49 protein-coding genes (2 of these 49 only partly in view) are annotated in these 57,671 nt (G+C 67.2%); 24 read left to right on the top strand and 25 right to left on the bottom strand.

The features are described from left to right. Both der and Y958_RS08480 read left to right on the top strand, forming a co-directional pair. Window positions 1-602 carry the 3' end of a ribosome biogenesis GTPase Der gene (der, locus tag Y958_RS08485; protein ID WP_088871656.1) on the top strand. Its footprint begins 787 nt before the window's first position, so 602 of the gene's 1,389 nt are visible here — the last part of the coding sequence; its start codon lies beyond the left edge, outside the window; the stop codon is at window positions 600-602. 212 nt (window positions 603-814) lie between these two features. Further along, window positions 815-2,023 (top strand): hypothetical protein, encoded by a 1,209-nt coding sequence (locus Y958_RS08480; RefSeq protein WP_145727704.1) that lies wholly within the window; start codon window positions 815-817, stop codon window positions 2,021-2,023. A 48-nt stretch (window positions 2,024-2,071) separates the two neighbouring features. Here the strand turns inward: Y958_RS08480 and sciP are convergent, their stop codons facing one another. The 6 genes from sciP to Y958_RS08450 form a co-directional block, all read right to left on the bottom strand. Then, on the bottom strand, window positions 2,072-2,428 hold the full coding sequence (sciP, locus tag Y958_RS08475) for a CtrA inhibitor SciP (protein WP_081486547.1): 357 nt from the start codon (window positions 2,426-2,428) through the stop codon (window positions 2,072-2,074). 121 nt (window positions 2,429-2,549) lie between these two features. Next, window positions 2,550-3,242, bottom strand: coding sequence for a flagellar hook capping FlgD N-terminal domain-containing protein (locus Y958_RS08470; protein WP_088871654.1), 693 nt, complete (start codon window positions 3,240-3,242; stop codon window positions 2,550-2,552). A 25-nt stretch (window positions 3,243-3,267) separates the two neighbouring features. Beyond that, window positions 3,268-5,430 carry a flagellar hook-length control protein FliK gene (locus Y958_RS08465; protein ID WP_088871653.1) on the bottom strand — a complete coding sequence of 721 codons (2,163 nt, stop codon included), beginning with the start codon at window positions 5,428-5,430 and terminating at the stop codon, window positions 3,268-3,270. 322 nt (window positions 5,431-5,752) lie between these two features. Next, window positions 5,753-6,247, bottom strand: a complete 495-nt coding sequence (locus Y958_RS08460; RefSeq protein ID WP_088871652.1) for a hypothetical protein — start codon at window positions 6,245-6,247, stop codon at window positions 5,753-5,755. Continuing rightward, the gene (locus tag Y958_RS08455) at window positions 6,244-6,759 is read right to left on the bottom strand and encodes a rod-binding protein (RefSeq protein ID WP_088871651.1); all 516 of its coding nucleotides are present in this window, start codon (window positions 6,757-6,759) and stop codon (window positions 6,244-6,246) included. Before Y958_RS08455 ends, Y958_RS08460 begins: the two co-directional genes overlap by 4 nt. Then, window positions 6,759-7,913 carry a flagellar basal body P-ring protein FlgI gene (locus tag Y958_RS08450; protein ID WP_088871650.1) on the bottom strand — a complete coding sequence of 385 codons (1,155 nt, stop codon included), beginning with the start codon at window positions 7,911-7,913 and terminating at the stop codon, window positions 6,759-6,761. Before Y958_RS08450 ends, Y958_RS08455 begins: the two co-directional genes overlap by 1 nt. Window positions 7,914-8,244: 331 nt before the next feature. Between Y958_RS08450 and Y958_RS08445 the strand changes: the two genes are divergently transcribed. After that, window positions 8,245-8,667 (top strand): flagellar assembly protein FliX, encoded by a 423-nt coding sequence (locus Y958_RS08445; protein WP_004272668.1) that lies wholly within the window; start codon window positions 8,245-8,247, stop codon window positions 8,665-8,667. Window positions 8,668-8,912: 245 nt separating this feature from the next. Further along, window positions 8,913-9,332, top strand: a complete 420-nt coding sequence (gene dksA, locus Y958_RS08440; protein WP_004272667.1) for an RNA polymerase-binding protein DksA — start codon at window positions 8,913-8,915, stop codon at window positions 9,330-9,332. A 45-nt stretch (window positions 9,333-9,377) separates the two neighbouring features. Here the strand turns inward: dksA and Y958_RS08435 are convergent, their stop codons facing one another. Then, window positions 9,378-10,238: an AraC family transcriptional regulator gene (locus Y958_RS08435; protein WP_244909427.1), complete on the bottom strand. Its 861-nt coding sequence runs from the start codon at window positions 10,236-10,238 to the stop codon at window positions 9,378-9,380. A 553-nt stretch (window positions 10,239-10,791) separates the two neighbouring features. On the opposite strand from Y958_RS08435, the gene Y958_RS08430 reads away from it, so the two are divergent. After that, window positions 10,792-12,267 carry a methyl-accepting chemotaxis protein gene (locus tag Y958_RS08430; protein WP_088871648.1) on the top strand — a complete coding sequence of 492 codons (1,476 nt, stop codon included), beginning with the start codon at window positions 10,792-10,794 and terminating at the stop codon, window positions 12,265-12,267. A gap of 241 nt (window positions 12,268-12,508) precedes the next feature. On the opposite strand, the gene flgH is transcribed toward Y958_RS08430, so the two are convergent. The 5 genes from flgH to Y958_RS08405 all read right to left on the bottom strand — a co-directional run bounded on the left by flgH (window position 12,509) and on the right by Y958_RS08405 (window position 16,617). Further along, complete coding sequence (gene flgH, locus Y958_RS08425) at window positions 12,509-13,264, bottom strand: flagellar basal body L-ring protein FlgH (protein ID WP_088871647.1); 756 nt, start codon at window positions 13,262-13,264, stop codon at window positions 12,509-12,511. A gap of 11 nt (window positions 13,265-13,275) precedes the next feature. Then, window positions 13,276-14,280 (bottom strand): flagellar basal body P-ring formation chaperone FlgA, encoded by a 1,005-nt coding sequence (gene flgA / locus Y958_RS08420; RefSeq protein WP_088871646.1) that lies wholly within the window; start codon window positions 14,278-14,280, stop codon window positions 13,276-13,278. 25 nt (window positions 14,281-14,305) lie between these two features. After that, window positions 14,306-15,091, bottom strand: a complete 786-nt coding sequence (gene flgG / locus Y958_RS08415) for a flagellar basal-body rod protein FlgG (protein ID WP_088871645.1) — start codon at window positions 15,089-15,091, stop codon at window positions 14,306-14,308. A 37-nt stretch (window positions 15,092-15,128) separates the two neighbouring features. Then, the gene (flgF, locus tag Y958_RS08410; protein WP_088871644.1) at window positions 15,129-15,848 is read right to left on the bottom strand and encodes a flagellar basal-body rod protein FlgF; all 720 of its coding nucleotides are present in this window, start codon (window positions 15,846-15,848) and stop codon (window positions 15,129-15,131) included. 292 nt (window positions 15,849-16,140) lie between these two features. After that, the gene (locus tag Y958_RS08405) at window positions 16,141-16,617 is read right to left on the bottom strand and encodes a peptidylprolyl isomerase (RefSeq protein WP_004272662.1); all 477 of its coding nucleotides are present in this window, start codon (window positions 16,615-16,617) and stop codon (window positions 16,141-16,143) included. A gap of 338 nt (window positions 16,618-16,955) precedes the next feature. On the opposite strand from Y958_RS08405, the gene Y958_RS08400 reads away from it, so the two are divergent. After that, the gene (locus Y958_RS08400) at window positions 16,956-19,499 is read left to right on the top strand and encodes an intermembrane phospholipid transport protein YdbH family protein (RefSeq protein WP_088871643.1); all 2,544 of its coding nucleotides are present in this window, start codon (window positions 16,956-16,958) and stop codon (window positions 19,497-19,499) included. A gap of 62 nt (window positions 19,500-19,561) precedes the next feature. Here Y958_RS08400 and Y958_RS08395 read toward each other — a convergent pair whose 3' ends face one another. The 5 genes from Y958_RS08395 to Y958_RS08375 all read right to left on the bottom strand — a co-directional run bounded on the left by Y958_RS08395 (window position 19,562) and on the right by Y958_RS08375 (window position 25,671). Continuing rightward, window positions 19,562-20,326 (bottom strand): hypothetical protein, encoded by a 765-nt coding sequence (locus tag Y958_RS08395; protein ID WP_004272627.1) that lies wholly within the window; start codon window positions 20,324-20,326, stop codon window positions 19,562-19,564. 142 nt (window positions 20,327-20,468) lie between these two features. After that, window positions 20,469-21,071 carry a glutathione peroxidase gene (locus tag Y958_RS08390; RefSeq protein WP_088871642.1) on the bottom strand — a complete coding sequence of 201 codons (603 nt, stop codon included), beginning with the start codon at window positions 21,069-21,071 and terminating at the stop codon, window positions 20,469-20,471. Between the two features lie 100 nt (window positions 21,072-21,171). After that, window positions 21,172-23,499: an LPS-assembly protein LptD gene (locus Y958_RS08385; protein ID WP_186291124.1), complete on the bottom strand. Its 2,328-nt coding sequence runs from the start codon at window positions 23,497-23,499 to the stop codon at window positions 21,172-21,174. 267 nt (window positions 23,500-23,766) lie between these two features. Beyond that, window positions 23,767-24,009, bottom strand: a complete 243-nt coding sequence (locus Y958_RS08380; protein ID WP_004273252.1) for an Lrp/AsnC ligand binding domain-containing protein — start codon at window positions 24,007-24,009, stop codon at window positions 23,767-23,769. 30 nt (window positions 24,010-24,039) lie between these two features. After that, window positions 24,040-25,671, bottom strand: coding sequence for a DEAD/DEAH box helicase (locus Y958_RS08375; protein ID WP_088871641.1), 1,632 nt, complete (start codon window positions 25,669-25,671; stop codon window positions 24,040-24,042). A 743-nt stretch (window positions 25,672-26,414) separates the two neighbouring features. On the opposite strand from Y958_RS08375, the gene Y958_RS31890 reads away from it, so the two are divergent. The 4 genes from Y958_RS31890 to Y958_RS08355 all read left to right on the top strand — a co-directional run bounded on the left by Y958_RS31890 (window position 26,415) and on the right by Y958_RS08355 (window position 34,968). Further along, entirely contained in the window at window positions 26,415-26,564 is a 150-nt protein-coding gene (locus tag Y958_RS31890) for a hypothetical protein (RefSeq protein WP_157999429.1), read from the top strand. Between the two features lie 205 nt (window positions 26,565-26,769). Further along, window positions 26,770-29,079: a beta strand repeat-containing protein gene (locus Y958_RS08370; RefSeq protein ID WP_088871640.1), complete on the top strand. Its 2,310-nt coding sequence runs from the start codon at window positions 26,770-26,772 to the stop codon at window positions 29,077-29,079. 260 nt (window positions 29,080-29,339) lie between these two features. Next, window positions 29,340-30,731, top strand: coding sequence for a tetratricopeptide repeat protein (locus Y958_RS08365; RefSeq protein WP_244909235.1), 1,392 nt, complete (start codon window positions 29,340-29,342; stop codon window positions 30,729-30,731). 193 nt (window positions 30,732-30,924) lie between these two features. Then, a complete protein-coding gene (locus tag Y958_RS08355) occupies window positions 30,925-34,968 on the top strand; it encodes a beta strand repeat-containing protein (protein WP_145960793.1) in 4,044 nt (1,347 codons plus the stop codon). A 61-nt stretch (window positions 34,969-35,029) separates the two neighbouring features. Here Y958_RS08355 and parE read toward each other — a convergent pair whose 3' ends face one another. Further along, on the bottom strand, window positions 35,030-37,018 hold the full coding sequence (gene parE, locus Y958_RS08350) for a DNA topoisomerase IV subunit B (protein ID WP_088871637.1): 1,989 nt from the start codon (window positions 37,016-37,018) through the stop codon (window positions 35,030-35,032). A 149-nt stretch (window positions 37,019-37,167) separates the two neighbouring features. Here parE and Y958_RS08345 point away from each other — a divergent pair, with 149 nt between their 5' ends. Beyond that, window positions 37,168-37,563, top strand: a complete 396-nt coding sequence (locus Y958_RS08345; RefSeq protein WP_088871636.1) for an acyl-CoA thioesterase — start codon at window positions 37,168-37,170, stop codon at window positions 37,561-37,563. A gap of 223 nt (window positions 37,564-37,786) precedes the next feature. On the opposite strand, the gene Y958_RS08340 is transcribed toward Y958_RS08345, so the two are convergent. The 3 genes from Y958_RS08340 to Y958_RS08330 form a co-directional block, all read right to left on the bottom strand. After that, window positions 37,787-38,032: a hypothetical protein gene (locus tag Y958_RS08340; RefSeq protein ID WP_088871635.1), complete on the bottom strand. Its 246-nt coding sequence runs from the start codon at window positions 38,030-38,032 to the stop codon at window positions 37,787-37,789. Window positions 38,033-38,305: 273 nt separating this feature from the next. Next, complete coding sequence (locus Y958_RS08335) at window positions 38,306-38,734, bottom strand: response regulator (protein ID WP_004272572.1); 429 nt, start codon at window positions 38,732-38,734, stop codon at window positions 38,306-38,308. 207 nt (window positions 38,735-38,941) lie between these two features. After that, window positions 38,942-41,644, bottom strand: a complete 2,703-nt coding sequence (locus Y958_RS08330; RefSeq protein ID WP_186291123.1) for a M1 family metallopeptidase — start codon at window positions 41,642-41,644, stop codon at window positions 38,942-38,944. Between the two features lie 229 nt (window positions 41,645-41,873). Between Y958_RS08330 and Y958_RS08325 the strand changes: the two genes are divergently transcribed. The 6 genes from Y958_RS08325 (at window position 41,874) to Y958_RS08300 (ending at window position 47,169) form a co-directional block, all read left to right on the top strand. Next, on the top strand, window positions 41,874-43,097 hold the full coding sequence (locus tag Y958_RS08325; RefSeq protein WP_186291122.1) for a YdcF family protein: 1,224 nt from the start codon (window positions 41,874-41,876) through the stop codon (window positions 43,095-43,097). Between the two features lie 112 nt (window positions 43,098-43,209). After that, on the top strand, window positions 43,210-43,602 hold the full coding sequence (locus Y958_RS08320; protein WP_004272210.1) for a RidA family protein: 393 nt from the start codon (window positions 43,210-43,212) through the stop codon (window positions 43,600-43,602). Window positions 43,603-43,797: 195 nt separating this feature from the next. Then, complete coding sequence (locus Y958_RS08315) at window positions 43,798-44,151, top strand: GNAT family N-acetyltransferase (protein ID WP_186291121.1); 354 nt, start codon at window positions 43,798-43,800, stop codon at window positions 44,149-44,151. Window positions 44,152-44,240: 89 nt separating this feature from the next. Then, a complete protein-coding gene (locus Y958_RS08310; protein ID WP_186291120.1) occupies window positions 44,241-46,484 on the top strand; it encodes a molybdopterin-dependent oxidoreductase in 2,244 nt (747 codons plus the stop codon). 71 nt (window positions 46,485-46,555) lie between these two features. After that, on the top strand, window positions 46,556-46,780 hold the full coding sequence (locus tag Y958_RS08305; RefSeq protein ID WP_088871631.1) for an AbrB/MazE/SpoVT family DNA-binding domain-containing protein: 225 nt from the start codon (window positions 46,556-46,558) through the stop codon (window positions 46,778-46,780). Next, window positions 46,777-47,169, top strand: coding sequence for a type II toxin-antitoxin system death-on-curing family toxin (locus tag Y958_RS08300; RefSeq protein ID WP_088871630.1), 393 nt, complete (start codon window positions 46,777-46,779; stop codon window positions 47,167-47,169). The genes Y958_RS08305 and Y958_RS08300 overlap by 4 nt, the downstream gene beginning before the upstream one ends. Window positions 47,170-47,179: 10 nt before the next feature. Here Y958_RS08300 and Y958_RS08295 read toward each other — a convergent pair whose 3' ends face one another. Further along, entirely contained in the window at window positions 47,180-47,578 is a 399-nt protein-coding gene (locus Y958_RS08295; RefSeq protein ID WP_088871629.1) for a thiol-disulfide oxidoreductase DCC family protein, read from the bottom strand. A gap of 130 nt (window positions 47,579-47,708) precedes the next feature. Here Y958_RS08295 and Y958_RS08290 point away from each other — a divergent pair, with 130 nt between their 5' ends. From Y958_RS08290 to Y958_RS08280, 3 genes are all read left to right on the top strand, one after another. Next, complete coding sequence (locus Y958_RS08290; RefSeq protein WP_088871628.1) at window positions 47,709-48,335, top strand: LysE family translocator; 627 nt, start codon at window positions 47,709-47,711, stop codon at window positions 48,333-48,335. Between the two features lie 33 nt (window positions 48,336-48,368). Then, complete coding sequence (locus Y958_RS08285; protein WP_145727707.1) at window positions 48,369-48,983, top strand: hypothetical protein; 615 nt, start codon at window positions 48,369-48,371, stop codon at window positions 48,981-48,983. A gap of 200 nt (window positions 48,984-49,183) precedes the next feature. Beyond that, window positions 49,184-50,131, top strand: a complete 948-nt coding sequence (locus Y958_RS08280) for a LysR family transcriptional regulator (protein WP_186291119.1) — start codon at window positions 49,184-49,186, stop codon at window positions 50,129-50,131. Between the two features lie 4 nt (window positions 50,132-50,135). Here the strand turns inward: Y958_RS08280 and Y958_RS08275 are convergent, their stop codons facing one another. Next, on the bottom strand, window positions 50,136-51,053 hold the full coding sequence (locus Y958_RS08275; protein ID WP_244909234.1) for an AraC family transcriptional regulator: 918 nt from the start codon (window positions 51,051-51,053) through the stop codon (window positions 50,136-50,138). Window positions 51,054-51,090: 37 nt separating this feature from the next. Here Y958_RS08275 and Y958_RS08270 point away from each other — a divergent pair, with 37 nt between their 5' ends. From Y958_RS08270 to Y958_RS08255, 4 genes are all read left to right on the top strand, one after another. Further along, window positions 51,091-51,498, top strand: coding sequence for a DUF2000 family protein (locus Y958_RS08270; RefSeq protein ID WP_088871625.1), 408 nt, complete (start codon window positions 51,091-51,093; stop codon window positions 51,496-51,498). A gap of 203 nt (window positions 51,499-51,701) precedes the next feature. Next, entirely contained in the window at window positions 51,702-53,843 is a 2,142-nt protein-coding gene (dcp, locus tag Y958_RS08265) for a peptidyl-dipeptidase Dcp (protein ID WP_244909233.1), read from the top strand. Window positions 53,844-53,961: 118 nt separating this feature from the next. Continuing rightward, the gene (locus tag Y958_RS08260) at window positions 53,962-54,309 is read left to right on the top strand and encodes an ArsR/SmtB family transcription factor (RefSeq protein WP_088871623.1); all 348 of its coding nucleotides are present in this window, start codon (window positions 53,962-53,964) and stop codon (window positions 54,307-54,309) included. Continuing rightward, window positions 54,306-55,280, top strand: a complete 975-nt coding sequence (locus Y958_RS08255) for an SRPBCC family protein (RefSeq protein WP_088871622.1) — start codon at window positions 54,306-54,308, stop codon at window positions 55,278-55,280. The genes Y958_RS08260 and Y958_RS08255 overlap by 4 nt, the downstream gene beginning before the upstream one ends. Before the next feature lie 14 nt (window positions 55,281-55,294). Here Y958_RS08255 and Y958_RS32765 read toward each other — a convergent pair whose 3' ends face one another. Together Y958_RS32765 and Y958_RS08245 are read right to left on the bottom strand one after the other, a co-directional pair. After that, window positions 55,295-57,013 (bottom strand): J domain-containing protein, encoded by a 1,719-nt coding sequence (locus tag Y958_RS32765; protein WP_088871621.1) that lies wholly within the window; start codon window positions 57,011-57,013, stop codon window positions 55,295-55,297. Continuing rightward, window positions 57,010-57,671, bottom strand: partial view of an Hsp70 family protein gene (locus tag Y958_RS08245; protein ID WP_088871620.1) — the final stretch only. 1,042 nt of this gene lie beyond the right edge of the window; only the last 662 of its 1,704 coding nucleotides appear in the window; the start codon falls outside the window, past its right edge; the stop codon is at window positions 57,010-57,012. Before Y958_RS08245 ends, Y958_RS32765 begins: the two co-directional genes overlap by 4 nt.

The raw sequence follows: 57,671 nt of genomic DNA, 5'->3' as shown, positions 1-57,671 counted from the left end.
AGCTGGAAAAGCTGGCAGTGGCCGACACCCTGCGGGTCGTGCGCATGGCCCACGTGGTGGTGCTGGTGCTGGATGCCGACGCCATCCTGGACAAGCAGGACCTGACCATCGCCCGCCAGGTGATCGAGGAAGGCCGCGGCCTGGTCATCGCCGTCAACAAGTGGGACGCCGTGGCCAACCGCGCCGAGGCCCTGCAGCAGCTGAGCGACCGGCTGGAGACGTCGCTGCCGCAGGTGCGGGGCATTCCCACCATCACCATCTCCGCCCTGAAGCAGCAGAAGCTGGACGTCCTGCTGGACGCGGCGTTCGAGGTCTACCGCCTGTGGAACCGCCGCATCCCCACGGCCCAGCTGAACCGTTGGCTGCAGGGCATGCTCGAATCGCACCCGCCGCCCTTGGTGGATGGCCGCCGCCTGAAGATCCGCTACATGACCCAGGTGAAGGCCCGCCCGCCGACCTTCGCCCTGTTCAGCAGCCGCCCGGTGGAAATTCCGGAACATTACACGCGCTACCTGATCAATGGCCTGCGCGAGACGTTCAAGCTGCCGGCCGTTCCCCTACGCTTCCTGCTGCGCAAGGGCAGCGACAACCCGTTCGACTGACCCGGCGGTGGCCAGTTCTTGCGGCCCGGTTATTGGGGTTGATTGCCCGTCGTAAAAAGGGAAGTGGTCATCCGCTTCCCTTTTTTGTTGGGAATATCCGGAAGGCGGTGGCTTTTCTATTTTCTTCTGAGGGCGGGGGTGATCGCCTATAGTGTCATTGAAAGTCGAATCCGGGCCGCCGGGTCGCGAGGCTGGGGACGCAGGGCTGGGACATGGGATTGAAATTCCGCAGCTGCAAGTTTGAGCTGCTGGGCCTGGAAGAGGGCCGCTGGACCATCCTTTTCATTGGCGACACCGAGGAAATGGCGGTGACCGAGGCCAACCGCCGGCTGGCCCAGGGCAAGCTGAAGGCCGTGCGCGTCATGGCCGTGCGCACGGTCATGAACGCCTTTCCCACCGGCACCCTGGTGTTCGAGAAGACCGCGCCCGAGGTGGTGAAGCCCAGCGTGCTGCGCGAGGCGCCGGATGGCACGCCGCTCTGCTCCGCGCCGGAGGACCTGTACGGCCGTCAGTCGCGCCGCGCCATCGCGCTGATCTTGAGGGATTACCTGACGCGCCAGCAGATCACCCCGACAGAGCTGCTGCACGGGGCCACCCACCTCCGCCGGTTGCAGGACACCGGCGCCATGCTGCAGGCGGCCCTGCACAAGGCGGCCACGGTACAGTCCAAGGTGACGGGCCAGAATACCCGCGCCCGTATCGCCGACCTGGACCGCTATGTCGACGTCGTCGCCCAGAAGGCCCGCGACTTCCAGGCGAACAGCCGCAAATGGTCCGTGCCCCTGAACGGCGGCGCGGCGGAGCTCAGCACCGCGGTGGAACGGCTGGTGGGACCGGAAGGCCACGACCATGCCTTTTATAGCCTGCTGACTGTGCGCCTGTCGGGCATCCGCACCCTGGGCGGCAAGCTGGAGGAGGTGATGCGGCTGGCCACGCCGGAAACGCCCTGGCGATTGCAGGAAATGCTGGGCGGCATTGCCGCCGACCTCCTGCGTTTTTCCGACGTCATCCAGGACCTGTTCGGCAACCAGCGCTGCCTGTCCGATTTCCTGATCGCGCTGATCGACCTGTTGCGCGACCCGGCGGCCGTGGCGGCGAAGGCCGAGGCTGAAAGCAAGGTGCCCACGCCCATGGGCCTGCTGGCCCGGCTGCTGGCCGATGACCGACTGCCGGAGGGGCGGGAAGTATTGCTGGAATGGCTGACCACGGAGCTGGCCAGCGAGCATCCGTTGAACCGTCACGACCCCAAGAGCGAAGGCAGCGAGCTTACCCGCGTCGCCGTGGCGCTGACGGCCGATGGCGCCATCGTCGGGGGGGAGGTCGTGGAACAAGCGCTGGCGGCGCGCCGCCTGATCCAGCGCCAACAGACCCTGCGCGGCGAGGGCCTGCATATGATCGCCGACAGCCTGAAGCCGAACTGACCCAGCCAGCCGATGGGCGCCCGGGAGGGGCGCCTTCGGGGAGGGCGCTCAGCCCGCAGCCGCCAGGGGGTCCTGGTCGTCGGCGCCGTCCATGCCGCGGCGGTAATCCTGCAGGCGGGTGGTGCGCAGGGCCCGGGGGCCGTGGGCGTCGATCAGCCGCTGCCACGACAGGAACTCTTCCTCCGACAAGGTATAACGCGCGCAGGCCTCCTGCATGGTCAGCAGGCCGCTGCGGACCCCATCCACCACCTGCGCCTTGCGCCGCATCACCCATCGCTTGGTGTCGGGCGGCGGAAGATCATCCAGGGTCAGGCCTCTGCCCTGCGCGGTGGCCTTGGCCGTAGTGCGACCGATCCCCCCGTTCAACAGCGCGCGGGGGCCGCGTCCGGCTTCCTGTGCCGACATGCCTTACCTCATACGGTGCCTGTGCGCCCTGGACTCCACCAGGGCCTGCAGCACCATAAGGGCGGGGGCGTTAAGAAGAACTGAACGCCCCTATCACTTTCAGGCAGGTTGCCTCCCGTGCTTACGCGCCGGCGAGCACGGTAGTGACATCGCTCATGTTCACGGTCATGTCGCCCATCTGCAGGGTGGGGGTGGTGCCGGACATGTCGACACCGGTCACCTTGCCCGCCACCTTCACGGTGGTGTTCACCGCCTTGCCGCTGCTGTCGGTGGCGGTGACCTTCACGCTGTAGGTGCCGTCGGGCAGGACCTTGCCGGAGCTGTCCTTGCCGTCCCAGGAATAGTTGTGGGTGCCGGCGGCGCCGGACACGTCGGTGCTGCTGACCAGGGCGCCGGTGCTGTCATAGACCGACATGGTGGCGGAGGCGGCGGTGCCGCCATAGGTGACGGAGACGTTCGCTGTGCTGTTCTGCAACGGGAACTTGTCGCCTTCCATCTCGACGTACTTGCCCAGGTAGTTCAGCGCCTGGCTGGACTGGCCCCCGGCCAGCGTCGACTGGATGGACTTCAGCTGGTTGTTGGCTTCGATCTGCTGTTCGACCGAGCTCATCTGCACCAGCTGCGAGGTCATCTGGTTGGTGTCCATGGGCGACGTCGGATCCTGGTTTTTCAGCTGCGTGGTCAGCAGCGTCAGGAACGTCGTGTAGTTGTTCGTCAGATCGCTCAGCGGGTTGCTGGCCGGCGTGTTGCTGCCCGACGAACCGCTGGGGTTGACGTTGTTGGTGTTGCTGGAACCGCTGACGGCATCGGTCATGATCGTTACTCCCTCAAATCTATCGTCAGATCCGCACGTCGACGCGGCCGAGCGATGGGATGATGGTGTCTTCTGACGCGGCCTCCTCGGGGGCGGCCGTGTCGTCCATGGAGAACTGGGCGCCGTTCTGCCCGCCGCGGCGCTCCTGCTGCTGCTGGGCCTGGCTGTCGTCCTTCAGGTTGAAGGACAGGCTGTCGTTGTCGGTCTGCAAGCCGGCATCCTGAAGGGCGTTCTTCAGGTCGTCGGAGTTGCGCTGCAGCAGGTCCAGCGTCTTGGCGTTGTCCGCCGTCACGCTGGCCCGCACCTTGCCGTCCTTGTGGAAGTCCAGCTTCACGTCGATGCTGCCCATGTCGTCCGGGGTCAGCTGGATGGTGACGCTGTCCATGCCGTTGCTGGCGGCTTTCTGAAAGCCCATCGTGACCTGTTGCAGCACCGGCGGGTACTGCGCCGGGCGGGCCGCCTGGGCCGTGCCGGCCATCTGGGCGGCAAAGCCGGTGGGGAAGGTGTGCTGGCCGTCGACCAGGCCCATGAAGCCGCTGGCGTTCAGTGCCGCGTCGCTGGCCGAGGCGGAGCCGTTGGCGCCGTCGGCGGCGGCGGGCAGCAGGCCGTTCTCGGTCGTGGCCAGCAGGCCGTTGCTGGCGGTGTTGGTCCGCCCGGCCTGCTGCTGTTGCAGCAGCGCCTGCAGGGTGGCCTGGGCCGAGGTGGCGGTGGAGGTGGCCGCGGTGCCGTTGGCGGCCGCGTTGGCCAGCGCCGCCATGGGCGCCCCCATGGGCGCCGAGGCTGCCGGCGTGGCCGCGTCGCCCACCTTGGCCAGGGGGGCCGCGGCGGCATGGGCGTCGGCATAGATCATGCCGTTGTCGGCCGGTGCCGCCAGGACGCCGTTGCTGCCACTGTCGTCGGTGGCGCTGCCGGCCGTCTGTTGCCGGGCTTGGTCCGCGGTGGCGGGCCCGAACTTCTGATCGGATAGGGTCGTGGCGGTCACGGTGGCGCCCTGCGGCTTCGCCGTGTCGCCCTTGGCGCCCTTGGGGGCGCCGGTCTTGAGGCCAGAGCCCGAGGCGGCGACGCCGTCGGCCTTGCCCGTCTTGGTGGCGCCGTCCGTCGCGGCGGCGGCGGCCGTGGCAGCCAACGCGGCGGCATCGGCCACGGTGCTGGCCTGGGCCTTGGTCGCCTGGGCTTGGACAGTCTGGGCCTGAACCGCCTGGGTCTGGGTCGGGGCGGCGTTGACGAGCGGAGCGGCGGTGGATGCGCGGCTGGTGGCCGGCGGGGTGCCGGCGGCCAGCGCCGCGGCCTTCTGGTCGGCCACGGCCAGGCTGGCCGCCGCCGCGGAGGCGGCGCTGCCCTTGGCGGACGGGACCGGGCTGGCCTGCATGGCCTGGGCCGCCAGCGCCGCGTCGGCGGCGGTGGGCTCGGTCACCGGCGTCATGCCGGGAAGCGCCATGCCCGTCTGGGACGCGCCAATCTGGACCGCATCGGTTTTGGCGGTGTTGGCCTGGATCGCATCCGTCTGGGCGGCAGCGGCCTGGGCGACCGTTTGACCGGCGACCGCTTGACCGGCGGCCGTCGCGTTCGTGGCCGTGGCGGCATCCGCCTTGACGGCGTCCGACGGCATCTGGCCGGCGGCGGTCTGCGCGGCCGGAATGGGAGGGGTAGGCTGCTGCTGCCCGCCCATGGCGGCGGCCAGTGCCGCCAGCGTCGTGGCGGTGGCGGCGCCGTCCTGCGTGGCGGTGGCTGTCTGCCCGTCGGTGGCGCCGTCGGCCGCATCGGCCATGGCGGTCTTGGCCGACCAGTGGGTTTGCGTCCAGCCGGTGGCCGGCTGCAGGGCCGACGGCGTGTTGGCGGTGATGCCGGTCATCAGGGCGGTCACAGCCGTGCCCGTGGTGGCGCTTGCCGGGACCGGGCCACCCTTGGCCTGCACGCCCCCCTTGCCTAGCGCGAAGGGAATGGTGGACGGCGTGAAGGATGAGGGGATCGCCGTGCCAGTGGCGCCGCCCGCGCCCTGACCGGCGGTGAGAAAGGCGCCGCTCTGGCCCGCAGATTGGCTGTTGACGGTATTGGCATCGACCATGCCGCTTAGCAGCTGGGTGAACAGGTCCGCCGTCTCGCCGCCCGCCGCCGTTCCGCCCAGGAGGCCGGACGCGGTGGTCCCCTGGGTGGGGAACAGGCTTTGAACGGACTGGAAACCGGTCATGTGTCGCTTCCTCGGGCCTGGGCGTGTCCATCGCCGGATGGCGGGCAAGACGCCCCGCCGCCTGGGAAAGCAATCGACGTGCCAGGTGTTCGAAATGGCCCAGCCCAGGTTTCCCAAGGGTTTTCAGGGTTGGAACAGCCGGGCGGCGGGAAAAACGGCCGCTGGGATGGGAGCTTCTTGCCGCAGGGGGCAGAATCTGCCGCCCCTTGGGCGTCCCCCCTTGGGCGTCCCCCCTTGGGCGCTCCCACGCGCCAGCGCCCGCCACCGGCGCGGCGGCCAGGGCGGGGTGGGCGAATGCCGGGAGGTGTCGGATCGGGTTAGGTCAGAGGCACTGGTTCACGGCCAGGGGCGGTATGCCGGCCCGGCGATAGCCCGCCGGACGGGCGGCGCCATGCTTGGCGACGTAGCCCTGTTCCTGGTTGCGCTGCTTGTTGATGGTGTTGACCATGATGTTGACCACCGATTGCGCCACGGCGGCCGCGGCGCGCAGCGCGGTCGCGTTCTCCATGGATTCCTTGTGGAACAATTCGGCCAGGCTTTTCATGCGTGCCTTCAGTTCCGGATTGAGGGCGCGCAAGCCCACCATGTCCAGGCTGATGATGCGCACCGCGTCCTCATAGCTTTTGGTCAGCAGGTGCTTGCGTTCCACCAGGGCCAGCATGGCCTTGATGTCGCGCTTTTTCAGCAGCGCCGTCTCTTCCTGGTACAGCGCCATCAGCCGCTCCATGGCGGCGATCAGCGACAGGGCGCGGGCTTCGGCCGGGCTGGCCATGGCCGGGGCGGGCGGGGGCAGGGAGGGGGTGTTGTTGGGGGTCATGGCGTGTCATCCGATGCGGCGTCGGAACCGATGGGGGGGCTGGCGGCGGCGTCCAGCGGCATGTGCTGGGCCAGCGTGGCCTGCGCCTGGGCATAGGCGTTCTTGGGGGCGTTCTTGGGCGCCGCGGCGCCCGCAGCGGCGTTCTGGGAACGATGCAGCGGGTCGGCGCCGGCCGCCTTCTCCTGCATGCGCATCATTTCCTTCTTGATCTCGTCGGCGATGCCCAGGCCGCCGCCCTTGGTGATGGCCTTGGCCTGCTCTTCGATCATCATGCCGCGGAACATTACCTCCGCATGGCCACCGCCGAAGTTCTCGTCGACCTTCACGCCTTCCCACATGTGCTGCAGCATCTGGCTGATGAAGACGGACTCGAACTCCTTGGCCGCCTTCTCGATGGCCGCGTCGTCCTTCATGCCGTTCCCGGGGCCGGCCTGCGGCTTGGGCGTCCCCTTTGCGTCCATCAGGGCCTTGGCGTCGTAGCCGGGGGGCGACAGCTTCATGTCGTCGCTCATCACATCACCTTCAGTTCGGCCTGCAGGGCGCCGGCGGCCTTGATCGACTGCAGGATGGAGATCATGTCGCGGGGGCTGACGCCCAGGGCGTTCAGGCTCTGCACCAGATCCTGCAGGGACACGCCGGAGGGCAGGATGGCCAGCTTCTTGCCCTGTCCGTCGTCCACCTGGATGTTGGTGCGGGGCACGGTGGTGGTGGTGCCGCCACTCAAGGGGCCGGGCTGGGAGACCTGCGGCGTCTCCGTGATCTTGATGGTCAGGTTGCCCTGGGCGATGGCGACCGTGTTGATGCGCACGTTCTCCCCCATCACGATCACGCCCGAGGCCTCGTCGATGACCACGGTGGCCGGGTTGTCGGGGGCTACCTTCAGCTGTTCGATGTCGCGCATGAAGCCCACCAGGTCGGCCTTGCGGCCGGCCGGCACGTTCACCGTCACGTTGGACGGGTCCATGGCCATGGCCGTGCCCATGCCGATGGCGGCGTTGATGGCGTCGGCGATGCGCTTGGCGGTGGTGAAGTCGGGATTGTGCAGGGCCAGGTGCAGGGCCTGCATGTCGGACATCCGGAAGTCCACGGTGCGTTCCACCAGGGCGCCGGCGGCGATGCGGCCGGCGGTGGGGACCCCGCGCGTGACGCTGGCGGCGGCACCCTGCGCGGTGAAGCCGGAAATGGCCACGGGGCCCTGAGCCACCGCGTAGACGTCGCCGTCGGGCGCCAGCAGGGGCGTGCCCACCAGGATGCCGCCCTGCAGGCTCTTGGCGTCACCCAGCGTGCCCACCTGCACGTCGATGCGCGTCCCCTGCGCCGCGAAAGGGGGCAGGGTGGCGGTGACCATGACGGCTGCCACGTTCTTGGTGGTCAGCGTGGTGCCGCGGATGTTCACGCCCAGGCGTTCCAGCATGCCGTACAGGCTCTGCTGCGTGAAGGGCGCGTTGTTGATGGTATCGCCGGTGCCGTTCAGGCCGACGACCAGGCCGTAGCCCACCAGGACGTTGTCACGCACGCCCTCCACATCCACGATGTCCTTCAGGCGCGACTGCGCGCCGGCCGGCTGGGCGGCACCCAGGGCCAGGACGGCGGCCAGCACGACGACGGCGCGCTTGAGGGCGCGGCCGAGGGCGGTGGTGGAACGGAGGCGGGCGTTCGTGGACACGGGGGGATACTCCCTGAAACAGATGCCGCTCCCCTAGCGAACTTCATGCCAACCGCAGCATGCGCCCAAATCCGCCAGATTCCCAGGTGCCGCCGACTGTGCCGTCCCAGGAACAAGGCCTGACAGCCCACGGTTATGACCAAAGGCGGCCGAATATCCCCGGCAAAAATTGCCCTATGCGCGTCTTCCCTGCGGATGGTAACAATAAGACAGGCTGCAGGCCCGCCAAACCGGCGGAATCGCCCCCTTTTCTGGTTCTTGTCCGGGAGGGGACGGGTGACAAGGTCCGGGTGTTCCGGGTGGCTGGCCCAGATTGCGGTGGCGGCACGATATGAAGATCCAAGGTCCCGGTTCCTCCCTTCCCTCCAGCCAGACGCGCAAAACGCAACGGGCCGGCGGCGACAGCTTCCGCACCCAGGTGTCGGAAGGTGACGGTGATGAGGGCGTGAAGTCCGTGACCGGCGCGCAGACCGCGATGGCCATCACGCCGCTGCTGGCCCTGCAGGAGGTTGACGACGCGCTGAACTCCAAGCGCAAGGCCCGCCAGCGCGCGGAAAACCTGTTGGATAAGCTGGAGGAACTGCGGCTGGGCCTGCTGGCCGGCACGTTCCCGCGTGAACGGCTGCAGGATTTGGTGCGCATGGTGCAGAGCCGGCGCGAGACGGTGGCCGACCCCCGCCTGCAGGAAGTGCTGGATGAGATCGACCTGCGCGCGCAGGTGGAACTGGCCAAGCTCGAATCGGCGTCGCGCTAAGGCGCGGGGGGAGGGGGCGGCTCAGCGCGGGCGCCCGCGGACGGAGAGCCGTTCTATTCTTATACGCTTATACCTGTAATCCGAATGGCCGGCCGCCTTCTCGCTTTGGGCGGGAGTGGGCATAATTGCCATTCATTTCAGTGACTTAAACATCGCATGCCGGCGCTGCGCGCAGTATTGCGGGTTGCGTTGCGTCTCCCTATACTCCGCGCCGTCTCGATCACACTGGATTCGGACCAAAACATATGTCGTCTCCGATACTTCCCCCGGATTACCGCCCGTCCGAGGATGAGCCGTACATGAGCCCCGTGATGACGGAGTACTTCCGTCAGAAGCTGCTGCAATGGCGCGCGGAGCTTTTGAAAGAGTCCACCGAAACCCTGGTCAATCTTCAGGATGGCGGCATCCAGGAACCGGACATCGCCGACCGCGCCTCGGCGGAAACCGACCGGTCCCTGGAACTGCGCACCCGGGACCGGGAACGCAAGCTGATCAGCAAGATCGATGAGGCCATCGAACGAATCGAACTGGGCGAATACGGCTATTGCGAGGAGACGGGGGAGCCCATCGGCGTCCGCCGTCTGGAGGCCCGCCCCATCGCCACCCTGTCGGTGGAAGCCCAGGAGCGGCATGAGCGGATGGAGCGCACGCAGCGCGACGATTGAACCCGCAGCTGGGCGTGGCGGCCTTGGGGCCGTCACGTCGCCAGTTCAGTATACACTCCGGTGCCGACGCAGAACGGTGGATGGCGTTTCGCCGAACGCCGCCAGGAAATCCTTGCTGAAACGACTTAGATCGCCGTAACCGCAGGAAAGGGCGATCTCCGTCACGGTAAGCGCGGGCAGTCCGCTCTCCGCCATCAGGCGCGCGCGTTTCAGTCGCGTCCGTTTCAGGAACTCCATGGGTGAATAACCGCGGTGTTCGGCGAAAGCGCGAAAGACGCTGCGTGCGCTGGCTCCAGTGGCCGTGACGATATCCTCGACTGTCAGGGGATCGTCGGCGTGGGCTTCAATGAAGTCTTCCGCCCGCCGGACTTGCCATGGCGCGATCCCACGAACAGGGCCGTCGAGGATGGGCCGGTAGTTATGCGTGCCGGTGACCAGCAATGAGGTCGTCAGCGCCTGCTCCAACTCCGCCAGAACCAGACGACCGGCGGGCCCGGGCAAGTTGTTCGCCGCGTTGGCCAAGTTTGAGAGGATCTCCCTCAAGGCGCGCCCGTTTGGGGTCTGGAGGTCCAGCGCGGCTGTGAAGTTCAACGGACCATCTATGGCCTCGCCGGTCAGGGCGGCGAGTTTTCGGGTCAACATGGCAACCGGCACGCGCCAGGCGAATTGCTGGAATCCCTGATGAAAATCGATCTTCGCATCAGCGGAGGAGACGCAGGCCATGGTTGGGGCCAAGGCGACATCCTGACCAGCGGTGCTTGTCTGGCCGCTTCCCGTCCAAGGGATTTGCAGCCTCATGTACGTCCCTTCACCGAAGCTCAGTGTGACGGGGAAGCCATAAGAACAAAACCAGAGGTCACTTCCCGGTAGGCGGCAGTGGTTCGCCCGGGCGTCGCAGGTCGGCATTGAGACCGGCCCCCGCACTACGGTGGCGGCAAGGCGGCTCTCGGCGAACGCCACCGCTTCGTCCGTCTTCGACGTGTTGAAGGACAAGTGATTGGACAGCGGTAAGGGGGCTGTTCCCGCGTCCGTGCGTGTTGCAGCCAACGTCCTGTCGTCCTCGCGCTCAGGTCACACGATATTCGTGCTCGGCGTCGATTCGTACCATCTCCAAGGTGGCGGGGCCATTGAGCGAGATCAAACCTAACCCAATGATCTAGGGATTTGGCGCTTGGTGCCAAGCTTTGGCATCGTGCGACAAGTAAAAATCCTCAGGATTGTTAGGATAAAATGTCGCGTTGCCAACAAATATAAGAGAATTTAGAGCAGTCAAAGCAGCATAACATCATTGAAAATTGACCGGTATATATCATTTTTATTGTGGGAAAATTTGCCATGTCAACACTAAATTAACGAATAATGCTTTAAATCGACATTGTGTGGATCGGCAAGGGAGATTTCCGACAGCGATACGCTGTCGACGCCCGCCAGATCAGCCATAAATACATGGAGGTGCCCAATGTTCGAAACGCGTCACAGCCGTGAAATGGCTGGGAAGCTGGCAGCCTTGGACAAGTCTCAAGCCATCATCGAGTTTGCCCTCGATGGCACGATCCTGGCGGCCAACGCCAATTTCCTGAAGGTCATGGGCTATGCCTGGGATGAAATCAAAGGTCGTCACCACAGTCTGTTCATGGAGCCGAGGCTCAAGGAAAGTGCCGAGTACGCGCAGTTTTGGGACTCCCTGCGAAGGGGGGAGTTCCAGGCGGCGCAGTTCAAACGGATCGGCAAGAACGGCAAGGAGGTCTGGATCGAGGCGTCCTACAATCCGATCTGCGACGGCAGGGGGCGACCCTTCAAGGTCGTCAAGTTCGCCACCGATGTGACGGCGCAGAAGATGGAATATGTGGACCTGCGCGGCCAGGTGGAGGCGATCAACAAATCCCAGGCGGTGATCGAGTTCGCGATGGATGGGACGATCCTTACGGCCAACGGGAATTTCCTCCGGACCATGGGGTACGCGCTCGATGAGATAAGAGACCGCCACCACAGCTTATTTGTCGATGCGGAGACGCGGGACAGCGGCGCCTATCACGCTTTTTGGCGGGACCTGCAGCGGGGTGAATTCCGTGCGGCGCAATTCAAGCGCCTCGGCAAAGGCGGGAAGGAGGTTTGGATCGAGGCATCCTACAATCCCATTCTCGACCTCAACGGCAAGCCCTTCAAAGTGGTGAAGTATGCCACCGACATCACCGCCCATGTCCAGACGATGGCGGATCTGAAGATCCTCATCGATCGGAACTTCGGTGAGATCGATCATGCCGTGACGCAGTCGAACCAGCAGTCCGAGGACGCCGCTCAGGCCGCGGGCGAGACGTCCGGCGCGGTCCAGATGATGGCGTCAAGCGCGGAGGAACTGGCCGCTTCCATCCGCGAAATCGCGCAGAGCATGACCCAGTCCCGGTCGGCGACGGAAAATACCGCCGAACTGGCGGTGCGCGCCGACGCGGCCACCCAGCGCCTGGCTGCGGTCGCCAAGTCGATGGAAGGCGTGGTTGACGTCATCCGCACCATCGCCGGACAGATCAATTTGCTGGCGTTGAACGCGACCATCGAGGCCGCGCGGGCGGGGGACGCCGGCAAGGGCTTCGCCGTGGTGGCGACGGAGGTCAAGAACCTGGCCAACCAATCCGCGAAGGCCACCCAGAAGATCTCGGAGGAGATCGAGGGCATGCAGGCCGTGTCCGGTGACGTGGTCGGCTCGCTGGACGCCATCCGCCAATCCATCAGCACGGTGCGAGAGTTCGTGGCATCGACCGCCAGCGCCGTGGAGGAGCAGAGCGCCGTCACCCGCGACATGTCGTCGAACATGCAGAAGACGGCCGGTGCCGTGGAAACGGTGACCCGCAGCCTTTCCAGCATCTCGGCCGCCAATCAGCAGGTGGGCGAGGCGGTGGGGCGGACGAAGGAAGCCGCCCGCGTCCTGGCTCGTTAGCTTTGAGACCTGTCAGTATCTGGATAAAAGAAGGGCCGGTGCCACGCGACACCGGCCCTTTTCAGTTTGTTCGAGGTCAACAAAGGTCCACAGAGGCCCCGTGGATGCGGGGGACTAACAGGCGAAAATGGAACTCGGGTGATCCGCTGCGGCCGCGCGGGCCAGAAGGTTGCGGGCCGGAAGGTTGCGGGGAAGCCCGGCGGCGGGGGCACCGCCGGGCCGCTGAAGTCTTAGAAGGTCATCAGAAGGGTAGGAGCACATCCAGCAGCTGCTGGCCGTAGCGCTCCTGCTGCACATCGGTGATCTGGCCGCGGCCGCCGTAGGAGATGCGGGCTTCGGCGATCTTCTCGTAGGAAATGGCGTTGGTATTGTCGATGTCCTCGGGCCGGATGATGCCCTGGATGGTCAACTCGCGCAGTTCGTAGTTCACGCGCACTTCCTGCTTGCCCTGGATGACCAGGTTGCCGTTGGGCAGGACCTGGGTGATCAGGGCGGCGATCTTCAGGTCAATCTGTTCGGAGCGCGCGACCGTGCCCTTGCCGTCCGACGCCTTGGCGCTGGTGGTGGACACCAGGCTGGAGGCCGAGGTGGCGGAGTTCAGCACCTTGGGGATCTGGGCCTCCAGGCCGAAGAAGTTGGGGATGCCCATGCTGTCGGAGTTGGCGCGCGACCGCTTGGTCTCATCCGATACGTTGGCGCTGTCGTTGATGGAGATCGAGATGGTCAGGATGTCGCCGGTCTGGCTGGCGCGCTGGTCCTTGAAGAAGGCGCGGGCGCCCGGGCGCCACAGCGAGTTGGCCTGACGCTCCAGCACCGGCGGGGTGGGCATGGGCATGCGCACCGGCTGGTAGCCCTTCTGCGTCGTGGGGTCGGACAGGGTGCTCATGTCCGGCGCCTTGCCGATGTTGTTGATGCGGTCGACGGCGCCGCAGCCGCTGAGCGCCACGGTGGCGACGGTGGCGATGAGGAGAGCGCGGATGGTGGAAGGCACAGGCATGATGTCTCTCCTCAATTCAGGGCGGTACGGGTGGTGCGGGTCGCGGCGGCGTTGAACTGCCCCTGGGGGGCCTGGCCAATGGGGGCCTGGGCCGTCGGCTGCACCATGACAAGGTCGGGGCCGGCCACGCGGGCGTCGATGGTCCGGTTGCTGGCGGTGTTGGTGACTCGGATGATCTCGTTGACGCCGCCTTCGGTCTGGGCGCGGCCCTGGACCGTCAGGGTCATGTTGCCGGACTGCAGCATCATGGTGACCAGGGCGCCGCGGGTGACCACCACCGGCGCCCGCACCTCATCGGTGCGCACGGGCTGGTAGGGGCTGGCGCCATGGCGCACGGTCAGGCCGATCAGGTCGCGGGCCTCGGTCACCACGTCGCCGCTGATGCGGGTGCGCGGCACCTTGGTCCATTCCACGTCGCTGGCGGCGATGGTCTCGCCCGGGGCCACGCGGCGGTTCAGCACCGGCAGGGTGACCATGACGGCCACGCGGGCGCCGAAGCTCTGGCGGATGACGGGCTCACCCTTGGCCGGGATCACCAGGTCACCGGTGGCGCGGCCGCGGGCGGCATCGTAGTTCACGTTGGTGAAGCCGATGCTGCTGTCGCTGTTGGCCGGCAGACGCAGGACGGTGCCGGGGTTGTCCAGCTGCACTTCCATACCGGCCGGGGCGCCGGCGTCGGCCAGGGCCTTGGTGAAGGCGGCCTGGATCTGGTCGGCGGTCACGTCCACCGAGGGGCGGCTGACGACCACGCGCTCATTGCCGGTCGACTTCCAGTCCACGCCGTTGGCGGCGGCGATGCGGTCCAGCACCGTGGCGTCGTAGGTGATGCGGTGGCCGGGCGCCGGGGCCTGGCCGATGACGATGGTGGCCTGGTTGGGGCCCAACGCGTCGAACAGGTCGCCCAGGTGGATGGTGTCGGCGTTGACATCCACGTCGCCGTGCAGGTCGGCGGCCATGGCGGCGCCGGCGCTGAAGAGGATGCTGGTGCCCAGCAGGATGGTGGCCAAGGCTTTCATGACTGTTCTCCGCTCTCCGCCGCCGTCACTTCATGTTCGTGATGGACTGCAGCATCTGGTCCGTCGTGGTCACGACGCGCGAGTTCATCTCGTAGGCGCGCTGTGCCTGGATCAGGTTGGTGATCTCGGTCACGACGTTGACGTTGGAGGTTTCCAGCGCGTTCTGGGTGATGCGGCCGAAGCCGGTGGAGCCGGGGACGGCGGTGACCGGCTGGCCCGAGGCCGGTGTTTCCAGCAGCAGGTTGTCACCGACGGCTTCCAGGCCGGCCGCGTTGGGGAAGTTCGCCAGGGTCAGCTGGCCGACGATGGCCGGGTTCACCTGGCCGTCGATCTTGGCCTGCACCTGGCCCGAGGCGTCGACCGAGATGTCCACCGCGTTCTGGGGAAGGGTGAAGCCGGGGTTCAGCAGGTAGCCGTCGGAGGTGACGACCTGGCTGTTGGCGTTCAGCGAGAAGGAGCCGGCGCGGGTGTAGGCGATCTGGCCGCTGGGCAGCGTCACCTGGAAGAAGCCGTTGCCGTTGATCGCCAGATCAAGGCTGTTGCCGGTGGTGGTGATGTTGCCCTGCTCGTTGATGCGGTACACGGCCGCCGTCTTCACGCCGGCGCCGATCTGGATGCCGGTGGGGACGATGGTGCCGGCGTCTGACGAGTTGGAACCGACGCGGCGCATGTTCTGGTAGAGCAGGTCCTGGAATTCGGCGCGCTGCCGCTTGAACCCGGTCGTCGTCATGTTCGCGATGTTGTTCGAGATGACTTCGACGTTGGTCTGCTGGGCCTGCATGCCCGTGGCGGCGATGGAGAGGCTGCGCATGATCTGTTTCTCCTACTTCTTCGGCGTCACGAGGGCGTTATTGGGCTTTGGCGAGGTGGGAGATCGCGTTGCGGATGCGATCGTGTTCCTCGTCCACCAGCTTCTGGGTCATCTGGTACTGACGCAGCACGTCGATCATCACGGTGGACTCGACGATGGCCTGCACGTTGGAGGCCTCGACCGCACCCTGCGTCACCTGCGGGTTGGCCGAGGGGCGTGGCGTCTGGGTCGTGGTCATCAGGCCGCCGCCCAGGGTCTGCATCTGCTGCTGGTCGTCGAAGCTGACGATCTTCAGCTTGCCCAGCTGGGCGCGGTCGGCCATCACGGTGCCGTCGCCCTGGATCTTCAGGTCGGTGGTGCCGTCGGGGACGGTGATGCGGTTGTCGTTGGTGTCCAGCACGGGCAGGCCGTTCTGGTCCACGATCTCACGACGGTCGTTCAGCTGGAAATTGCCGGCGCGGGTGTAGCGCGGGCCGGACAGCGTCTCCACCGTGAAGTAGCCGTCACCCTTCAGCGCCAGGTCCAGGGTGTTGTTCGTAACCTGCAGGGCGCCGGCGCGGGTATCGCGCATCAGGCCGTAGTCCTGGACGAAGGAGACCCGCTCGCCGCGGGCCGGCTTCTCCAGGTATTCCTGGAACAGCATGCGCTGCTGCTTGTAGCCCGTCGTGTTCATGTTGGCGATGTTGTTCGCCACCACATCCAGCTGCCGGGACAGCGCCTCCTGACGGGACAGCGCCACGTAAATCGGGTTTTCCATTTTCGCCTCGAACGCCGCTGCCGGTCGATGCCGGCCGCTTGTTAGTCGCCTCCCTATATGCAGGGGGTGTGCCAACATTCGAGATCGATAAGAATCAATGGTTTAGCTTGGGGCGGGGTAGGCAAGGGCGGCAGGGGGTTCCCCTTGCGGCAGTTTCTGCCGGACCAGGGGGCCCAAGCCCGTCCCGGGCGGCCGTTTTTACCTGCTGATCCGGCCCTGTCCCCAAAAGCCGACCGCCCGCCCCTTTAAGGGGCGGGCGGTCAAACCTTGTACCGGATGGGAGATGCCAGGATCAGGCGGCGTCGGCCGCAACCTGCATCTTCACGATCTTGTCGGGGTCGGTGACGCTGCCGTTGTCACGGCGGCTGCCCTTCTTCAGGGCGTCGACGAATTCCATGCCCTCGGTGACCTTGCCCCAGACGGTGTACTGGCGGTCCAGGAAGGTGGCGTCGTCGAAGCAGATGAAAAACTGGCTGTCGGCGCTGTCCGGGTTCATGGCGCGGGCCATGGAGCAGACGCCGCGCACATGCGGCTCAGCCGAGAATTCCGCCTTCAGCTTCTTGCCCGAACCGCCGGTGCCGTCGCCGATGGGGCAGCCGCCCTGGGCCATGAAGCCCTCAATGACGCGGTGGAAGCTCAGGCCGTTGTAGAAGCCGTCGCGGGCCAGTTCCTTGATGCGGGCGACATGGTTGGGGGCCAGGTCGGGGCGGAGCGCGATGACGACGCGGCCGGCCGGCAGGTCGAGATACAGGGTGTTCTCAAGATCCATTTTGGGAAGCTCGTTCTTGTGGTGGGCGCGTCCGTGTCCGGCTTTGCCGGTCGGCGGACCATAGCGCCCCCGCCGGCCGATTTGAACCGCCCTTCTGGCGCAGCCGCCCCCCGCCTGCGGCAAAATTCGCGGGTGGTGGTTCGAAAATCGGCAAGCGACTTGCATGAGGGGGCGGTCAAGGTCGGTGGCCGGACCTTCTCGCTGCACACAGGGGGCTGTGGTGCTGCTTGTGGTCCGTGGCCGGTCTTGCCACTCTCCACCACGGTTCCGGACACCACCGGGGCCGGGAAGGGACCTGTACACCCATGTCCATGCCGCCGTTACGGCCGCCGCCCGGAATGCGGCCCCCCAACCTGCGCGCGCCCAATGCCAAGCGCCGCACGCTGCCCGGCGCGTGGCGCCTGCCGTCGTGGCGGGCCGCGCTGCAGGGGTGGCGGTGGCCGATCTCGAAGGCCGGGCTGCCGCCGTGGGGGGGCCGTTGGCTATGGGGCTTGGTGCCCCTCACCTTGGCCATCGCGGGGGCCATTTTGGCCGGCCGGCTGATTTTGCCGGCCACGGCGGAACAGCGGCTGAAGGCGGCCCTGGTGGAGGCCGGCTTCGCCGATGCCCAGGTGACGGTGCGGCATGCCGGCTGGGGCTGGCTGGAGGCGGGGGTGCGCCTGCAACCGGGGCTGGAGGCCGACACCGCGCTGGTGACCTTCGCCGGCCTGGTGCCCTGGGGCCAGCCGGCGCGCCTGGCGCTGACCGGGGTCAGCCTGGATGCCGGCCATCTGGATGGGCAGGCCCTGGCGCGTTTGACGGACCTACCCATTGACCATGTGGACATTGGATCAGCCCAGCTGATCCATGGCGACTGGTCGATGCCCTTGGCCCTGCACGCCACGCTCGACCACCAGGCGGGGGACGGGGCGGAAGCGGGCGCTTGGCAGGGGCAGGCGGTGATGGAGCCGGCGGCCGGCTGGCCGGCGCTGGCCGTGACCGTCAGCCTGACCAAGACGGCGGATGGTCCCGCGCTGCGGCTGACCGCGGCGCCCGGCGCCAACCCGATGGTGTCGGGCACCCTGGCCGCCGGCCCCAAGGGCACGGCCCAGGCTGAATTGACGGTGACGGACCTGCGCGTGCGCGAGTGGGGCGGTCCCATTTCCGCCCATCTGGCGGCGCAGGGCGGCAGTGACCGCTGGACCGTGAGCGCCACCGCCGAGACGCCCGACGCCCACCTGGCCTTGGAGGGAGCCAAGCCCTGGACCGGTATGCGAGGGACCGGCATGCCCGCCGCGCCGTGGGGGCTGACCCTGCGCGCCCGAGGGGCCGGGACCTGGAGCGGCGAGGGTCTGCTGACCGTGGCCGGCACCGGCGAGGGGGGCGCCCTGGCCGTGACCGTCGCGGCGGAGGGGATGACGGCGCCGGAGCTGCCGCTGATGGCGGCTTTCCTCAACGGTGGCGGAAACCTGACGCCGGAAGGCGATGGCGCTTGGCGTCTGGACCTGACGCGCGCGGCGCAGCTGGGTGGGCGGTTGCGGGACGGACAGGGCACGCCGGTCAGCCTGGGCTGGGACCCTGGTGCCGACGGCCACCTGGTGATGACCTGGCGCGGCGGTTGGGGCAAGGAACGCCGGGGACATGCCGAGGCGCAGGGCGCGCTGGTGGGGCGCCTGGGGCCGGCGGCCACGCCACTCATTGCCGGTGGCACCACCGGCCTGCATATCGCCGCCGACTGGGATGCCGGGGGACTGAGCGCCCTGGAGGCGTCCGCCGCGTCGGTGGAGGCGCCGGTGCTGCTGGGCGGTACGCTGGAAGGGGCCCATCTGTCCTCCGGCTTCGATCGCGCCAACCGTGCCCGTCCCTGGCAACTGACGCTGGAGGGCGGCCGTGTGCGGGGCGCGATGCTGCCGCCCTTGGCCTTGGCCGTCACCCTGTCCGGCGATCCGGCCGCCACGCTGACCCTGGCGGGCCAGGCCCGCGGAACGGACACGCCTCTGGTCCTGGGGCTCAGCGGGCATTGGATCGGGGCGGAAAAGCGGGGGGAGGCGGCGGCGGTGCTGGAGCCGCTGACCTTGTCCAACGTGCCGGATCTCAGCCGCCTGCTACCCGGCGCCGGTCTGGCGGGGCCGGTCCAGGGCCTGGGCACGGTGGCCGGCCGCGCCCACCTGTCGTGGGAGCAGGGGCATCTGACCGCGTCGGGGGAGGTGCGGGCCGATGCCGTCAGCCTCGCCAGCCCATCGTTGGCCATCGACGGCCTCAAGGGGGCGGTGGCGCTGGACGGGCTGTTCCCGCTGCACAGCCCGCCTGCCCAGCATATCGAGGCCAAGGCCGTGCGTGCCGCCCTGGCGCTGGAGGACGTTGGGTTGGATTTCCAGCTGGCGGATGGCCGGGTGCTGCTGCAAGGCGGCGATTTGGCCTGGGCCGGCGGCCACGTGCATCTGTCGCCGGAGGAGGGCGGCGGCTTCAGCGCCACGGTGGCGGAGGTGGATCTGGCCCAGGCGTTGCCGGCATGGACAGCGGCCGGCTACACGCTGCAAGGAAAATTGGCCGGGCGCCTGCTGGGACGCTTCGACGGCATGGCGCCGGTGTTGGCCTATGGCGGCCTGCAGGCGGAGGCGCCCGGCCACATCGGCTATGCGGATACGACCGGTGCCGGCGTGCCGGTGGTGCTGAACCCCGACCACAATGGCAAGGTGGCCCTGGTGACCCGGGCGCTGGCCGATTACGACTATCAAGTCCTGTCGCTGGAGCCCAAGGGCCCGATCCTGACCGATCCCCGCGCCCGCCTGCTGCTGCGCGGCGTCAACCCGGGGTTCTACGGCGGCTATCCGGTCGACCTGGACCTGGAATTGGACGCCGGCGACCTGTCGGCCACCGGTGCCTCAGAACGACGGCAGTAAGGGCTGTTGGGCATCACCCGGCGCCTGGGATCCCCCGATCATGATCGACCAAGGGCTGCGCATCAGGGGAACGGGCAGTGATCGCCCACCACGTCCACGAAGGAGCGTGAGCCGGGGCTGATCTTGAAGCGGTACTCGGTATCGTCGATGATCACCGAATGCTGCAGCGGCAGCATGCCCGTGGTCTGGGTTTCCTTGCCGTTCTTGTCGGTGAACTTCAGGGTGACCGGCTTGGCCGGGTCGAACCAGGACTGCGGCGCGCCGTCTGGGCTGCGCGACGTGGCGCCCTCGCCGGAGACAGTGATGGCGCCGTCGGCGAAGCCGGCCGAGGTGTTGGGACCTTTGTACAGCGAGGTCGACAGGACGAAGCGCTTGGTCTCCGCCTTGCCGCAGGAGCGGGGGGTGCCCGTCTGCTCGATGATCAGCGCCAGGCGGCCGGCGTCCACGCCCTCCACCATCTTCTTGGCCAACAGGTCCTTCAACCGGCCCAGGTCGCCCGTGGGCACGTCGCGGTCATAGCGCACCTGCAGCTCACTGACGCGCACCTCGGCGGTCTGCAGCGCCGCTTGCAGCTGGGCGACCTTGCGCTCGGTCTCCTCCTTGGCGGACTGGGCCTGGGTCAGCTGCGTCTGCAGGTTTTGTTCGCGCCGGATCAGCTGTTCCTGCCCCACCTCATAGCTGAAGGCGCAGGCGACGCCGACGACACCGGCCAGCAGCAGGAACTTGCCCAGACGCCCCCAGAAACGGCGGCGGGCCCGGCGGCTGTGATCATAGAGGCCATAACTCATGGTGGCGCCAACACCCAGCAGATAGGTCAGGGAGAACAAGGAATTAGTAAGCCCGGGAAACGACGTCTCCCGGGCCTGACCCTAGCGGGGCCGCCTCCCAAACTCAAGCGGCTGTCGGCCTATACGCACTACGGGCCAATGACACGGGCGGTGGCCCACCCCGCCGCGTCCACGTCGGCTCTCAACCGTTGTGCGACAGCGCCGCATCGATGGCGGCCTTCAGTTCCGGCGATTCCGGTTCCACCTTGCTGGGGAAGGCGGCGATCAGCGCGCCTTCGGGGCTGATCAGGTACTTGTGGAAATTCCACTTGGGCGCGCCCTTGGCGGCGCCGACCCACTTATAGAAGGGATGGGCCTTGTCGCCGGTCACCGCTTCCTTCTCCGTCATGGGGAAGTCGACGGCGAAGGTGGCGTCGCAGAAGTGCTTGATCTCCTTATTGCTGCCTGGTTCCTGGTCAGCGAAATCGTTGGCGGGCACGCCCAGCACCACCAGGCCCTTGTCCTTGTAGGCGGTGTAGAGGGCTTCAAGGCCCTTGTACTGCGGGGTGAAGCCGCAGAGGGAGGCGGTGTTCACCACCAGGATGGCCTTGCCCTTGAACTGGCTGAGGGGCAATGGATCGCCGTCGATGGAGGTGAATTTGTAATCGTATGCCGAGCCCGCGGCCGAGCTGGGCAACGGGGTAGCGGCGTCGACATGGCGGGCGGCGGCCAGGCCGGCGACGGCCAAGGCGGCCATGGCCAGACCCCGGAACAGGAAGCGGCGGGTCAGCAGGGAAGCGGGCATGGGGTTCTTCCTCGGATATCGGTGGCGGGCCCCGCTGCCTGGGGACCCCGCCTGGTCACGATATCCGACTATAAACCCCGTAACCGGGTTACCTGCAAAACTAATGCGAGGTGCCGGTAAAGGCGGGGCTGACGAACGTGCCCAGCTTGTTGAAGATCATGCGGAAGTAAATGCGGTTGCCGGACGCCAGGCCGACACGCTGGGCGTAATCACGCTCCATGATCAGCGAGAAGGTGTAGCAGTCGTCCTGGTAGGTGGTGGTCAGGCTGGTGGACACGGGCCCGCCGCCCTCGGCCAGGTTGTACCGGGTGGAAAGGCCCACCGTGTAATACTTCAGGAAGGACGAGGTCACACCGCCGCTGACTTCCTGCAGGTTGGCGGTAGTGTCGGCCGTTGTGCCGTTCTGCAGTTCCAGCTTGTTGATGTACAGGTAGCTGCCCGACACGCGGAAGATGGACGGGCCGAACGATCCGGTGAAATCGTGCATGCGCTGGGCGCCGCTGGTCGGATCCAGTCGGAAACCGTAGCTGAGGTCCATCCATGGGCTGGGGGTCAGTTCCAGGCGGCCGACATAGTCGGACTGGCGGCTGTACAGGCCGGAATTGACCGCGAAGTCGGTGTTGTGCTGCAGGCGGTAGCTCTGACCGAAGAACAGGGTGCTGCTGCCGCCACCATTGCCGTAGACGCCGGCACGGACACCGTAGGTCACGCGCTGGCCGCCATCGAGAAGATCGACGCCGGGGTAGCGGCTGAGGCGGAACAGGTTGGTGGAATCGAACTCGATGTCCTCGCTGTCCTCGTTCGGCAGGTCGCGGCTGTTGTGATAGTTGGGCGCGGCGGTGAAGGCCACGATGGGCTCGATCATTTCCGATACGGTGCCGTCCTCGCGCACGAAGGGCAGGCGGGTCATGATCTGGCCCTGGGGGAAGATGCGGACGCGGGTGAAGTCGTCCCGGGGGCCGCCGTTGGCCGCGTCCTTCAGGTTGCCGATGGCGTAGGCGTCGGTCCGCAGCAGGGCGTTCACGGTGGTGACCATGCCCAGGCTGTTGGTGTAGTCGCCTTGCCAGCCCGAGACCTGTGAGGCGCGGCGGGACCGTACGCCCTGCTCGCGCCACAGGTCCAGGTATTGCGCGTCGAAGGACCAGCGGCCACCCAGCGTTTCGCCCGGCTCGCCCAGGGCGCTGTAGGTGATCAGCGGCAGGGCCACCGGCTCTTCCAACGTGTTGGACGGGCGCAGGTCCTGGAAGCCGTAGATGCCGGCGTTGAAGTAGTCGCGGCCGGCGAAATGCTCGGTATAGAGGCGGCTGGTCAGCAGCTGCTCAGCGCTGTAGTTGTAGCGCAACAGGAAGTTGTTGTCGGTGACCCGGTTCAGGTCGAAACCCCAGCGCCAGGAATCATCGATGTCGAAGCGGCCGATGCCCTGCACCCAGCCGCGCAGTTCCGTCGGGCTGATGGTGCCGTTGGACGTCGCCTGCGGGTTCTGCGTGTAGGTGGCAGCCCCCTGAAGTTCCAGATAACCGTTGGTGAAGCGCTGGCGGTATTTCGTGCCCAAAAGCAGGCCGTCATTGGCGCTGGGCAGCAGATCGAACAGCAGGTCCTTGTCCGGCGAGATGTCGTAGTAATACTTCACCCGCGCGAACATGCCCAAATTGGTGTTGTAGCCGATGGTGGGCGTCAGGAAGCCGCTGCGCCGATCCACCGTGGGATCGGGCATGGAGAAGGCGGGCAGGTAGGTGATGGGCACGCCCGCCACCTCGATGGTGGCGTCGCGGAAATAGATGTCGTGCGACGTGTTGTCGTGTGTCACCTGCTTGGCGCGAATCTGCCAGGTGGGCGGCCGCGTGGGGTCGTCCTCGCACAGCTTGCAGGGGCTGTAGGTGCCGCGGGTGACGCGGGTGTAGCGGCCGTCGATGCGTTCGGCCTGATAGCCGGCCAGGCGGCTGTTGTCCTGTAGCAGCATGCGCGACTGGTCGACGAAGGCCTGCTTCTGGTCCTCCGTCAATTCCGCATAGTCGCCGAACATCACCTCGCCGTCCGGCTGGATCATGACGACGTGGCCGCTGGCGGTGATGACGTTGGACCGCTCGCTGTAGCTGATGGTGTCTGCCAGCACCACGTGGCCGCCCTGCGACAACTGCACGTTGCCGGTCGCGGTGGTGATGCCCAGCTCATTGTCCGTGTCGACCTGGTCGGCCTCCAGCAGGACGGGCGGCTGCTCCTTCTTCGGTGCGGCCTGCGGGGGGGCGGCCTGCGGGGAGGCGGCCTGGGCGGGCGCAGCCTGGGGGGCGGCCGCTCCGGTGGAAGGTGTTGGCTGCTGTTGCGCCAGGGCCGTGCTGGACATCAGGCCGACCATCAGGGTGGCGGCGATGGCGGCACGCCGCCGCGTGGCGGCCATGGGCGGCTCCGCAATCAGGGGACGGGGGGTCAACGCGTCGCACTCCCCATCAGCTCGCCCGAGATCAGCTCGCCCGGGCGCACGTAGGGGCTGGGGGTGGGGATGCCGCCGTTCCGGGCCATGTGGCCGATGTCCTTGCTCCGCTTCATGGATCACCTTCTTGCCCATGCCGTGGGCCAAGTCAACACGGCTGGCCCGTTCCACGGGTTCATCTCCCGATATCGTCGACGCGTGGCCCAGAAACACCGTCCTGGAAAACGCCACGGCGGTACCGATCCGGCAAAAGGGTCGGCGGGGATGTCAGGTGAAGGCCTTGAAGGTGATGATGGTGAAAGTGTCCTTGACGCCCGGCAGGGTCTGCAGGCGCTGGGTGACGAAATGGCCGATATCGGCCTCGTCACCCAGATAGCACTTCATCATCAGGTCGTACTGACCGGAGATGGAATGGACCTCGGAAACCTCTTCCAAGGTCTCCACGGCCGAATCGGCCACGTCGTAGGCCTTGCCCAGCTCGCACTTGATCTGCACGAAGATGGTCTGCATGGGATGCTTCCAAGCCTCCGCCGTTCGCCGTCACGCCTCGGGCGTATCGGAACCGTCAAAAGTCTCCGGTGGAACGGTGCGGGCCACGGGACGGGCCACACGCAGCATGAAGGCCGGCACGTCGTCGCCGAAGCCGATGACCGTCGGGCCGTCATCCTCGTCCCGCCAGCGTCGGCGCGGCTCGCCCCGGTCATCCTGGCGCGGGGGACGGGTATCGTTGCGACTCCCCTCGCTCCGGCCGCCCTCGCGGGTTTCGCCCCGGGTGTCGCGGTTCCGGTTGCGGTCGCGGTCGCGGCCGCCGCGCTCCGGACGGTCCTGGCGTTCAGGCCGTTCAGACCGTTCCGGGCGCTCCGGCCGGCGGGCCTCCACCGTCTCCTCCGCCACGGTCGCGGCTTCGGCCTGGACCTCGCGCGGGGGCTCGGAGGCGGCGTCGCTCCGGCTGCCGCCACGGCGACGGCTGCCAACCTTGGCGGCGCTGTCGCTTCGGCCGCCGCGGCGGCGGCGTCCGCCGTCGCCCTCGCCCTCGGACATGTCCGGGGTTTCCAGGCCATCGATCATGATGCGCGGGATCTCGCGGCCGATCAGCTTTTCGATGGCGCCCAGGGTGCGGCTGTCATCCGGCGTCGCCAGCATGAAGGCGCGGCCGGTCTTGCCGGCGCGGCCGGTGCGGCCGATGCGATGGACATAGTCGTCGGCGTGATGGGGCACGTCGAAATTGAACACGTGGCTGACGCCGGCAATGTCGATGCCGCGGGCGGCCACGTCGCTGCAGCACAGCAGGGCGATCTCACCCTGGCGGAACTGCTCCAGCGTCTCGGTGCGCTTGGACTGCACCATGTCGCCGTGCAGCGCGCCGGCGTTGAAGCCGTGCTTGGTCAGCGATTGGTGCAGGAGGGCGACGTCGCGCTTGCGGTTGCAGAAGATGAAGGCGTTCTTCACGTCCTCCGTCCGCAGCAGGTGGCGCAGGGCCTCGCGCTTGTCCTCGCCCCGCACCATGGCCACCGCCTGGGTAACGGTGGCGGCGGGGGAGGCCGGCGGGGCCACCGTGATCTCGCGCGGGTTCATCAGGAAGGCGTCCGCCAGGCGCCGGATCTCCGGCGGCATGGTGGCCGAAAAGAACAGAGTCTGGCGCATTTTGGGCAGCAGCCCGACGATGCGCTCGATGTCCGGGATGAAGCCCATGTCCAGCATGCGGTCGGCTTCGTCGATCACCAGGATCTTGATATCCGACAGCAGGATGTTGCCGCGGTCGAACAGGTCCATCATGCGGCCGGGGGTGGCGATCAGGACGTCGACGCCACGCTCCAGCTTCTTGATCTGGTCGCCGAAGGATTCGCCACCGATCAGCAGCGCCATGTTCAGCTTGTGGTACTTGCCGTAGACCTCGAAGTTCTCGGCCACCTGCGCCGCCAGCTCGCGCGTCGGCTCCAGGATCAGCGAGCGCGGCATGCGGGCGCGGGCGCGGCCGGAGGCCAGGATGTCGATCATGGGCAGGGTGAAGGACGCCGTCTTGCCGGTGCCGGTCTGGGCGCAGCCCAGCACGTCGCGACCCTGCAACACCCAGGGGATCGCCTTTTCCTGAATCGGGGTCGGCTGGCTATAGCCCGCGTCTTCAACCGCGCGAAGGACTTCCGGGCCTAGCCCAATTTCCGAGAAAAGCATGCGACCTTATATCTGTATGGTGTGCGTCGTTAAAGGACGGGACCCGGCGGAACCGCCGCGCCCCCCTTTGGATCAAGCGCCGGGCCAGCGGGGCCGCCATCCCACGCCAAGCCCGTCTTCAAAACGGGATCGGGGCCGCATCCAGGCCTGTACATGGCGGCCCGGCGCCGCCCATACCGGAACCACGCGCGACTTGGCGGAAGTCGCGGCATGATCTAGGGTCGCGCGTTCGATATCAATTCCAGCCCGCAAGGGCAAGGATTTCCTTTAATGTCAACTGTTGTGTCATCTTCCGCGCCCGAGTCCGGGGCGGGAGGGGGCCGGTTCTTATCCTGTTGCGGGGTTAATTGTGCAATGCGGCCCTGTGGCGCTTCCCGGATGCACCGGCCGGCGACGAGGCCGAGGGGCGGATGCCCGACCGGGCCGCCGCCGAGTCGATGGCCGGGGTCGTCCCGGCGCCCGCGTGGCGGTGATCGGCCGGTGCGGCCATCCGCCGCCTCTGGGAACGGCCGGCGGAAACGACAAGTCTCGTGCGGGTATGGCTGGGCGTGACGTGAAGTGGCGCCAAGGAGATGGTGAGCTCCGGGCCGCCCTTGTTTGGGGCCCTTGTTTTGGCCGGCGGAAGCCCCATCATCTCAAGAGATGACACGACTTTGTCACCTGGCCGGTTGCGCAGCCCGCGAGAACTGGTCTAGGCTTCCCTTGTTGGCTCAACCGCCCCTTGCTTCATAAGGACGATATCCATGGTCACCATCGGCATCGCTGCTTTCCTCGGCCTCAGCCTGCTCGCCGCGCTGTCCATCGCCGCCGTGAAGCCGGCCGAAGCGAATGCCCATCATGGGCATGGCGGCCACGGCCATGACGATCACGGTCACGGCGGCCACGGCCACTGAGCTTTTCCACTTCTCATTTCCGGTAATGGGTGGCGCCGGGCTGGCAGCCTGGCCGTTCATCCGGTTTGTTTGAAAAAGGCCGCATCGCTGCGGCCTTTTTTCTTGGGTGCAACCAAGCTGAGCCCCAATATAATCTTATGCGCGATATACAACGGCCTGGGTGATCGCCATATGGCCACCTTGCGTGTTTGTTGGGGAACGCACGATGGCGACCATTGTTACCGCGAATAATCGTTCGACGCTGGCGAACAGCGGCACGCTGGTCGTGCAGGGGAACCGCGACACCATCGTCGGGTCCGGCAACACCATCACCCTGCTGCAGTCGACCATCAACGGCGTGACCAGCATCGTCGGCGGCGGCAACACCATTGTCGACAGTTTCGCGGGCAATACCATCGCCGTGGGGGGCGGGGTGATCTCCGTCACCGCCACCGCTGATGTGATCACCCTCATCGGCGGCGGCAACATCGTCAATATCAATAACAACAACACCGTCGTCGACAGCTATTCCGGCGACCATGTGTCCTTCACGGGCTTCGCCTCCAGTTTCACCGGCAGCCTGAATTTCCTGACCATCGCCAAAAGCGGCGGCCTGACGGTCAACGGCACCGGCAACCAGGTCACCATGAACGGCGCGGGAACGCTGAACCTCAACACCTCGGGCAACTCCGTTACTGACCTGGGCAGCAACTCCACCATCGTCCTGGCCGCGACCAACCTGGTGGAAACGGTGACGGGCACGGGCGACACCGTGTTCCTGAACTACGCCAGCAACGCCCTGTCGGTGGGCGGCAGCAACATGCTGGTTCAGGCGGCGGGCAACACCATCCATGTCCTGGCCGGCGCCAGCAACGTGATCGTCACCGGCTCGAAGAAAGGGGCCAACCGCCTCTACGCCGGGACCGGCACCATCACCACCCAATCCGACCTGGCGCTGAATGGCGCCGGCACGTCGTTGAACTTCCTGTCCGGCGGCAGCGCCACCTTGACCGGCCCGGCCAGCGCCAGCCCGACCACCATCCTGGGCCGCGATGCGACACTTACCGTTGCCGGGCCTGGGTTTAATGTCAGCTTGGCGGCCAATGGCCAAACCTTGCTGGGTAATGGCGAGACCGTCGGCGTGGCCGCGATCGGCGACCTCATCTCCGGCGCCGGCAACACCGTCACCGTGGCGCAAGGGGCCGCCGCCACCATCAGCGGCACCAACAACATCGTCACCGTCGGCGACGGCGGCAGGGCCGTCGTGCAGGGCGCCGGCAATATCGTCACCGCCCTGGGTGGCGCCACCGTGGCCGCGACGGCCGCCGCCACGACGGTGGTGGGCAACGCCACGGGCGCGACGCTCTCGGGCTCGGCCGCCGCCACCATCCGCTACGACGCCAGCGGCATGACCATCAATCTGGTCAGCGGGCGCGCCTCGATCACGGGGGGCAGCAAGGTCGATGCGCTGACCAACGTGGGCATCCTGCTGGCCACCGGCAACAACGACACGTTGATCGCGGGCAGCGGCGCCACACTGTCGCTGACCGGCACGGGCGACCAGGTCACCTTGACCGGCGGCAAGAACGTCGTGCTCGGCAGCGCCGCCAGCCGCGCGACCATCACCATCACCGCCAGCAACAGTGCCGAGAGCATCAGCGCCACGGGCGATACCATCCTGGTGCAGGGCACGGGCGATACGCTGACCCTGGCGGGCACGGGCAACCAAGTGACCACCGCGGCGGGCGGCAGCCTGATCCTGGCCGCCAAGGCCAGCGCCACCCTCAATGGTGATGGCGACACCGCGACCATCGCCAGCGGCGCCAGCCTGACGGTGACCGGCGGCAGTGATACCATCACGGCCTCCGACGCGACGCTGACGGTGGCGGCACCCATTGGCGCGGCGGAGATGGTCAACGGCACCAGCACTGCCATCGCCCTGACGGTCGCCGGCGAAACCCTGACCCTCAACGGCACGGGCAATAGCGTGACGGCGGGCGGTGACGTCATCACCCTCGCCGCCAAGTCCAGCAACACGGTCAATGGTTCCGGCAACGTGATCACGGTCGGCCCCCAGGGCGGCCTGAAGATGACGGGGACCGGCAACACCGTCACCCTGACCGGCAGTGGGGACACGCTGAACCTGACCGGTGCCGGCAACAAGATCGTCATGGCCGGCAGCAGTGCCGCCGTCTCCCTGTCCAGCAACGGGGTGGGCCCCAGCGGTGAGCTGGACCTGTTCGTCACCCATGACAAGGTCTGGCTGCAGCGCGCGGGCAACGATTTGGTGGTGGAGCAGCTGGGGGCGGGGCAGGCGGCGCGCCTGGCGAACTGGTTCACCAGCACCAGTGCCGAGGTCGCCACCATCAAGGCCAGCGACGGCGTGCTGCTGACACCGGCGGACGTGACCACCCTGCTGGGCAAGATGACCACCTTCACCAATGGCCATGCGGGCTTCAACCCGCTGACCACCAGCCAGGCCAGCACCGGCAACAGCTATTACGCTGGCGCCCTGAACGGCGTCTGGCACAGCTGAGGGCCGCAGCCTTCGTCACCGGGGGCGCACCTGCAGGGCGCAGTGGTTACATTTCCGCCACTGATTCGCGGAAAAATCATTTGCCGATGTGCAGGCAGGTACCTTAGATGGAGGTGCCATCGGGGGTGGCATGTGAATCGATAGTCTTAATCGTGATCATGTTTCGGACGTACGCCGATCCGCAGGCCAGCAACGACGATGTGACCATGCAGGCGCGATGACCTGACGCCCCGTTCCTTACTGCTGGAACAGGAGTCCCCGTGTCTGTGTCCGCTGCTGGTACGATCACTTTGCCCCTGTCCAGTTCTGAGACCTTGCGCCGGGCCACGGCGTTGCACGACCAGGGCAAATACGCCGAGGCGGAGGTGTTGATCAGCGGCGCCCTGGCGCGGGACCCTGGCAACGCGGATCTTTTGAATGCCCGGGGCGTCATGTTCGCCCAAATGGAACGCCACCTGGACGCACTGTGGTGCTATCGCGACGCCGTGGCGGCCAATCCGCGCGGACCGGGTATCTGGACCAATCTGGGCAATGCCCTGACCAAACTGAAGTACCTGGAGAGCGCGGTGAACGCCCACCGCCGGGCCATCGAGCTGGCGCCGAACGACGTGCTTCTGCATCACAATTTAGGAACCTCACTGGCTGAGGCTGGCAACCATGGCGAGGCTGTCATGGCCTTCAGCCGCGCGCTGGAACTCAATCCGGAATTCCACAAGGCGCGATGGGACCGGGGGCGCAGCTATCTCTATCTCGCCAACTATCGCCAGGCCTGGCCCGATTACGAGGTGCGGTTGATCAGCGGCCAGGTTCCCGTCCGCAACCTGGCCAGCACCAAGTGGGATGGGCAGCCTTACGCCGGCCGGCGCCTGCTGCTGCTCTGTGAACAAGGGTTCGGCGACACGCTGTGGGCGGCGCGTTACCTGTCCCGTGTGAAGGCGTTGGGCGGTGAACTGATCGTTGAGTGCCAGCGGGAGCTCATTCCCCTGCTGGCGGATCTGGGGATCGCGGATCGCCTGATCCCGTGGGGCGAACCGCTGCCCGAGGCCGATCTCCACGCCCATCTGTGCAGCCTGCCCGGCCTGTTCACCCAGGACTTGGCCTCCATCCCGGCGCAGCCTTATCTGCGGGTGCCGGCGGACCGCCGATCCAAGGCTGCCCAGATACTGGGGCCGCGCGATGGCCGCCTCCGGGTTGGCGTCGTCTGGTCGGGCAACACCAGCTTCAAGCGCAATCATGAACGAGCCCAGCCCCTGATGCGCTTCTTCCAGGCCTTCGCCCTGCCGGGCGTCCAGCTCTACAGCCTGCAGAAGGGGACGCCGGAGAAGGCGTTGAGCGAGTTGCCCCGGGGCGGCCCCATCATCGACTTGGCCCCCCACCTGGGCGATTTCGCCGACACCGCCGCCTTCGTGGAACAGATGGACCTGGTCATCATGACCGACAGCGCCGTCGCCCACCTGACCGGCGCGCTCGGCAAGGAGGTATGGGTTCTGCTGGGCGATGTTGCCCACTGGCTGTGGCTGCCCGGCCGTGCCGACTGCCCCTGGTATCCGACCATGCGCCTGTTCCGCCCCCGCGCCGAAGGCGACTGGGACCACGTCTTCGACCGCGCCTCACTGGAGCTGACGCAGAGGACGCGGATTTTGGAGATGTGAGCCTCAGCTTGTTGAAATATCGGGCATGAATGAATTCAGAAATGAAATTTATCTCAGGAGAAACGAAGAAATGACTCGGACCATAACGGCAAGCGATCCGACCAATGTCACCCTCGTCGATGCCGCCGAGGTCATAAGCAATGCCCATACTTTATACGGATCGAGCTTCAGCATCCTTATGGACCCGGGAACCTTGGGGAACGTTGTTACCGGGAGCGCGAACTCGGTAACCCTGGCTGCGGCGTCGGGGGGCGCGCAGACAACCGCGACGATCAGCGGGACCGGTAATAATGTCATTGCGAATAATAATTCTTTTCTGACACTAAGCGGAACGACCAACAAGGTCACCGCGACCAACGCTACGGTCGCATACAACGGCAGCAACCTCATCGAGACGGTGGGCGGCAGCGGCAGCAGTATTTTCCTCAATACGGCCAGCAATACGCTTTATGTCAGCGGCGCCAGCCAGCAGGTTTTCGCCAGCGGCGACGCCATCTATGTGACGACGGGGGACGGGGGCACAACTAGCACCGTCACCATAGCCAGCACTGGCTCCACGGCGGACACCATCCGCGTCGGCTACGCCACTTCGGGAACCACGATTAGCGGCGGTGCCACCATTCTGAACAGCGGGGGGACGCTGGTCGTCAATGACGCTGGCACCGTCCTTTCGGGTAATGGGGCCAATGCCACCCTGAGCGGCTATGGGACCACCCAGGTCAACGTTGGCGGCTCAGGCACCTTCAAGGCCACCAGTGAGACGTTGGCCGTGACCTCGGGCGGCAATGTCTCCATCGCGGGCGCCAGTGCCACGGTCAGCGTCAGTGCGGGCGCCAAAGCCACGATTTCCGGCACTGGCAACACGGTGACCGCCAATGGCAACGCCACCCTGATCGCCTCGGCCGGCACCTCGGTCCTGGTAGGTAGTGGTGGTGGGGCCAGCCTGACCGGAACCACCGGAACCTCCGTCCGCTACACCGGCGATGGCGCGACGATCGACCTGACGGCGGGCAAGGCGACCCTGGCTGGGGCCTCCATCTACGATACCTTGGTGAACATCAGCAGCCTTCAGGCCTTGGGCAACAACGATGTCATTGCGGCCGGCAGCAGCACCTCCCTGTCCATCGCCGGGACGGGCGACGTCATAACCCTGACCGGTTCCGGCAACATCATCAGCGGCACCGGCAGTGCGAGTGTCTCGGTCACGGCGGTCAACAGCACCCAGACGATCAACACCGCCAGCAGCACGATCGACGTGCGCAACAGCGGGGACACCATCACCTTGGGTGGTGGGGGAAGTACAATAAACAGCAGCACTGGCAACAGCGCATCGGTCGTCGTCACCGCCATCAGCAGCACCGAAACGATCAATACCGCCAGCAGCACCATTGATGTGCGCGCCAGCGGGAACACGATCATTCTGGGTGCCGCCGGGGATACGGTGAAAAGCACGACCGGCAACAGCGCGTCGATTGCTATCACGACCATCAACAGCAGCCAGACGATCAACATCACCAACAGCGCGGTGGACGTCCAGACGTCGGGCGCCACGGTGACCTTGAGTGGCGCTGGCAACACGGTGAAGAGCACGACCGGCAACAGCGCCTCGGTCGTCGTGACCGCCATCAGCAGCGCGGAAACGATCAACACTGCCAGCAGCGTCATCGACGTTCAGGCCACGGGCGATACCATTATTGTGGGCGGTGCCGGCAGCACCGTGAAAAGCACGACCGGGAAGAGCGCGTCGGTTGTCATCACAGCGGCCAGCAGCACCGAGACGATCAACACCGCCAGCAGCGTCATCGACGTTCAGGCCACGGGTGATACCATCATCCTGGGTGCCAGTGGCGACACGGTGAAGAGCACCACGGGCAACGCCGCGTCGATCGCTATCACAACCATCAACAGCAGCCAGACGATCAACATCACCAACAGCACGGTGGACGTCCAGACGTCGGGCGCCACGGTGACCTTGAGCGGCGGCGGCAACACGGTGAAGAGCACCACGGGCAACGCCGCATCGATCGCTATCACGACCATCAACAGCAGCCAGACGATCAACATCACCAACAGCACGGTGGACGTTCAGGCGTCAGGCGCCACGGTGACCTTGGGCGGCGCTGGCAGCACGGTGAAGAGCACGACCGGCAACAGCGCGTCGGTCGTCGTGACCGCCATCAGCAGCACGGAAACGATCAATACTGCAAGCAGCGTCATCGACGTTCAGGCCACGGGCGATACCATCATCCTGGGCGCCAGTGGCGACACGGTTAAAAGCACGAATAACAGCAGCGCGTCCGTGGTGGTCTCATCGTCGATTTCAGCGACCAGCATCACGGAAACCATTAGCATCAGCAATAGCGCGGTCAATGTTCAGGCCGATCACACCACGATTACCGTGACGGGATCGAATGACAGCGTGACCCTGAACAGCAGCGCGGATGTCGCGATCTCCAGCGGCACCAACAACACGCTGATTGCGACCAACGGCAACGCGACGCTGAAGAGCACTGGTGGCAGCGCCACGCTGGTGGGAACCGGTGCCGGCAGCACGCTGTGGGCGGCCGGTGGGCAGGTGACCGCGAAATATGCTGCCGACAATATGATCGTCGATCTGACGGCGGGCACTGCAAAAATCGAAGGGGCGAGCGTCTCAGACAAGTTGATTGGCATCAGTACCTTGATAGCATCGGGTAGCCGGTCGGCCATCTCCGGCGTCGCCGCCACCGTTACGCTGCTCTCGGGTGGTCAAGCGGACGCCGTCACCATGTCCGGAGGCACGCTGGCGACACAGGACAACGTGGGCAATAGCACGGGGACGACCCTGGCAGGCTCGAGCAATACAGTGAGCCTGGGAGCGGGCAATGGCCTGGTCGTTTCCGGCAGCAGCAATACCCTGACGGTGACCAGCGGCTATGTTGGCATCGTTACCGGCAGCCAGGGCAACATCGTCACCATGTCCGGAAGCACGCTGGCGACGCAGGACAACGTGGGCAATAGCACGTCGACGACGCTGGCTGGCTCGAGCAATACTGTGAGCCTGGGAGCGGGCAATGGCCTGGTCCTCTCCGGCAGCAGTAATACCCTGACGGTGACCAGCGGCTATGTCGGCATCGTTACCGGCAGCCAGGGCAACATCGTCACCATGTCCGGAGGCACGCTGGCGACACAGGACAACGTGGGCAATAGCACCTCGACGACGCTGGCGGGCTCGAGCAATACTGTGAGCCTGGGAGCGAGCAATAGCCTGGTCCTCTCCGGCAGCAGCAATACCCTGACGGTGACCAGCGGCTATGTCGGCATCGTCACCGGCAGCCAGGGCAACGTCGTCCGCATGTCCGGAGGCGCGCTGGCGACACAGGACAAGGTGGGCAATAGCACCTCGACGACGCTGGCGGGCTCGAGCAATACTGTGAGCCTGGGAGCGAGCAATAGCCTGGTCCTCTCCGGCAGCAGCAATACCCTGACGGTGACCAGCGGCTATGTCGGCATCGTCACCGGCAGCCAGGGCAACGTCGTCCGCATGTCCGGAGGCGCGCTGGCTACGCAGGACAAGGTGGGCAATAGCACGTCGACGACGCTGGCGGGCTCGAGCAATACTGTGAGCCTGGGAGCGAGCAATAGCCTGGTCCTTTCCGGCAGCAGCAATACCCTGACGGTGACCAGCGGCTATGTTGGCATCGTTACCGACAGCCAAAGCAACATCGTCACCATGTCCGGAGGCTCGCTGGCGACACAGGACGACGTGGGCAATAGAACGGCGACGACGCTGACAGGCTCGAGCAATACGGTGAGCCTGGGTGCGGGCAATGGCTTGTTCCTTTCCGGCAGCAGCAACGCCGTTTCGGTTAGCGGCGGTCTTGTTAAGTTGGGCAGCGGCACCAATAATACCGTCGCGCTCTCCACCAACGGCGTCGGTCCCAGCGGCGAACTGGATCTGTTCGTGACCCACGACCAAGTCTGGCTGCAGCAGTCGGGCAATGACCTGATCATCGACCAGTTGGGCGTGGCCCAGGATGTGACGCTGAAAAATTGGTTCGCCGGCTCTAGTAACGAGGTCGCCACCATCAAGGCCAGCGATGGCGTGCTGCTGACGCCCGCGGACGTCACCACCCTGTTGAGCAATATGACCACCTTCACCAATGGCCACGCTGGTTACAACCCACTGACCACCAGCCAGACCAGCACCGGCAACAGCTATTACGCCGGTGCCTTGAACGGCGTCTGGCACAGCTGAAAAACAAAACGCCCGGACGGTGACTTCCGTCCGGGCGTCCGCCTAAGCTTTCAGCCGGCGCTTAAACGTCCAGGTCCTGCGCGAACTTGGCGTTTTCCTGGATGAACTTGAAGCGCAGCTCCGGCTTGCGGCCCATCAGACTTTCCACCAGGCTGGCCGTGTTCTCCGCGTCGTCCTTCTGCTCGGGGTCGCGGATGTCCGGCACCGTCACGCGCAGCAGGGTGCGGCGCGCCGGGTCCATGGTGGTTTCCTTCAACTGGCTGGGCTGCATCTCGCCCAGGCCCTTGAAGCGGCTGATCTCCACCTTCTGGTTGGCCTTGAACACGTTGGCCAGCAGCTCGTCCTTGTGGGCGTCGTCGCGGGCGTAGCGGACGTTGCTGCCCTGGGACAGGCGGTACAGGGGCGGCAGAGCGAGGAACAGGTTGCCGTTCTCGATCAGCGACGGCATCTCACGGTAGAAGAAGGTCATCAGCAGCGAGGCGATGTGGGCGCCGTCGACGTCGGCGTCCGTCATGATGACGATGCGCTCGTAGCGCAGCCGCTCGGCGGAGAACTCCTTGCCGGCGCCGCAGCCCAGGGCCTGCACCAGGTCGCTCAGTTCCTGGTTGCCGCGCAGCTTGTCCGTGCTGGCCGAAGCCACGTTCAGGATCTTGCCGCGCAGGGGCAGGATGGCCTGGGTCTCGCGGTTGCGCGCCTGCTTGGCGCTGCCGCCGGCGCTGTCGCCCTCGACGATGAAGATCTCGGTGCCTTCGGAGCTTTGGCGCGAGCAGTCGGCCAGCTTGCCCGGCAGGCGCAGGCGGCGGGTGGGGGCCTTGCGCGCCATGTCCTTGGCGGCGCGGCGCCGCGCCCGCTCCTCCGCCTTTTCCACCAGGCGGTCCAGCAGCACCTTGGCGGCGTCGGGGGCGGCCGACAGCCAATGGTCGAAATGGTCCTTGATGGCCGCCTCGGTCAGGCGCACGGCCTCGGCACTCACCAGCTTTTCCTTGGTCTGGCCTTGGAACTGCGGGTCGCGGATGAAGACGGACAGCAGGATGGTGGCGCCGTCCACCACGTCCTCGGCCGTCAGGGACGGGCCCTTGCGGTTGCCCACCAGCTCGCCATAGCCTTTCAGGCCGCGCGTCAGCGCCTGGCGCAGGCCCTGCTCATGCGTGCCGCCCTGGGGCGTGGGGATGGTGTTGCAATAGGTGTGGCTGAAGCCCTCGTCATCCTCGGGCCAAGCCACCGCCCATTCCACCCGGCCGGCCTGGTTGGGGAAGTCGGCCTGGCCCGCGAAGGCGGTGGGGGTGACGGTGCGCCGGTCCTTGAGGGCCGACATCAGATAGTCCAGCAGGCCGTTGGGGAAGTGCAGGGTCTCGGCCGCCGGCACGGCGCTGTCGTCGGCCAGCAGCGACGGGTCGCAGCTCCAGCGGATTTCCACGCCCCGGAACAGATAGGCCTTGGACCGCGCCATGCGGTACAGCCGCTCCGCCTTGAAGTGCGCGCCCTCGCCGAAGATCTGGGCGTCGGGGTGGAAGCGCACCAGGGTGCCGCGGCGGTTGTTCACCGGGCCGGCGTTCACCAAGGGCGTCAGGGGCACGCCGCGGCTGTAGCTTTGTGTGTAGAGCGTGCGGTCGCGCGCCACCTCCACCGTCAGCTGGTCGGTCAGCGCGGTGACGACGGACAGGCCCACGCCGTGCAGGCCGCCGGAGGTGGCGTAGACCTTGCCGCTGAACTTGCCGCCGGAATGCAGGGTGGTGAGGATGACCTCCAGCGCCGACTTGCCTGGGTATTTCGGGTGGTCGTCCACCGGGATGCCGCGGCCGTTATCCCGGATGGACACGGTGCCGTCGGCCGCCAGTTCCAGGTCGATGCGGGTGGCGTGGCCGGCCACCGCCTCGTCCATGGCGTTGTCCAGCACCTCGGCCACCAGATGGTGGAGGGCGCGTTCGTCCGTGCCGCCGATGTACATGCCGGGACGACGGCGGACAGGCTCCAGCCCCTCCAGGACCTCGATGTCCTGGGCGGAATAGCTGTCTTGCTTGCGGGCGGTGTTCTGGAAAAGGTCGCTCATACCCCATTATAGGAGTGGGCGTCGCCGCAGTTCAAGGACCGGGGCGGCGGATCAGCCCCGATAACCACCACATTTTGTAAGGATGGACGCGGGTATCCTCCAAATCAGGGGTGCCCGGCCAGGAGTGTGGACCCCAGGAGTATGGAACAATGAACGACCAACCGCCCACCCCCGATTTCTCCACGGCGCCGGCGCTGCGCACCTTCGCCATGCCGGCGGACACCAACGCCAACGGCGACATCTTCGGCGGCTGGGTGCTGTCGCAGATGGATCTGGCCGGCGCCGCCAAGGCCGTGCGGCGGGCGCGGGGCAAAGTGGCGACGGTGGGCATCGAGGCCATGAAGTTCTACCGCCCGGTGGCGGTGGGCGATGAGCTGAACTGCTACACCGAGATCCTGGCCGTTGGCCGCACCTCCCTCCGCGTGCGCATCGACACCTGGGTGCGCCGGGGCGCCACGGGCGAGGCGGTGCATGTTACCGAAGGCGTCTTCACTTACGTCGCCATCGGCGAAGACGGCCGTCCCCGCCCGGTTGAGGCGGAGTGATTTAACTCCCGGGCCAGCAAAAGCACCCCCCAGCAAAAGCCCCCCTAGGCCCCGACCGGGGCCGCCGCAGCGAGCACCGCAGTATACGGGAAAGGGGCGCGCAGCGAGGATAGCCAAGGGGCGGATGCCCCGCCGGCGCCTGAGGCAAACGAACAAACGAAAACAGGCCCGTTCCGATGCGGAACGGGCCTGTGAACGCTAGGCCAAAGCCCCGACGAAGTGCTTAGTTGCCCTTCGGGGGTTCGGTCGTGGAGGGCTCCGGCGTGGCCGGGGCCGGGGTGGCGTCGGACGGGGCCGGCGCCGGGGTGGCAGTGCTGTCAGCCGGGGCGGCGGCCGGCGGTTCGGCGGCCGGCGCCGCAGGGGCGGCAGCCGGGGCTTCGGTCTTGGCAGGGGCCGGGGCGTCGTGCTTGTCGCAAGCAGCCAGGCCAACCAACAGAACCGGGGCGAGCATCAGGGCTTTAAAGCGCATATTCCTCTCCTTCTATGCGTCTTTACGCGCGGATTGGTTCCGCACGTCTTGACGTCGTGGCCCGAGGCTCCCGAGCCACGACAATGATTTTGCAGCACCTTCCGGCGGAATTAAGGCAACGCGGCCGGCCAATGCGGGAAACCCTGCCGGCGCGTTAACCACGACGGAACGCTACCGCCTTGATAACACGCCAGTCTGGACATCATTCCAAGCAGGAATTCGTCCTAAGCCTTTTTGACCCGGGGGCGGGCGCCACTCAACGGGGATTTCCGTCTAGTCCCTGGGTGCGGCAAGCCGCCGCAACGCCAAGTCCAGGGCCGACTTCAACTGTCCCGCGGAATATGGCTTTTGCACGAAGCCCAATGGATAGGTCAGGCTGGCCCGCGCCATGGTCTGCTCGTCCGTGTAGGCCGATAGGAAGACCGACCGCAGGCTGAATTCGTTCCTGAGTCGCCGGGCCGTGTCGATTCCATCCACGGTGCCCTTCAGGCGGATGTCCATGAGGGCCAGGTCGGGATGGCTGCTGGCGGCCAGCGCGATGGCCTCGGGTTCGGACGCCGCGATGCCGCAGACGTAATAGCCCAGATCCTCGACCGTCAGGCGAATGCCCAAGGCCACTAGGGCGTCATCCTCCACGATCATCAAACGGACTGCGGCGTCATCGCCGTCGTCGGCGTCCCGGTTGATTTCTGCCTGACTCATGCTTCCCCTGACTGGTCATCCCCGACGCGATGCCTTGTGGAAGCCGCCCCCCGGCGTGCGCCCCACGCATATCCTCATGCCCAGGCCTAATGGCCAGGTCGGGACCCAAGGCCCCATTGCAACACTGTTCCTTCAGTAGGTACAGCAAGCCACGGGCCTAAACAATTCAGCCAGATGATCGAAACTTTCGGGGTTACACTTTAGGGATTATTGCTTTTGTCCCGGTGTTTGCGTTTGGGGCGGGGGGCCGGCCCGTTGGGCCGCGCACAGGCGGATGCGTTCCACCGCCTGGTCCACCGTGCGCCCGCCGCCCTCCAGCTCGGCGGCCATGGGCCGGAAGAAGCCCTCCACCTGGTCCGCTGCGGTGGCGCTGCACAGCCCTTCCAGCGGCAGAGTCAGCGCACCCAAGGTGGCGGAGGAACCGCGGGCGCGCAGATGGGCCATATTGGCCTGGACCCAGGCCCAATAGGCGGGAACGTGGCTGGATTCGCGCCCCTGGCCGCGAATCAGCATGTTGACCTCGTTCAGTTTCAGCCAGGGCGCGAACACCATGTCGCGCACCTCCGCCGCCAGGGTGGGGTCGGTCACCCGGTTCAGGGCGTCCAGCGCCATTTCCCGCTCTTCCGCGTCGGTGGAGGATCGCAGCTGGTCGACCAGGCCATTGATGTAGGGACGCCCCAGTTCCTGGGCCATGACCGCCATGCCCGTGGCCCGTATTTCCGCCGGCGGCTGGGTGTCGGACGCCCGCATCAAGGCCATCAGGCGGGCCCGCACATCCTCGTCCCTCAGCTCCAGCGCCAGGAAAGCCACCAACCGGTCGCGCAGCAGGGCGGTGTTTTCCGGCGCCACCCGGTCCAGCTTGCCCGGTGTCAGCCCCACGCGGGCCAGTACCGGCCGCCAGGCCTGCAGCAGGAACAGGCGCAGGGCGGCGCGGTCGCTGTCGGTCGGCGCCTGCTCCAGCAACTGCTTCAGCCGGGGGAAGGGCGCGGAGGCCACGTCCCAGGCCGGCACGGTGGCCAGGTTGACGGCGGCTGTGAGGTACAGCGACTGGGGCTGGTGGCCGGCCGCGACTTCGCCCCACAGGCTTTCCAGCAGGGCCAGCTGCTCCGCCGCCGGCAGGCGCGGCAGCACAGCCAGCAGCCGGCGCCAGTGTTCGGTCGTCAGCGACAGCCGGAAATAGCCGCTGCCGGTGGCGTTGGGGATCAGCACCGCCGGGCAGGCGGACTGGCTGAGGGAAAGGGTCTGGCGCGCCGCCGTCACCATCATGCAGGTGGTGGCGCCGGCCGCGCCCGGCCGCACGCACAGGGGCAGGGTCCAGTGGGCTGCTGTGGCAGCCTCGGAACCCAGGGGGCGGTACCGGCGCTGGGCCGTCAGAACCTGCAGGCCGGTGCGGGGGCAGGTCCAGCCCAGCGACAGGCGTGGCACGCCCGGCAGGTTGATGTAGGAGCGCAGGGAATCGACCAGCACCGGGTCATGCTCCGTGTCGGCCAGGGCGCCGAAGAAATCCTGGGCCGTCGCCACGCCGTCGATATGGCGGCGCAGGTGCGTGGCCACCGCCTTGCGGAAGGCGTCGGGGCCGATATAGCCCTCCACCATCGACAGCACGCCGGCCCCCTTGCGGTAGGTGATGTTGTCGAAGGCGGTCTCGATGTCGCTGGTGGTGGCGATGGGCTGGTGGATGGTGCGGGTGGAGGCAAGGGAGTCCAGGTCCATGGCCTCCAGCGCCTCCTGCTCCACCACGCGGGCGGTCAGCATGCGCGGTTGCCAGGCATCCACCACCTTGGGCGCCAGCCAACTGGCGAACGCCTCGTTCAGCCAGATGTCTTCCCAGCCGGCCGGCGTCACCAGGTCGCCGAACCATTGGTGGGCGATTTCATGGGCGTGCAGCACCAGGAAGCGGCGGCGCGCGTCCACCGTGTCATCGGCCTTCACCAGCAGGCGCTGCTCGCTATAAATGATGGTGCCGGCGTTCTCCATGCCCACGGCGTCGAAGTCGGGGGCCGCGATCAGGTCCAGCTTGCCGTAGGCGTAGGGGATGCCGAAATAGCGTTCCATCGTCAGGAACAGGCCGGGCGTGACCGACAGGGCATAGGCCAGGCGCGGACCCTTGCCATGCAGGGCCACGCCGCGCAGGGGGATGGGCCGGCGGCGGGCGCCGCTGGGCGGAATGGTCGGCCCCTTCACAATGTCCAGCGGGCCCACCGCGAAGGCCAGCAGGTAGGTGGGCAAGGGCCGGGTGGGCGCGAAGGTCAGGCGCCGGCCGCCACCGGGCACCGCCTCCTCCCGCACGGGCAGGGTGTTGGTCACCGCCTCGTCCCCCGCCTTCACCGTCAGCGTGATGTCATAGGGCGTCTTGAAGCGCGGCTCGTCGAAGCAGGGCCAGGCCTGGCGGGCGCTGATGGCCTCGAACTGGCTGAAGGCGTAGTTCAGCCCCTTCTCACTGACGCGGTAGAGGCCGTCCAGCGAGGGGTCGAAGGGGGCGGTGTAGGTGAAGCGCAGGATCAGGGTCTGCGGCGCCAGCGACCGGGGGAAGCCCATGCGGGCCACGCCGTCCGGTGTCACCTGGTCCCAGGTGGCGGGCAGATGCTCCCCCGCCGCCGTCACCACCTCGGCGGACGCCATGTCCAGGTCGCGGCCGTTCAGCCAGATATGGTCCGCCGCCTTGCTCAGCGCGATCTTGATCTCCACCTGGCCGGAATATTCGGTCTGGTCCGGGTCTATGGTCAGGTTCAGGCGGTAGCGCAAGGGGCGCGCCGTATCGGGCAGGCGCACGGTGGGCACCACCTCTTCCGTATCGGCCTGCGCCTTTGGGGGCTTGGGCTTGGCCGCCCAGGCGTCGGCCCGGGGCGGCAACAGGCCCGCGAGGACCAGGGCCAGGAACAGGACCGTGAGGCGGGGAAGGGTGGGCAAGGCGGTCGGTGTTTCCTGGCTGGGCGGTCGTCGAATGCCGCGCACTATGACCGTGACGTTCCACCGTGCGCAACGTCCCGATGCGGCTAGGACTTCGGGCAAGGGGGGCCCCGCGCATGGTCATGCAAGCGACGCTGTTCCCGTGTAGGGTGTCGCGACTTTAACGGACTGAAGGCTTGGAAATATGCGGTGCTGGGCGCGTGTGGCGGCGATTGCCGTGATGGCCGGAATGGCGTGGGCGGGAGCGGCGCCGGCGGCAGAGCCCACGATGCCGGCGGCCAAGCCGCTGGTCTATAAACAGCCCCTGCGCGATAAGCTGTTCTATGGCTTGAGCCTGCTGTCACGCGACCCGCAGGCACAGGCGGCCGTGGCGACCGCGCCGGACCTGAACCGCCTGGCGGCGGAGCGCCGTGCCCGGGCGCGTGGGTCGATGGAGGCCTGTGGCGGCGACACCGGCTGTTACGTCCGTGGCTTCGACTGGTCGGACGCGGAAGTGGCGGCGGCCGGCCAGGCTTTGGCCGCCGCCCTGAAGGCACGTCCGGAGGCCGCGCGACGCCTGGCGGCGGCGCTGGATGCCAGCGGCCTCTACCCCGCGGCGCCGGGCCAGGATGCCGACGTGGTGGTCCGCGCCTGGACGCAGTCCGCGATTACCGCCCATCACATCCTGGCGGTCTACGGCCTCGGCGAGAAACCACGCGGCCCCGCCATCGACGGCCCCGCCTATGACGTGGCCACGCCGGCGTACGGCACGCTGGTGAAAAGCGCAGTCTCCGTCCTGGTGGACGGCCTGATGGATGACAGCTCGTTCTTTGAGCCGACCGAGGCTTTCGCCCTGCTGCTGTTGCAGATCAACCGCCGGGATGAGGCTGGCCGGTTCGAACCCATGGAGGCGGGCGAGAACAAGGCGGCGGTCGCGCGCCTGAAGACCGTCAACTGGGCCAAGTACCCCTACACCGCCCTGGTGGTGCCGGGCTATGGGCCGGAGACGGCGGGTGTGGCCCTGTCGGCCCCCGGGCTGCTGCGGGTGCAATTGGCGGCCAAGCGCTGGCATGACGGCAAGGCGCCGGTCATCATCGTCAGCGGCGGGAACGTCCATCCCAACCAGACGCCCTACAATGAGGCGCTGGAGATGAAGAAGGCGTTGGTCCAGGACTATGGCGTACCGGCCGACGCCGTCCTGGTGGAACCGCACGCCCGCCACACCACCACCAACCTGCGCAACGCCGACCGCCTGATCTATCGCTACGGCATGCCTATGGACCGCAAGGCCCTGGTGGTCACCGACCTGGGGCAGAGCGGCTATATCACCGAGGACCGCTTCGCCACCCGCAACCAGGAGGATTTGGGCTATGTCCCCTTCACCGGGCTGGAGCGGGTGTCGCCCTTCGATGTGGCCTACCTGCCCACCCTGTCGGCCCTGACGCTGGACGCCGGCGATCCGCTGGATCCCTGAAGCGCATCAGCCCTGCTTTCCCGCTGCTGGATCATAAAAAACCAGACGTTATGGTGTCGGCGCAATTAAACTGCGCCGACATCAAGCCCGGCGAATAATAGGGAACTGACTCATGGGTAGGCAGAAGGTTGAGGTGGCGTCCGCCTGGGGGGAGGCCATCGGCTATTCGCGGGCGGTCAAGGCCGGCGACCTGATTTTCGTGTCCGGCACCACCGCCAGCGGCGGCCCGGACGGCAAGGCCTTCCACCCCGGCGACGCCGGCGGCCAGGCCAAGGTGATCCTGGAACGCATCGTGGCCGCCCTGGCCGAACTGGGCGCCGGGCCCGAGCATGTGGTGGAGACCCGCATCTACCTGACCGACATGGCCACCTGGCAGGATGTAGGCCGTGCCCACGGCGCCGTCTTCGGCGGGGCCAAGCCCGCCACCACCATCGTGCAGGTGGGCCCCCTGATCTCCCCCGACCTGCTGGTGGAAATCAGCGCCACCGCCTCGTTGGCGCCGTAAGGCTGGCGCGGGGCATGGCGCTGACCGTCAGGCAGGAGGGCCCGGATGACGCCGCCGCCATCGCGGCGGCGGTGCGGCGGGCCTACGCCGACGTGCCCTACAGTGACCATCGTGAGCATCTGATGATCGCCCGCCAGCAGCGACAGCGCCGCCTGGATACCGGCGCTGTCGCTGCTGGCGGAGGAGGATGGCCGGGTGGTGGGGCACATCCTGCTGACCCGGGCCGCCATACGCGGGGCCCGAGGCTCCGTCCCCACCTTGGCCCTGGCGCCCCTGTCCGTCGTGCCGGAATGGCAGGGGCGGGGCGTGGGCGGCCGGCTGGTGAGGGCGGCGCACCAGCGGGCGCGGGATTTGGGCTACGGCTCCGTCGTCCTGGTCGGCATCCCGGACTATTATCGCCGCTTCGGCTACCGGCCCATGGCGGACCATGCCATCGCCGTGCCTTTCACGGTGTCGGCGCGGAACTGCATAGTCCTGGCGCTGACGCCCGACGGCCTGAGCGGCGTGGAGGGCATGGTGCAGTACGCGCCGGAATGGATGGACGGCTGAGGGACGGGCTAGCGACCGCTAGCGTCCATACTGGACAGCGACACCGCCACCATCGATAGTTGGGCCACAATAACCTGGGAGGCCCGCCCGTGACCGGTACTGAAACCGTCGCCCACCGTATCTGCCCCTTATGCGAGGCGTGCTGCGGCCTGGAGGTCACGCTGGTGGACGGCGCCGTCACCCGTATCCGGGGGCATGACGCCGATGTGTTCAGCCACGGCTACATCTGCCCCAAGGGCGTGGCGCTCAAGGACCTGCACGAGGACGCCGACCGGCTGCGCACACCGCTGATCAAGCGTGACGGCCGCTTTGTCGAGGCGACGTACGAAGAGGCCTTTGCCGAGATCGAGCGGCGGCTGACGCCCTTGCTGGAAACCCACGGCCGCGACGCCGCGGCCACCTACATCGGCAACCCCGCCGCCCACAAGATGGGCCTGCTGCTGTACACGCCGGTGCTGGCGCGGGCGCTGGGCACGCGCAACATCTACTCTGCCTCCACCCTGGACCAGATGCCCAAGCAGCTGTCCAGCGGCCTGATGTTCGGCCATTGGCTGAGCATCCCCGTCCCGGATATCGAGCGCACCCGGCTGATGGTCATCCTGGGTGGCAACCCCATGGCGTCCAACGGCAGCCTATGGACGGTGCCCGACTTCCGCGGCAAGGCGTTGGACCTTAAAGCGCGCGGCGGCCGACTGGTGGTGATTGACCCAAGGCGGACGGAGACGGCGGCCCTGGCCGATGAGCATCATTTCATCCGCCCGGGCAGCGACGTCTTTCTGCTGGCGGCCCTGGTGCACACCCTGTTCGATGAAGACTTGGTGCGGCTGGGCCGGCTGGCGGACCATGTGGCGGGCGTGGAGGAGTTGCGCGCCGCCATCGCCCCCTTCACCCCGGAACGGGTCGCCGTGCACACCGCCATCCCTGCCGATACCATCCGGGCCCTGGCGCGGGACCTGGCGGGCTCGGCGCCGGCGGTGTTGTACGGCCGTATCGGCACCTGCACCCAGGAATTCGGCACCCTGGCCAGCTGGTTGGTGGACATCGTCAACGTCCTGACCGGTAATCTGGACGCCCCCGGTGGGGCGATGTTTCCCAAGGCAGCCGCCTTCGCCGCCAACACGGTGGGGAAGGGCGGCACGGGGCGCGGCGTGCCGCTGGGCCGCCGCCGCTCCCGCGTGTCCAACGCGCCGGAGGTGTATGGCGAGCTGCCGGTGGGGTGCCTGGCGGAGGAGATCGAGACGCCGGGCGAGGGCCAGGTACGGGCCCTGTTCACAGTGGCCGGCAATCCCGTGCTGTCATCCCCCAACGGCGATCGCCTGGCCCGGGCGCTGGACCAGCTGGACCTGATGGTCAGTGTCGACATCTACCTGAACGAGACGACGCGGCATGCCGACGTCGTCCTGCCCGGCGTGTCGCCCTTCCAGGACAGCCACTACGACGTCGCCTTCCCCCAGCTGTCCTACCGCAACCACGCCCGCTACAGCCCGGCTCTGCTTCCCCGGGGCGAGGGCGTTTTGGCGGAATGGCAGGTGCTGCTGAAGCTGGCGGCCATCGCGGAAGGCAAGGGGGCCGATGCCGACCCGGCGGCCCTGGATGATACCATGGCGGCGACGGAGGTGGCGCGCTGGGCGGGCGACCATGCCGCCACCGTCCTGGCCGCCGTCTCGCGCTGGACGGGGCCAGAGCGCCTGCTGGACCTGGCGCTGCGCGCGGGCCCCTATGGCGACGGCTTCGGCCGCAAGCCGGGTGGCCTGACCTTGGCCGCCGTATCGGACAGCGTGGGTGGCATCGACCTGGGCGCCCTGCAGCCTCGAATTCCGGAGGTGTTGCGCGCGCCCAGCGGCCGCATCGAGCTGGCGCCCGACATCCTGGTGGCGGACCTGGCCCGCGCCGTGGCGGCGCTGGACCAGCCGGCGCCGGATCTCGTCATCATCGGACGACGCGACCTGCGCTCCAACAACAGCTGGATGCACAACCTGCCCATCCTGGCCAAGGGGCCGTTCCGCTGCACCGTGCTGGTGCACCCGGATGATGCCCGCCGTCATGGCGTGGTGCACGGCGGGAGGGCCCGCCTATCCCGCGCCGGCCGGGTCATCGAGGTGCAGGTGGCCGTCAGCGCCGACATGATGCCCGGCGTCGTCAGCCTGCCGCATGGCTGGGGCCACGACGCCGATGGCGCCCGCCTGGGCCTGGCCAGCCAGCGCCCCGGCGCCAACCTCAACGCGCTGCTGGACGAGAACCTGCGGGACCCGCTGTCCGGCAACGCCGTGCTGAGCGGTGTAGCCGTGACGCTGGAACCGGCGCCGCTGCCGGCGGTGCAGGCGGCGGAGTAGCCAGGTAATGGGGACATTGACGTAGGAACATTTGTTATTACATAGTATGTGGCGATGTGAGGAGCGCCCCCATGCACACCACCAAGTTGACCAAGGTTGGAAACTCAACGGGCATCACCATCCCCCGCGATGTGCTGACGGAGGCGCGCCTGGATCGGGGTGATGAGGTCACGCTGTCGGTGCGCGACGGGCGCATTGAGATCGCCAAGTCCAGCGACGATTACAGCAAAGCCATGGAGGCTGGCCGGGCATTTTCCACCCGGTACCGCCGCGCCATGGCGGTGCTGGCCAAGTGACGGGACTCGTCCTCCCGCCTATCGAAGCGATCATTGACCTGCACACGGAACTGCTGGCGGAACACGGCGGCGCGCCGGGCCTGCGGGATCGTGGGGCGCTGGAGGCGTCACTGGCCCGCGCCCATCAAATCGTCGCGTATGCCGAGAACCCGGTCACGGTGTTCGATCTGGCGGCGGCGGTATGCGTCAGTATTCTGCGCAACCACCCCTTCGTCGATGGCAACAAACGCGCCGGCTTCGTCGCGTTGGGAACCACCTTGATCCTGAATGGACTTTTCTTGGACGTGAGCGAGCGGGATGCCGCCGACATGATCCAGTCCGTCGCTGCTGGTGACCGGTCGGAAGAAGCGTTCCGCCGGTGGGTAGCCGACAACAGCGTCGAAGGATGAGCCACACCGGTCACCAGTGCCCCTTGCGCCGATTCCAGGCGTACAGCACGTCGGCGAAGCGGTCGTAGGCGAGACGGGTGAGGGGGCGGATCACGCGGTTGCCCAGCAGGGCGGCCAGCCAGGCGTCGCCCGGTGTGTGGTGCCAGATGGCGATGGCGCAGTCCGCCCCCATCAGCAGGCGGCCGTTTGCGTCCAGCCCGTGCAGGCGGCGGCGCACGGCTTCCACATCCGCGCCGAAGCGGGCCAGCGCCTCCGGCTCCAGGTTGATGTCGCGGAAGACGATGACGCCGGCGCGGGCGGCCTGCACCAGGCGGTTGGTCTGCCAGTCGATGCCCGCGTTACAGACGGGGCATTTGGTGTTGTACCAGACCGTCAGCTGCGGGACGGGCGGCGGGGGGCTGGGCGGCACGGTCGTCCCCTATCAGTGCGATCCGTGCAGTATAACGGCCGGTTCTGATAAGGACAGTGGCCGGGGCGGGCAAAGTCTGGAAGGATCGGTGGCTGAACGCTTTTTCCGTCAAGTCCTTGAGACCGCGCCCATGCTGCCCCTGGAAACCCTGCTGACCTTCATCACCGCTGCCGCCATCCTGGCTTTCGTGCCGGGGCCGGACAATCTGTTCGTGCTGACCCTGTCGGCGGCGCGGGGCTGGCGGGCCGGGGTGATGGTGACGCTGGGACTATGCACCGGCCTGGTGGTGCACACGACCGCCGTGGCGCTGGGCGTGGCCGTCATCTTTCAGCAATCGCAGCTGGCCTTCACCCTGCTGAAGGCCGCTGGCGCCGCCTATCTGCTGTATCTGGCCTACAAGTCCTTCCGCGCATCGCCGGAGGCGCTGGGCGGGGCCAAGGCGGGGGCCGACCGTCACCTGGCCCTGTACGGCCGGGGCATCGTCATGAACGTGACCAATCCCAAGGTGGCGATTTTCTTCCTGGCCTTCCTGCCGCAGTTCGCAGCACCCGAGCGCGGCAGCGTCACCGCGCAGATTTTCCTGCTGGGGGCGGTGTTCGCCGCCGTAGCGCTGGCCTGTTTCTCCACCATCGCCGTGCTGGCCGGCGGCCTGAACCGCTGGCTGGCCCGGTCCAGCAACGCGCAAGTCATCCTGAACCGCATCGCCGGCGTGGTGTTCATCGGCCTGGCGATCAAACTGGCGACGGCCCAGCGCTGAGGGCCGCCCGCCACCGTGAATTGGGGGCACATCATGGGGTTGGATGCCGTCTGTCACGCCACCTGGGCCGGGGGCGCCGGTGAAAGAGGGGCGGGTGAGGTGAAGGCCCTGCTGGAAAGCCGGGAGTTGATCCTGCGCGGTGAGGTCCGGCGCACCGTGCCGGTGGCCGCCATCACCGCCGTGACGGTGGAGGGGGATGATCTGGTGCTGTCCACGCCGGACGGTCCGCTGATCCTGACCCTGGGCGCCGACGCCGCCACCCGCTGGGCCAGGAAGCTGACCACGCCGCCGCCCAGCCTGGCGCAGAAGCTGGGCGTCGGCCCGGCCACGCCGGTCCTGGTCATCGGCACGGTGGACGATCCCGCCCTGGCGGAGGCGCTCGCGGGCGCCGTGGCCGCCACCCCGGCGGAGGCCCGCTTGGCGCTGGCGGTGGTCAGGAACCCGGCGGACTTGGAACGGGCGGTGACGGCCCACGCGGCACTGCCGTCGGGCGCCGCCCTGTGGCTCATCCACGGCAAGGGCCCCAAGGCCACCTTCGGTGAGGCGCCGGTGCGCGCCTGGATGCGGGCCACCGGTTTCATGGACACCAAGATCAGCGCCGTATCCGCCACCCTGTCAGCGACCCGTTACAGCATCCGCTCCCGGTGACGCCCTTCCTGCTCCCGGGCATTCGCCGCCATGACGCTGGCGGTGGCGGCGCCGCTGCAACCGGCAGGGAAGATCGCGTCTCTTTCGTATAGGAAAAGGAGATGCCAGCCGCTGCCAGGGTCGCCATTTCCTTTCCGTCCTTGGTGTTTTCCGGCAAAAGTTGTATAATCAACTTTATCCGGCACCGGTCGGCGATCCCCATGAAAATCCACCAGTTGAAGGCGTTCGTCGCGGTCGCCGACTCCCACAGCTTCAATGAGGCGGCGCGCCTGCTGTCCGTCAGCCAGCCCGCTGTGGCCAAGGCCATCCGGGAGCTTGAGAACTGGGCCGACCGCCAACTGGTCATCCGCAGCTCGCGGGGCACTCAGCTGACGCCGGATGGCGTGTCGCTGCTGCGCCGCGCCCGAGGCATCCTGGACCAGGTGGCGCGGGCGGAGCATGAGTTCGCGGGCTCCGGCCCACATGAGCATGTGAGCCTGGGCCTCACCACCTTGGTCAGCGCCGCGGTCGCGCCCACCCTAGTGGATTTCAAGGAGCGCAACCCGGACACCGCCTGGACCGTGCTGGGCGGGTCGCGCCGCCTGCTGTTCGAGAAGCTGTACAACCACACCCTGGACCTGGTGATCGCCACCCTGCCAGGCACCCCGGAGGAGATGGGGACGGGCTTTCGGTGCGAGCCGCTTTTGCGCCTGCCCACGGTGCTGACGGTGGCCAAGGGCGATCCCTTGGAAAAGGCGCAGTCCCTGGCGGACCTTACACAAGCGGAATGGTTGCACGCGGAATCCGAACAGAGCTTCGATCATCATTTCCGCGGCGCCTTCGCCGAGGCGGGGGTGCATCGCCTGCCACCCTTCACCCGCTGTGAATCGCCCTTCGTGATGCTGGCGCTGGCCGCCCGGCCCAACACCGTCACCATGTGGACGGGGCTGGCGTCCCACGCCATGAAGCCGCAGCTGAAGGTGCCGGGCGAAAACATCACCGGCTTGGCCCTGAAGGAAAAGCTGCCGGACATCACCGTCTGCGCTGTCTATCGCCCCGACCTCATCATGACACCGGCCATCCAGCGCCTCCTGGGCCAGGTGAGGCGGCTGAAGGACATGGATATGCTGGATTTGGGGCCTGATGCGGCGGTGTTGTCCGTTGGCTGAGCCCTCAGCCGGCGGTCGCGCGCCTCCACGAGGCTGCTTCCGTCGATTCCACCAGACTGGCCCAGCGTCCGGGCGTCATGCCGAAGGCCTTCTTGAAATGGCGGTGCAGGTGGCTCTGGTCGGCGAAGCCGGTGGCGGCCGCCACCTCGGCCAATGGCTCGCCCTCGGTGATCATGCGACGGGCGTGCTGCAGCCGGCGCATCACCAGGAAGCGGTGGGGGCTGGTGGCGAACAGGGCCCGGAAGTGGCGGGCAAGGGCATAACGGTCCAGCCCCGTCACCGATTCCAAATCCTCTGAACGCACCGGAGCCAGGGCGTTGGCTTCCAGGTAGTCCCGCGCCCGGTGGGCCTGGCGCTGGGCCAGCAGGCCCAGGGGCTTGGCCTTGGCACCGGCATGGCGGGCCAGGCCACGGGCGAGGCGGACCAGCAGGTCGTCCACCGCCAGATCCTCCAGCCCCTCCTCCAGGGAACTGAGCGCGGGCAGCAGCACCTGGCGCAGCTCCGCGTCGGCCAGTACCGGCTGATCGACGAAGGGCAGGGCGGCGCCGGCTTGTCCATCGGCGTCCAGGCACCGGCGCAGCAGCGCCGGTTCCAGGTACAGCATGCGATAGCGCAGGGCCTCATCCGTGCCGGCGCCGCCGTCATGCTCCTCATCCGGATGCAGGATGATGACGTTGCCGGGCTGGCTGTAGCGCCGCTGGCCTCGGTACTGGAAGGTCTGGACGCCGTGCAGCGTCACGCCCAGGCCATAGGTGTCGTGGCGGTGGGGGCTGAAGGCCTCACCATGGAAGCGCGCCTCGATCCGCTCGATACCGGGGAAGGCCGGGGCGGCGGTGATGCCGTCACCCGTCGCGTCGGTGGCGGCTTCGCACGGTTCCGGGTCGCACAAACGTCCAAGACCGGCGCCGGCGACGCCCGCCACAGTCGGGGCCTTCCCCAGCCTCAAGGACCCTGTCTTGATGTTCGACACCAAAATCGCCCTCGTCCTGCGCGAAGACCTGGCCGCCTGGCAGGCGCTGAACGTCACCGCCTTCCTGACCAGCGGCATCGTCGCCCAATGTCCGGAGATCATTGGCGAACCCTACCGTGACCGTTCCGGCACCGTCTACAATCCGCTGTCGGTGCAGCCAGTCATCGTGTTGGCCGCCGACGCGGCGACCATGGCCGCCATTCATCGCCGCACCCTGGAACGGGGCCTGCGCACCTCGCTTTATATCGAAGAGATGTTCAGCACCGGCCACGACGCCGCCAACCGCGCCGTCTTCGCCGATTTCGGGCCGGAGGACGCGCGGGTGGTGGGCCTGGGGTTGCGCGCCGACAAGAAGCTGGTGGACAAGGTCACCAAAGGCGCCCGCATGCATCCCTGACGGGTTGGGTTACCGGCCCAGACGCTTAAAATGCCGCATGTCCCGGCCCCGTGCCGCCACGGAAGGGGCAACGATCCTTCGCCGGACGTGTTACAACCTCCCCCTTCGGCGGGACCCTGCGGGGGGGATCCGCCTGGTCACCCCTGTTGATCGACGGCCGTCGAGGGCAGGGAAACGAAACAAGAGACTGTCAGGGGATCCCGATGACACGTACCGTTCTGCTTGGAACCGTGGGCGCGCTGGCGCTCGCGACGCTCGCCGCCACCCCGGCGTTGGCGGAGAAGCCCGCCACGGCTGGCGCCAATCCCTTCGCCACCGCCAGCACCCTGCCGTTCGAGGCGCCCCGCTTCGACATCATCAAGGACGCCGATTATCTGCCCGCGTTCAAGCAGGGCATGAAGATCCAGCTGGCCGAGATCAAGAAGATCGCCGACAACCCGGCGGCCCCCACCTTCGACAACACCCTGGTGGCGATGGAGAAGTCCGGCCGCATGCTGGACCGGGTGAGCCAGGTTTTTTTCGGCGTGGTGCAGGCCAACACCAACGATGCGCTGGACGCGGTGCAGACCACGGTGTCGCCCCTGCTGTCCCAGCACAATGACGCCATCTACCTGAACGACAAGCTGTTCCAGCGGGTGAAGTCGCTGTACGACAAGCGCGACAGCCTGAAGCTGAAGCCGGAGCAGGCCCAGCTGCTGAAGGTCTATTACCAGCAGTTCATCCATGCCGGCGCCATGCTGAATGACGCCGACAAGGCCACGCTGCGCGATCTCAACACCAAGCTGTCGTCGCTGGAGACCGCCTTCCAGCAGAAGCTGGTGGCGGCGGCCAAGGAAGGCGGCCTGGTGGTCGATGACAAGGCCAAGCTGGCGGGCATGGGCGATGGCGCCATCGCCGCCGCCGCGGAGGCCGCCAAGGGCCGCAAGCTCGAGGGCAAGTACCTGGTGCCGCTGCAGAACACCACGCAGCAGCCGGCGCTGTCCTCCCTCGACGACCGGGCCACGCGCCAGGCCCTGTTCGAGCGCGGCTGGACCCGCGCCGAGAAGGGTGACGCCAACGACACCCGCGCCACCATCTCCGACATCGCCAACCTGCGGGCGCAGAAGGCCAAGCTGCTGGGTTTCCCCAACTACGCCGCCTATGTCCTGGCCGACCAGATGGCGGTGACGCCCGATGCGGCGGAGGGCTTCATGAAGCGCATGGTGCCCGCCCTGGCGGCGGAGCAGAAGCGCGAGGCGGCGGAGATTCAGGCCCAGATCAAGAAGGACGGCCAGGATTTTGCCCTGAAGCCCTGGGACTGGGACAAGTACGCCGAGCAGGTGCGCAAGGCCAAGTACGACCTGGATGAGGGCGCGCTGAAGCCCTATTTCGAGCTGCACACCGTGCTGGAGGAGGGTGTGTTCTACGCCGCCAACCAGCTGTACGGCTTGACCTTCAAGCGCCGCACCGACATCCCCGTCTACCAGCCCGACGTGCTGGTCTACGACGTGATCGACAAGGACGGCTCGGCATTGGGCCTGATGTACTTCGACTACTTCAAGCGCGACAACAAGTCGGGCGGGGCCTGGATGTCCAACTTCGTCCAGCAGTCCAAGCTGCTGGGCACCAAGCCCGTGGTCTACAACGTCTGCAACTTCACCAAGCCTGCTCCGGGCCAGCCGGCGCTGATCAGCTTCAGCGACGTCACCACCATGTTCCACGAATTCGGCCACGCCCTGCACGGCCTGTTCGCCAACCAGACCTATGAGACGCTGTCGGGCACCAATGTGGCGCGCGACTTCGTGGAGTTCCCGTCGCAGTTCAACGAGCATTGGGCGCTGGACCCCAAGGTCCTGGCCCACTACGCCAAGAATTACCAGACGGGCGAGGCCATGCCGGCCGAGCTCGTGGAGAAGATCAAGAAGGCGGCCACCTTCAACCAGGGCTATGCCCTGGGTGAGATCGTCGCCGCCGCCATGCTGGACCTGGAATGGCACAGCCTGCCGGCCGACGCGCCCAAGCAGGATGTGGACGCCTTCGAGAAGGAAGCGCTGGCCAAGACCGGCCTGGACGTGGACGACGTGCCGCCGCGCTACCGCTCCAGCTATTTCCTGCACATCTGGGGCAACGGCTACGCCGCCGGCTACTACGCCTACCTGTGGACGGAGATGCTGGACGACGACAGCTACGCCTGGTTCAAGGACCACGGCGGCCTGACGCGGGAGAACGGTGAGCGCTTCCGCCAGATGATCCTGTCCAAGGGCCACACCGAGGACTACGGCCCCATGTTCCGCGCCTTCTACGGCCAGGACCCGGACATCGGGCCCATGCTGCAGAACCGCGGCCTGGCGCCGGAAGGCAAGTAAGCTAGCCCTCCGGGGTTATCTGAACCTGATAGGGGCCGGTGGCGCATGCCACCGGCCCTTTTTCAAGTCACGATACTAAATCGCTTGCTTAAGTATCTGTGCCGCGTTACTAAAGCACATGCTTAACCAACCATCCCCCCTCGACCTCACCTTCCAGGCGCTTGCCGATCCCACCCGCCGCGCGCTCGTCGAGCGGCTGGTGCGGGGGCCGGCGTCGGTCAGTGAGTTGGCTCAGCCGCTGGACATGTCCCTGCCGGCGGTCATGCAGCATCTGGCGGTACTTGAAAGCTCCGGCCTGGTGCGCTCGGAGAAGGTGGGGCGGGTGCGGACCTGCCGGATCGATGCCGCCCAGCTGAGCCTGGCGGAGCAATGGATCAATCAGCGGCGCATGGAATGGGTCAGTCGCCTGGATCGGCTGGGCCAGTATCTCGAAACGCTAAAAGACGAAGACGGAGAGGAATCATGACCCAAGTTGGAACCCAGGCGGTGGACGCGGCCGTGCTGCGGCCCGAGCCCGTGCGCATTTCCCGCAGCGTCCCGGCGCGGCGCGAGACGGTGTTCAAGGCGTGGAGCAAGGCGGAGCATGTGAAGCACTGGTTCGCGCCGGCGCATTACACCGTGCCCCACGCCACCATCGACCTGCGGGTGGGTGGCCCGTTCGAGGTGTGCATGCAGGCCCCGGACGGCACGCAGCATTGGACGCGCGGCAGCGTCGCCGAGGTCACGCCCAACCAGCGCTTGGTGCTGGACCTGCGGGTGGATGGTGGCGACGGCAAGGTGCTGTTCACCGCCTGGACGGAGGTCACCTTCTCCGACACCACCTGCGGCACGCAGCTGGACATCGTGCAGACCTACACCGTCTACGATCCCGCCATGCTGGCGGCCATCGGCGGCGCGCCGGAGGGTTGGTCCCAGACGCTGGACAAGCTGGCGCGGCACGCGGCCCACATGGACGGCCGCACCGGCGAGCAGCCCGCCCAGCGTTCCGCCGTCCACGCCATCTTCAGCCTGGAACGCACTTATGACGCGCCGGCGGCCCGGGTGTGGCGCGCCCTGTCGGACATGGAAGCCAAGTCCAAGTGGTTCGGCGGGGATCCTGGCCAGTGGGAATCGCTGGAGCGCACCATGGATTTCCGCGTCGGCGGCACGGAGCGGGCCAAGGGCCGCTGGCAGGGGGGCATGACCTCCACCTTCGACGCGCATTACCTCGACATCATCCCCAATGAGCGCATCGTCTACAGCTATGTCATGCACCTGGATGAGCGGAAGATTTCCGTCTCGCTGGCCACCATGGAGCTGAAGCCGGCGGGCGAGGGCCGCACCACCCTGAAGATCACCGAGCAGGGGGCCTTCCTGGACGGCTATGAGGATAACGGCTCCCGCGAGCACGGCACCGGCTTCCTGATGGACCGGCTGGGCGCCTCGCTGAAGGACTGAAACAAGCGGCTGGATCAGGCGGCCTGGGGGCGTTTCAGCTGGTAGGCGATCATGCCCAGCACGCTGGCCATCAGCACCAGGCCGCCGATCAGCAAAACGTCGCGGGTATCCACCGCGCTGGCCATGGTGTGGGCGACGCGCAGTGCCACGCCCGTGCCCCAGACGGCGTAATAGCGCCGCTTCGCCGCCTCGCCGGAGAGGGCAAGCGAGGGGACGCGCTCCAGGATCTGCACCAGGGTTACAGCCGCCACGGCCCAGGGCAGCAGGCCCGGCGCGGTGTCGGCCGCGAACAGCAGGCCCATGGTCAGCAAGGCCGCCAGCGCCAGGCCCGCCAGGATCCGGCGCCGCCGGGGTTGCTCGATCTCCCCATACCACCAGCGGGTCAGCAGGCCGGCCCCGATGCTGGTGGCCAGCAGCGCGCCCGCCACCGCCACGGCGAAGGCCGGCACCTGTGCCGCCGGTAGCAGCGATCCGATCCAGAACAGCCAGAACACCAGGGGAATGCTGTTGGCCAGCAGGATGCGCACGGCCTGGCGGCTGGTGTCGTTGGCGTAGACCATCTGGAACAGGCCCGCCCACCACAGCGCCAGCGTGGCCGCCGCCGCCGTGACGGGGATGCCGACAGACGGTGGCAAGGCCAGCGCCAGGGGGATCAGTGCCAGGCTGAGCGGGGCCCAGCCGAGGCGGACAGCGGGCCCCGCGTCCCGGGCCCAGCGCCGCCGCAGCCATCGCGCCGGCATGCGCACGCCCAGCCGGTAGACCAGGCCAGCGGCGGCCAGCAGGGGCGGTATCAGCAGGAAGCCCACGGGCCAGGCCGCCGCCAGATCCTCCGGTGACAGGTTGACCTGAAGATAGACGTAGGCGGCCAGGAACAGGGGCGTGGCCAGCAGCAGCCACGCCAGACCGGCGCTGACCGGTTCGGCGGCCAAATAAGCCTCCCACGCCGCCAGCACATTCGTGTCGAAATTGGCCCGCAGCGAGGGATAGTCGTTACGGATCAGGGTCATCAGGCTGCGCACATCCTTGGCCAGGTCCGGCAGGGACAGACGCAGGCGCGGGCTGTATCGGCTGGGCGGCGCCTGCAACAGGCGGTAGGCCGCGGCGTAGGCGTGGTCCCGGCCCCCCAGTTTGGCCAGGAAGGCCAGGTCGCGCCCGCGCTTCTGCACGGCGGCCAGCAGGGGCGTCTGCGTGTGGGCCTTGGCCGCGTCCCAGCGGAAGTGGGCGCTGGCGACGGGGACCAGCACGTCCGACCGGGGGGCCGTGGACAGCAGCAGCCGGGCCAGCCAATCCTCCGTCCGGTTCTGCACATCGATATGGATGAGGGCGGGGGAAGCCAGCACGGCCGCCAGGGCATCCTTGAGCGCGGCGGGTTCGGCAGGGCTTTGGGTGGAGAGCAGGTCGCCCAGGCGATTGCATAGCGCGACGTGGCGGACCACCGCCTCATCCACCGTGGGTTCCGGGGGCGGGACCTCCGCCGGCATCGGCCCGGCGGGGACCTCCGATGTCCCATCGACGGCGTGCGGCGGCGCCTCGGCTGTCTCCGCCGCCGCCACGCTTTCGTCCGGCACCTGCCGGCGGGCATGCAGCAGGGCTTGCTCATAGGCCTGGCGCAGCGCCTGGAACCCGTCCGGATCATCCTCCGGATTGGTGACCTTCAGGCGCCGGGCATAGGCGCGGCGGATGGCCAGTTGGTCGCCGGTGGGCTCCAGCGCCAGGATGTCCCAAGGGCTCACAGGTAGGTCTCGCCTTCCAGCTGGTCCAGCGCCTCGCTCAGGGACTGGCGGGCGGCCTCGATGGCGCGGGGCTCCTGGCCCTCCAGGATGCCTTCGAACTGGGCCAGCAGGTGGGCGACATAGGCGCGCTTGTCGCCCAGGAAGTCCTCATAGCAGCGGTTGGCGCGGGCCAGCACGGCGCGGTTGGCCTCGGTATCCCGCGGGTGGACCTTCAGGGCCGCCAGCGCCTGGCGCCGGGCCTCCAGGTCATCCGGCTTGGCCGCCTCCTCGTCGGTGATGACCAGATTGCGCTGCTCCCCCGTTTCCGGCACATGGACATCCACTTCCAGCAGGCCGTTGATATCATAGGTGAAGCGGCAGTCCACCTTGACGGCCCCGGCCGGCCGGGGCGGCACGGGGATGCTGACCTGGCCCAGGGCGACATTGTCCTGCACGTCGCGCGACTCCCCCTGGTAGATGGTGAAGGTCACCGCCTTCTGGTTGGCCTGCAGGGTGTGGAAGCTGCTGACCCGGCTGGCGGGGATGACGGTGTTGCGCTCCAGGATGGGGGAGAAGATGCCCGTGCGCAGGCTGCCGTCGGGGTTGCGCTCCGCCACGTCCACCCCCAGGGAATAGGGGCAGACGTCGGTGATGACCACCTCGTTCAGGGCGGCGTCGC

This window comes from Nitrospirillum viridazoti CBAmc, assembly GCF_000730165.1.
Lineage (GTDB): Bacteria > Pseudomonadota > Alphaproteobacteria > Azospirillales > Azospirillaceae > Nitrospirillum > Nitrospirillum viridazoti.
This window is presented reverse-complemented; position numbering and strand designations above follow the sequence as displayed.

Excerpts from the sequence above, each read along its gene's own strand:
- Y958_RS08480 (WP_145727704.1), top strand. The coding sequence starts at position 815 with ATGGGATTGAAATTCCGCAGCTGCAAGTTTGAGCTGCTGGGCCTGGAA.
- sciP (WP_081486547.1), bottom strand. The coding sequence starts at position 2,428 with ATGTCGGCACAGGAAGCCGGACGCGGCCCCCGCGCGCTGTTGAACGGG.
- Y958_RS08470 (WP_088871654.1), bottom strand. The coding sequence starts at position 3,242 with ATGACCGATGCCGTCAGCGGTTCCAGCAACACCAACAACGTCAACCCC.
- Y958_RS08465 (WP_088871653.1), bottom strand. The coding sequence starts at position 5,430 with ATGACCGGTTTCCAGTCCGTTCAAAGCCTGTTCCCCACCCAGGGGACC.
- Y958_RS08460 (WP_088871652.1), bottom strand. The coding sequence starts at position 6,247 with ATGACCCCCAACAACACCCCCTCCCTGCCCCCGCCCGCCCCGGCCATG.
- Y958_RS08455 (WP_088871651.1), bottom strand. The coding sequence starts at position 6,759 with ATGAGCGACGACATGAAGCTGTCGCCCCCCGGCTACGACGCCAAGGCC.
- Y958_RS08445 (WP_004272668.1), top strand. The coding sequence starts at position 8,245 with ATGAAGATCCAAGGTCCCGGTTCCTCCCTTCCCTCCAGCCAGACGCGC.
- dksA (WP_004272667.1), top strand. The coding sequence starts at position 8,913 with ATGTCGTCTCCGATACTTCCCCCGGATTACCGCCCGTCCGAGGATGAG.
- Y958_RS08435 (WP_244909427.1), bottom strand. The coding sequence starts at position 10,238 with ATGCCGACCTGCGACGCCCGGGCGAACCACTGCCGCCTACCGGGAAGT.
- Y958_RS08430 (WP_088871648.1), top strand. The coding sequence starts at position 10,792 with ATGTTCGAAACGCGTCACAGCCGTGAAATGGCTGGGAAGCTGGCAGCC.
- flgH (WP_088871647.1), bottom strand. The coding sequence starts at position 13,264 with ATGCCTGTGCCTTCCACCATCCGCGCTCTCCTCATCGCCACCGTCGCC.
- flgA (WP_088871646.1), bottom strand. The coding sequence starts at position 14,280 with ATGAAAGCCTTGGCCACCATCCTGCTGGGCACCAGCATCCTCTTCAGC.
- flgG (WP_088871645.1), bottom strand. The coding sequence starts at position 15,091 with ATGCGCAGCCTCTCCATCGCCGCCACGGGCATGCAGGCCCAGCAGACC.
- flgF (WP_088871644.1), bottom strand. The coding sequence starts at position 15,848 with ATGGAAAACCCGATTTACGTGGCGCTGTCCCGTCAGGAGGCGCTGTCC.
- Y958_RS08405 (WP_004272662.1), bottom strand. The coding sequence starts at position 16,617 with ATGGATCTTGAGAACACCCTGTATCTCGACCTGCCGGCCGGCCGCGTC.
- Y958_RS08400 (WP_088871643.1), top strand. The coding sequence starts at position 16,956 with ATGCGGCCCCCCAACCTGCGCGCGCCCAATGCCAAGCGCCGCACGCTG.
- Y958_RS08390 (WP_088871642.1), bottom strand. The coding sequence starts at position 21,071 with ATGCCCGCTTCCCTGCTGACCCGCCGCTTCCTGTTCCGGGGTCTGGCC.
- Y958_RS08380 (WP_004273252.1), bottom strand. The coding sequence starts at position 24,009 with ATGCAGACCATCTTCGTGCAGATCAAGTGCGAGCTGGGCAAGGCCTAC.
- Y958_RS08375 (WP_088871641.1), bottom strand. The coding sequence starts at position 25,671 with ATGCTTTTCTCGGAAATTGGGCTAGGCCCGGAAGTCCTTCGCGCGGTT.
- Y958_RS31890 (WP_157999429.1), top strand. The coding sequence starts at position 26,415 with ATGGTCACCATCGGCATCGCTGCTTTCCTCGGCCTCAGCCTGCTCGCC.
- Y958_RS08370 (WP_088871640.1), top strand. The coding sequence starts at position 26,770 with ATGGCGACCATTGTTACCGCGAATAATCGTTCGACGCTGGCGAACAGC.
- parE (WP_088871637.1), bottom strand. The coding sequence starts at position 37,018 with ATGAGCGACCTTTTCCAGAACACCGCCCGCAAGCAAGACAGCTATTCC.
- Y958_RS08345 (WP_088871636.1), top strand. The coding sequence starts at position 37,168 with ATGAACGACCAACCGCCCACCCCCGATTTCTCCACGGCGCCGGCGCTG.
- Y958_RS08340 (WP_088871635.1), bottom strand. The coding sequence starts at position 38,032 with ATGCGCTTTAAAGCCCTGATGCTCGCCCCGGTTCTGTTGGTTGGCCTG.
- Y958_RS08335 (WP_004272572.1), bottom strand. The coding sequence starts at position 38,734 with ATGAGTCAGGCAGAAATCAACCGGGACGCCGACGACGGCGATGACGCC.
- Y958_RS08325 (WP_186291122.1), top strand. The coding sequence starts at position 41,874 with ATGGCGTGGGCGGGAGCGGCGCCGGCGGCAGAGCCCACGATGCCGGCG.
- Y958_RS08320 (WP_004272210.1), top strand. The coding sequence starts at position 43,210 with ATGGGTAGGCAGAAGGTTGAGGTGGCGTCCGCCTGGGGGGAGGCCATC.
- Y958_RS08305 (WP_088871631.1), top strand. The coding sequence starts at position 46,556 with ATGCACACCACCAAGTTGACCAAGGTTGGAAACTCAACGGGCATCACC.
- Y958_RS08290 (WP_088871628.1), top strand. The coding sequence starts at position 47,709 with ATGCTGCCCCTGGAAACCCTGCTGACCTTCATCACCGCTGCCGCCATC.
- Y958_RS08285 (WP_145727707.1), top strand. The coding sequence starts at position 48,369 with ATGGGGTTGGATGCCGTCTGTCACGCCACCTGGGCCGGGGGCGCCGGT.
- Y958_RS08280 (WP_186291119.1), top strand. The coding sequence starts at position 49,184 with ATGAAAATCCACCAGTTGAAGGCGTTCGTCGCGGTCGCCGACTCCCAC.
- Y958_RS08270 (WP_088871625.1), top strand. The coding sequence starts at position 51,091 with ATGTTCGACACCAAAATCGCCCTCGTCCTGCGCGAAGACCTGGCCGCC.
- dcp (WP_244909233.1), top strand. The coding sequence starts at position 51,702 with ATGACACGTACCGTTCTGCTTGGAACCGTGGGCGCGCTGGCGCTCGCG.
- Y958_RS08260 (WP_088871623.1), top strand. The coding sequence starts at position 53,962 with ATGCTTAACCAACCATCCCCCCTCGACCTCACCTTCCAGGCGCTTGCC.
- Y958_RS08255 (WP_088871622.1), top strand. The coding sequence starts at position 54,306 with ATGACCCAAGTTGGAACCCAGGCGGTGGACGCGGCCGTGCTGCGGCCC.